This window comes from Aureimonas sp. SK2 (assembly GCF_029813115.1).
Classification (GTDB): Bacteria; Pseudomonadota; Alphaproteobacteria; order Rhizobiales; family Rhizobiaceae; genus Aureimonas.
Window position 1 is genome coordinate 165164 of the sequence record NZ_JAPZDS010000004.1, and the last position, 57118, is coordinate 222281.

The 57118-nt window shown below is 69.6% G+C and carries 49 protein-coding genes, 1 tRNA gene and 2 pseudogenes (2 of these 52 cut by a window edge); 25 read left to right on the forward strand and 27 right to left on the reverse strand.

Features of this window, described 5'->3' with window-relative positions; genetic code table 11:
* The 5 genes from O5O54_RS07090 to O5O54_RS07110 all read left to right on the forward strand — a co-directional run.
* Positions 1-753 carry the 3' portion of a diaminopropionate ammonia-lyase gene (locus tag O5O54_RS07090; protein ID WP_279480147.1) on the forward strand. It extends 450 nt beyond the left edge of the window, so only the last 753 of its 1203 coding nucleotides appear in the window; its start codon lies off the left edge, out of view; it ends in the stop codon at positions 751-753.
* A 675-nt stretch (positions 754-1428) separates the two neighbouring features.
* Positions 1429-2412 (forward strand): tripartite tricarboxylate transporter substrate binding protein, encoded by a 984-nt coding sequence (locus tag O5O54_RS07095; RefSeq protein ID WP_279480148.1) that lies wholly within the window; start codon positions 1429-1431, stop codon positions 2410-2412.
* Between the two features lie 90 nt (positions 2413-2502).
* Positions 2503-2976: a tripartite tricarboxylate transporter TctB family protein gene (locus O5O54_RS07100; RefSeq protein WP_279480149.1), complete on the forward strand. Its 474-nt coding sequence runs from the start codon at positions 2503-2505 to the stop codon at positions 2974-2976.
* A 6-nt stretch (positions 2977-2982) separates the two neighbouring features.
* Entirely contained in the window at positions 2983-4482 is a 1500-nt protein-coding gene (locus O5O54_RS07105) for a tripartite tricarboxylate transporter permease (RefSeq protein WP_279480150.1), read from the forward strand.
* 9 nt (positions 4483-4491) lie between these two features.
* Complete coding sequence (locus O5O54_RS07110) at positions 4492-5424, forward strand: 2-hydroxyacid dehydrogenase (protein WP_279480151.1); 933 nt, start codon at positions 4492-4494, stop codon at positions 5422-5424.
* Positions 5425-5529: 105 nt separating this feature from the next.
* On the opposite strand, the gene O5O54_RS07115 is transcribed toward O5O54_RS07110, so the two are convergent.
* The 9 genes from O5O54_RS07115 to O5O54_RS07155 form a co-directional block, all read right to left on the reverse strand.
* Positions 5530-7077, reverse strand: coding sequence for an aldehyde dehydrogenase family protein (locus O5O54_RS07115; protein ID WP_279480152.1), 1548 nt, complete (start codon positions 7075-7077; stop codon positions 5530-5532).
* Between the two features lie 40 nt (positions 7078-7117).
* Entirely contained in the window at positions 7118-8401 is a 1284-nt protein-coding gene (locus O5O54_RS07120) for an FAD-binding oxidoreductase (protein WP_279480153.1), read from the reverse strand.
* A 16-nt stretch (positions 8402-8417) separates the two neighbouring features.
* A complete protein-coding gene (locus tag O5O54_RS07125; RefSeq protein WP_407061671.1) occupies positions 8418-9761 on the reverse strand; it encodes a VOC family protein in 1344 nt (447 codons plus the stop codon).
* A 444-nt stretch (positions 9762-10205) separates the two neighbouring features.
* Complete coding sequence (locus O5O54_RS07130; RefSeq protein WP_279480155.1) at positions 10206-10538, reverse strand: hypothetical protein; 333 nt, start codon at positions 10536-10538, stop codon at positions 10206-10208.
* A 165-nt stretch (positions 10539-10703) separates the two neighbouring features.
* Positions 10704-10910: a hypothetical protein gene (locus O5O54_RS07135; RefSeq protein WP_279480156.1), complete on the reverse strand. Its 207-nt coding sequence runs from the start codon at positions 10908-10910 to the stop codon at positions 10704-10706.
* 116 nt (positions 10911-11026) lie between these two features.
* Positions 11027-11239, reverse strand: a complete 213-nt coding sequence (locus tag O5O54_RS07140) for a hypothetical protein (RefSeq protein ID WP_279480157.1) — start codon at positions 11237-11239, stop codon at positions 11027-11029.
* A 166-nt stretch (positions 11240-11405) separates the two neighbouring features.
* A complete protein-coding gene (locus tag O5O54_RS07145) occupies positions 11406-11888 on the reverse strand; it encodes a ribonuclease HI (RefSeq protein WP_279480158.1) in 483 nt (160 codons plus the stop codon).
* Positions 11889-11949: 61 nt separating this feature from the next.
* Positions 11950-13329 carry a HAMP domain-containing sensor histidine kinase gene (locus tag O5O54_RS07150; protein ID WP_279480159.1) on the reverse strand — a complete coding sequence of 460 codons (1380 nt, stop codon included), beginning with the start codon at positions 13327-13329 and terminating at the stop codon, positions 11950-11952.
* Positions 13316-13996, reverse strand: a complete 681-nt coding sequence (locus tag O5O54_RS07155) for a response regulator transcription factor (RefSeq protein WP_279480160.1) — start codon at positions 13994-13996, stop codon at positions 13316-13318. Before O5O54_RS07155 ends, O5O54_RS07150 begins: the two co-directional genes overlap by 14 nt.
* Before the next feature lie 165 nt (positions 13997-14161).
* Between O5O54_RS07155 and O5O54_RS07160 the strand changes: the two genes are divergently transcribed.
* Positions 14162-15814, forward strand: coding sequence for a phosphoethanolamine--lipid A transferase (locus O5O54_RS07160; protein ID WP_279480161.1), 1653 nt, complete (start codon positions 14162-14164; stop codon positions 15812-15814).
* Positions 15811-16191: a diacylglycerol kinase gene (locus O5O54_RS07165; protein WP_279480162.1), complete on the forward strand. Its 381-nt coding sequence runs from the start codon at positions 15811-15813 to the stop codon at positions 16189-16191. Before O5O54_RS07160 ends, O5O54_RS07165 begins: the two co-directional genes overlap by 4 nt.
* Positions 16192-16221: 30 nt before the next feature.
* On the opposite strand, the gene O5O54_RS07170 is transcribed toward O5O54_RS07165, so the two are convergent.
* Positions 16222-18210 carry a GGDEF and EAL domain-containing protein gene (locus O5O54_RS07170; protein WP_279480163.1) on the reverse strand — a complete coding sequence of 663 codons (1989 nt, stop codon included), beginning with the start codon at positions 18208-18210 and terminating at the stop codon, positions 16222-16224.
* Between the two features lie 253 nt (positions 18211-18463).
* Here O5O54_RS07170 and O5O54_RS07175 point away from each other — a divergent pair, with 253 nt between their 5' ends.
* The 3 genes from O5O54_RS07175 (at position 18464) to O5O54_RS07185 (ending at position 21688) form a co-directional block, all read left to right on the forward strand.
* Positions 18464-19507 (forward strand): class I SAM-dependent methyltransferase, encoded by a 1044-nt coding sequence (locus tag O5O54_RS07175; RefSeq protein ID WP_279480164.1) that lies wholly within the window; start codon positions 18464-18466, stop codon positions 19505-19507.
* A 427-nt stretch (positions 19508-19934) separates the two neighbouring features.
* Positions 19935-20372: a DUF2231 domain-containing protein gene (locus tag O5O54_RS07180; protein ID WP_279480165.1), complete on the forward strand. Its 438-nt coding sequence runs from the start codon at positions 19935-19937 to the stop codon at positions 20370-20372.
* Positions 20369-21688, forward strand: coding sequence for a sorbosone dehydrogenase family protein (locus O5O54_RS07185; protein ID WP_279480166.1), 1320 nt, complete (start codon positions 20369-20371; stop codon positions 21686-21688). Before O5O54_RS07180 ends, O5O54_RS07185 begins: the two co-directional genes overlap by 4 nt.
* A gap of 13 nt (positions 21689-21701) precedes the next feature.
* Here O5O54_RS07185 and pdxA read toward each other — a convergent pair whose 3' ends face one another.
* The 5 genes from pdxA to nanR all read right to left on the reverse strand — a co-directional run bounded on the left by pdxA (position 21702) and on the right by nanR (position 26657).
* Entirely contained in the window at positions 21702-22703 is a 1002-nt protein-coding gene (gene pdxA, locus O5O54_RS07190; RefSeq protein WP_279480167.1) for a 4-hydroxythreonine-4-phosphate dehydrogenase PdxA, read from the reverse strand.
* Between the two features lie 166 nt (positions 22704-22869).
* Positions 22870-23712, reverse strand: coding sequence for a sugar phosphate isomerase/epimerase (locus O5O54_RS07195; protein ID WP_279480168.1), 843 nt, complete (start codon positions 23710-23712; stop codon positions 22870-22872).
* 6 nt (positions 23713-23718) lie between these two features.
* The gene (locus tag O5O54_RS07200; protein WP_279480169.1) at positions 23719-24564 is read right to left on the reverse strand and encodes a phosphogluconate dehydrogenase C-terminal domain-containing protein; all 846 of its coding nucleotides are present in this window, start codon (positions 24562-24564) and stop codon (positions 23719-23721) included.
* A gap of 42 nt (positions 24565-24606) precedes the next feature.
* The gene (locus tag O5O54_RS07205) at positions 24607-25863 is read right to left on the reverse strand and encodes a ribulose-bisphosphate carboxylase large subunit family protein (protein ID WP_279480171.1); all 1257 of its coding nucleotides are present in this window, start codon (positions 25861-25863) and stop codon (positions 24607-24609) included.
* Between the two features lie 71 nt (positions 25864-25934).
* Complete coding sequence (gene nanR, locus O5O54_RS07210) at positions 25935-26657, reverse strand: transcriptional regulator NanR (RefSeq protein WP_279480173.1); 723 nt, start codon at positions 26655-26657, stop codon at positions 25935-25937.
* 289 nt (positions 26658-26946) lie between these two features.
* Here nanR and O5O54_RS07215 point away from each other — a divergent pair, with 289 nt between their 5' ends.
* The 6 genes from O5O54_RS07215 (at position 26947) to O5O54_RS07240 (ending at position 36799) form a co-directional block, all read left to right on the forward strand.
* Positions 26947-27993 carry an ABC transporter substrate-binding protein gene (locus O5O54_RS07215; protein WP_279480174.1) on the forward strand — a complete coding sequence of 349 codons (1047 nt, stop codon included), beginning with the start codon at positions 26947-26949 and terminating at the stop codon, positions 27991-27993.
* A gap of 68 nt (positions 27994-28061) precedes the next feature.
* Positions 28062-30533 (forward strand): ATP-binding cassette domain-containing protein, encoded by a 2472-nt coding sequence (locus tag O5O54_RS07220; RefSeq protein WP_279480177.1) that lies wholly within the window; start codon positions 28062-28064, stop codon positions 30531-30533.
* A 4-nt stretch (positions 30534-30537) separates the two neighbouring features.
* Positions 30538-31482, forward strand: coding sequence for an ABC transporter permease (locus O5O54_RS07225; protein WP_279480179.1), 945 nt, complete (start codon positions 30538-30540; stop codon positions 31480-31482).
* A gap of 438 nt (positions 31483-31920) precedes the next feature.
* The gene (locus tag O5O54_RS07230; RefSeq protein WP_279480182.1) at positions 31921-32226 is read left to right on the forward strand and encodes a hypothetical protein; all 306 of its coding nucleotides are present in this window, start codon (positions 31921-31923) and stop codon (positions 32224-32226) included.
* Positions 32227-32323: 97 nt separating this feature from the next.
* Complete coding sequence (locus O5O54_RS07235; RefSeq protein ID WP_279480184.1) at positions 32324-33553, forward strand: efflux RND transporter periplasmic adaptor subunit; 1230 nt, start codon at positions 32324-32326, stop codon at positions 33551-33553.
* A gap of 75 nt (positions 33554-33628) precedes the next feature.
* Complete coding sequence (locus O5O54_RS07240; RefSeq protein ID WP_279480186.1) at positions 33629-36799, forward strand: multidrug efflux RND transporter permease subunit; 3171 nt, start codon at positions 33629-33631, stop codon at positions 36797-36799.
* Between the two features lie 8 nt (positions 36800-36807).
* On the opposite strand, the gene iolG is transcribed toward O5O54_RS07240, so the two are convergent.
* From iolG to O5O54_RS07260, 4 genes are all read right to left on the reverse strand, one after another.
* The gene (gene iolG, locus O5O54_RS07245; RefSeq protein WP_279480188.1) at positions 36808-37815 is read right to left on the reverse strand and encodes an inositol 2-dehydrogenase; all 1008 of its coding nucleotides are present in this window, start codon (positions 37813-37815) and stop codon (positions 36808-36810) included.
* 11 nt (positions 37816-37826) lie between these two features.
* A complete protein-coding gene (locus O5O54_RS07250; RefSeq protein WP_279480404.1) occupies positions 37827-38627 on the reverse strand; it encodes a TIM barrel protein in 801 nt (266 codons plus the stop codon).
* Positions 38628-38990: 363 nt separating this feature from the next.
* Positions 38991-39094 (reverse strand) — tRNA-Arg (locus O5O54_RS07255).
* A gap of 549 nt (positions 39095-39643) precedes the next feature.
* The gene (locus O5O54_RS07260) at positions 39644-39952 is read right to left on the reverse strand and encodes a helix-turn-helix transcriptional regulator (RefSeq protein WP_279480190.1); all 309 of its coding nucleotides are present in this window, start codon (positions 39950-39952) and stop codon (positions 39644-39646) included.
* 192 nt (positions 39953-40144) lie between these two features.
* Between O5O54_RS07260 and O5O54_RS07265 the strand changes: the two genes are divergently transcribed.
* The 3 genes and pseudogenes from O5O54_RS07265 to O5O54_RS07275 all read left to right on the forward strand — a co-directional run bounded on the left by O5O54_RS07265 (position 40145) and on the right by O5O54_RS07275 (position 43135).
* Positions 40145-40801 (forward strand): hypothetical protein, encoded by a 657-nt coding sequence (locus O5O54_RS07265; protein ID WP_279480191.1) that lies wholly within the window; start codon positions 40145-40147, stop codon positions 40799-40801.
* 777 nt (positions 40802-41578) lie between these two features.
* A pseudogene (locus tag O5O54_RS22350) lies at positions 41579-42370 on the forward strand (AAA family ATPase); the annotation flags it as partial.
* Between the two features lie 75 nt (positions 42371-42445).
* Complete coding sequence (locus O5O54_RS07275) at positions 42446-43135, forward strand: hypothetical protein (RefSeq protein WP_279480405.1); 690 nt, start codon at positions 42446-42448, stop codon at positions 43133-43135.
* A 135-nt stretch (positions 43136-43270) separates the two neighbouring features.
* Here O5O54_RS07275 and O5O54_RS07280 read toward each other — a convergent pair whose 3' ends face one another.
* The 4 genes from O5O54_RS07280 to O5O54_RS07295 all read right to left on the reverse strand — a co-directional run bounded on the left by O5O54_RS07280 (position 43271) and on the right by O5O54_RS07295 (position 48884).
* Entirely contained in the window at positions 43271-46444 is a 3174-nt protein-coding gene (locus O5O54_RS07280) for a CusA/CzcA family heavy metal efflux RND transporter (RefSeq protein WP_279480194.1), read from the reverse strand.
* Positions 46441-47934 carry an efflux RND transporter periplasmic adaptor subunit gene (locus O5O54_RS07285; RefSeq protein ID WP_407061669.1) on the reverse strand — a complete coding sequence of 498 codons (1494 nt, stop codon included), beginning with the start codon at positions 47932-47934 and terminating at the stop codon, positions 46441-46443. The genes O5O54_RS07280 and O5O54_RS07285 overlap by 4 nt, the downstream gene beginning before the upstream one ends.
* Positions 47931-48335, reverse strand: a complete 405-nt coding sequence (locus tag O5O54_RS07290) for a FixH family protein (RefSeq protein ID WP_279480199.1) — start codon at positions 48333-48335, stop codon at positions 47931-47933. Before O5O54_RS07290 ends, O5O54_RS07285 begins: the two co-directional genes overlap by 4 nt.
* Before the next feature lie 126 nt (positions 48336-48461).
* On the reverse strand, positions 48462-48884 hold the full coding sequence (locus O5O54_RS07295) for a hypothetical protein (protein WP_279480201.1): 423 nt from the start codon (positions 48882-48884) through the stop codon (positions 48462-48464).
* A gap of 211 nt (positions 48885-49095) precedes the next feature.
* Between O5O54_RS07295 and O5O54_RS07300 the strand changes: the two genes are divergently transcribed.
* From O5O54_RS07300 to O5O54_RS22355, 3 genes are all read left to right on the forward strand, one after another.
* The gene (locus O5O54_RS07300; RefSeq protein WP_279480203.1) at positions 49096-49506 is read left to right on the forward strand and encodes a hypothetical protein; all 411 of its coding nucleotides are present in this window, start codon (positions 49096-49098) and stop codon (positions 49504-49506) included.
* Between the two features lie 463 nt (positions 49507-49969).
* The gene (locus O5O54_RS07305; protein WP_279480205.1) at positions 49970-50281 is read left to right on the forward strand and encodes a type II toxin-antitoxin system HigB family toxin; all 312 of its coding nucleotides are present in this window, start codon (positions 49970-49972) and stop codon (positions 50279-50281) included.
* Positions 50272-51471, forward strand: coding sequence for an ImmA/IrrE family metallo-endopeptidase (locus tag O5O54_RS22355; RefSeq protein WP_347814873.1), 1200 nt, complete (start codon positions 50272-50274; stop codon positions 51469-51471). The genes O5O54_RS07305 and O5O54_RS22355 overlap by 10 nt, the downstream gene beginning before the upstream one ends.
* 25 nt (positions 51472-51496) lie before the next feature.
* Here O5O54_RS22355 and O5O54_RS07320 read toward each other — a convergent pair whose 3' ends face one another.
* Entirely contained in the window at positions 51497-51919 is a 423-nt protein-coding gene (locus O5O54_RS07320) for a helix-turn-helix domain-containing protein (protein WP_279480208.1), read from the reverse strand.
* Positions 51920-51987: 68 nt separating this feature from the next.
* Here O5O54_RS07320 and O5O54_RS07325 point away from each other — a divergent pair, with 68 nt between their 5' ends.
* Positions 51988-54159 (forward strand): heavy metal translocating P-type ATPase, encoded by a 2172-nt coding sequence (locus tag O5O54_RS07325; protein WP_279480210.1) that lies wholly within the window; start codon positions 51988-51990, stop codon positions 54157-54159.
* A gap of 239 nt (positions 54160-54398) precedes the next feature.
* On the opposite strand, the gene O5O54_RS07330 is transcribed toward O5O54_RS07325, so the two are convergent.
* Entirely contained in the window at positions 54399-54716 is a 318-nt protein-coding gene (locus O5O54_RS07330) for a hypothetical protein (protein WP_279480211.1), read from the reverse strand.
* Positions 54717-54861: 145 nt separating this feature from the next.
* Between O5O54_RS07330 and O5O54_RS07335 the strand changes: the two genes are divergently transcribed.
* Complete coding sequence (locus O5O54_RS07335; RefSeq protein WP_279480213.1) at positions 54862-55176, forward strand: nucleotidyltransferase domain-containing protein; 315 nt, start codon at positions 54862-54864, stop codon at positions 55174-55176.
* On the forward strand, positions 55169-55675 hold the full coding sequence (locus tag O5O54_RS07340; protein ID WP_347814874.1) for a hypothetical protein: 507 nt from the start codon (positions 55169-55171) through the stop codon (positions 55673-55675). The genes O5O54_RS07335 and O5O54_RS07340 overlap by 8 nt, the downstream gene beginning before the upstream one ends.
* 266 nt (positions 55676-55941) lie before the next feature.
* Here the strand turns inward: O5O54_RS07340 and O5O54_RS07345 are convergent.
* A pseudogene (locus O5O54_RS07345) lies at positions 55942-57048 on the reverse strand (MFS transporter); the annotation flags it as partial.
* 41 nt (positions 57049-57089) lie between these two features.
* Positions 57090-57118: the end of a DNA adenine methylase gene (locus tag O5O54_RS07350; RefSeq protein WP_279480217.1), read on the reverse strand. The gene runs 784 nt beyond the window's last position; only the last 29 of its 813 coding nucleotides appear in the window; the start codon falls outside the window, past its right edge; its stop codon occupies positions 57090-57092.

Sequence of the window (57118 nt, forward strand, 5' to 3'; positions counted from 1 at the left end):
GACGAGCGGGTCGCCGCCATCGCCCGGTTCGGTGCCGGGATCATCCGTGTCGAGGGCAACTACGACGACTCGGTCGCCCGCGCCGCCGAGATCGCCGAAGAGCGCGGCTGGATCGTCGTCTCCGACACGTCGTGGCCGGGCTACGAACGGATCCCGTCTCTCGTCATGCAGGGCTACACACTCATGGTTCGCGAGGCCCTCGGCCGCCTTCCCGAACCGCCGACACATGTCTTCCTTCAGTCGGGGGTGGGCGGCTTCGCAGCTGCGGTCGCGGGCCATATGGCACTCATGCTCGGCGACCGGTGCCCGACGATCGTGGTTGTCGATCCCGCACGAGCCGCCTGTCTCGTCGAAAGCGCGAAGGCCGGGCGTCCGGTGAAGTTGGACCAGGGCGAGCCGACCGTGATGGCCATGCTGGAATGCTATGAGCCCTCGCTCGTCGCCTGGCGCATCCTGTCGCGCGTCGCGGACGCCTTCATAGCCGTTGATGAAATCGACGCGCTCGACGCCATGAACCGCTTGGCCCGCCCAGCGGGGGACGATCCCGCGATCGTCTCCGGCGAAAGCGGCGGTGCCGGACTTGCCGGCCTCGTCGTGGCTATGCGGAGCGTCGATATGCGTCGGCATCTTGCGCTGGGTGCCGGCTCGCGGGTCCTCGTGATCAACACGGAGGGCGCGACGGACCCGGCCCTTTATCGAACGCTTGTGGGCCTGGATCCGGACGACGTGCGATCTGCCGGTTCAGCTGGATAGGTGGCATCGACCGCCGAGCCGAAACGCAATTCTCGTCCTCGACGGCGTGGACCAGTGCCCTGGCGATCGGTTTACGCGTGCGGTCGTAGCCCTTTCACGGATCCAAGCCGGATAGGCGCTTTATCCCCTCATCCGGCGAAAAGGCATTTGCTGCTTGAAGCTGCCCAGGCGCAAGCCGTTTGCCCCCTCTCGTTGCGCCGCCAGTCGACGACGATGCGCCCGCGCCGCTCTGCCTCCGACATGGTGACGCCGAAGTGGGATAAGCCGTCGGCGGCCCTTCTCCAGCCACCGCTTGAACCGAGCCCGCCCGCAGGGGATTCGCGGATCGTTCTCAAACAGAATCAATCGCCCCCCCCGCATTCCCGATCGACATCCATGCTCGGTCGGAGGAGGCACAGTTTCGCGCCCGATGGGTATTCGCATCGAAATTTTCTCACAAGTCCGTGATAGCCCCAGCATCACCGGATATTAGGAAGAGGCGAAAAGTCCGAGTTTTCCGAAAATACAGGCGACGGATTCGTCTTTCCTCAAGGAGACACTCAATCGTCAGCTTCCTTCATCAGGATTGACAGGCTTGGTCGACCGCCCGGATAGTTCGATCCATGGCCATCGCGGGAGGAATGCGGTGTCCGAAGAAGACGACTTCTATCGAAGTCTGTGCTCCCGGGAGGAACCATGAAACGCATCCTGGCCCTGAGGCTCGCTGCTGCGGCCGTGTTCGCCGCCGCATTCGCCGCACCGGCCGTCGCCCAGTCGTCGTTCCCCGAACGGCCCATCCAAATGATCGTGCCGTGGGGCGCCGGTGGCGGCACGGATGCGGTCGGGCGCATCCTCGCGGCCGTCCTACAGGAGGATCTCGGCCAGCCGATCAACGTCGTGAACCGCACCGGCGGCTCGGGCGTCGTCGGCCACAGCGCCATCGCGACGGCTCCGGCCGACGGCTACACGATCGGCATCATGACGATCGAGATCGGCATGATGCACTGGCAGGGGCTGACGGACCTCACCCACGAGCAGTTCGACATCCTGGGCATCGTCAACGCCGACCCCGGCGGCATCATGGTATCGGCCGATTCCGAGCACAAGACGATCGAAAGTCTCCTCGAGGCGATCCGCACGAACCCCAAGGGCACGTTTACCGGCTCCGGCACCGGCCAGGGCGGCATCTGGCATCTCGGTCTGGCCGGCTGGCTTCTGTCGGAAGAGCTCGACCCCGGTCAGGTGACCTGGGTGCCGAGCCAAGGCGCGGCCGCCGGCATCACCGACATGGTGGCGGGCGGCGTGGACCTCGTGCCGACCTCGCTCGCCGAAGGACGGTCGATGATCGACGCCGGGCGGGTGCTGCCGCTGGCCACCATGTCCGCCGAGCGCCAGCCGCTCTTCCCGAACGTGCCGACGCTCGCCGAATCCACCGGGTCGGACTGGACGCTCTCGGTCTGGCGCGCCGTCGCCGCGCCCAAGGGCCTGCCGGAGGACGTCAAGGCGCGCCTCTCGGAAGCCCTGGAGAAGGCCTACAACTCCGAGACCTACGGCAACTTCATGCGCGAACGCGGCTTCGGCATGCGCTGGGCCGGCCCGCAGGAGGCGACCGAACTCGTGGCCGCCGACGACGCGAGCCTCGGCGAGGTCATGAAGCGCGCGGGCCTCGCCGCGCAGTAGCCGAAAGCCTCGAACCGGGACCTTGCAGAAGTGCGGTCCCGGTTCGGCCACGATCTTTCGATCCCTCGATCCTGAAGGCGAAGCGCGCTCATGCGCCTCAACGACCTCTTCCTGTCCCTCCTCGTTCTCGCCTTCGGAATCGCGATCCTCGTCTCGGCCTACGGCTTCTCGCCGATTCCGGGACAGCAATACGGCGCCGACACGATGCCCAAGGCCATCGGCGTGTGCACGATCGCGCTCGGCCTGTTCATGGCCGGACACGCGGTGATTTCCGGCGAGCGCCTGCCGCGCGTCGACTTCGCGGACTGGACGCGGCGGCCGTCTGTCCTGTTCGGCATCGCCGTCGCGCTGGCGCTCGTCGCCTTCTACGTTGCCGCCTCGCCGCTCCTCGGCTTTCTCCCGGCGGCCTTCGTCGTGATGACGGCGTTCATGCTGGTGCGACGCGTGCGCCCGCTCGTCGCCGTGCCCGTCTCGGCGCTCGCCGCCGTCCTGATCCACGAAGCCTTCGGCCGGCTCCTGCTCGTGCCCCTGCCGCGCGGCGAGTTCTCCGGCTTCTTCTGGTAGCACTCCATGACCGCCTTCTTCGAGGCCATCCCGCTCGCCTTCCAGCCCGAGGTCCTGCTCGTCGTGTTCCTGTTGGCGGTGTTCGGCATGTTCGTCGGTGCGATCCCCGGGCTTACCGCCACCATGGCGACGGCGCTTCTCGTGCCCGTCACCTTCTTCATGGAGCCCGTGCCGGCGATCGCCGCGATCGTCACGGCGACGGCCATGGCGATCTTCGCCGGCGACATTCCGGCCGCGCTCCTGCGCATTCCCGGCACGCCGGCCAATGCCGCCTATATCGAGGACGCCTATCGGATGACGAAGAGCGGCCGGGCGGAAGAGGCGCTGGGCGCCGCGCTCGTCTTCTCGGCCATCGGCGGCATTTTCGGGACGATCGTTCTCATGACGGCCGCCCCGGCACTGGCCGAAATCGCACTGCGCTTCTCGTCGTTCGAATATTTCTGGCTCGTGGTGCTGGGCCTGTCCTGCGCCGTATTCGTGTCGCCGAGCTCGGCGCCCAGGGGCCTGATCTCGCTCTTCATCGGTCTTTTTGCCGCGACGGTCGGCATCGAGAACCCGGCGGGCCAGCCGCGCTACACCTTCGGCAGCGTCGAACTTCTGTCCGGGATCCAGTTCATACCCGCCATGATCGGGCTCTTCGCCGTGGCCGAGGTCCTGCGGTCCGTCGCCTATCCCGGACCGACGGCAGGATCCGTGGCGCCGAGCGGTTCGGGCATCTTCCGATCGCAGGTCACCAACTTGCGCCGCTACCCGGTGCAGGTCGTGCGTGGCTCGGTGGTCGGCTCGGGTCTGGGCATCCTCCCCGGAGCGGGCGCCGACATCGCGGCCTGGATCTCCTACGCCATCTCCAAGCGCTTTTCGAAGACGCCCGAGAAATATGGGACGGGCCATGTCGAGGGTCTCGTGGAGGCCGGCGCCGCCAACAATTCGGCCATGAGCGGCGCCTGGATTCCGGCACTCGTCTTCGGCATTCCCGGCGACTCCATCACCGCGATCGTGATCGGCGTCCTTTACATCAAGGGCATCAATCCGGGTCCGACGATCTTCATCAACGACCCGCAGATGATCTACGCCATCTTCGTGGTCTTCATCATCGCCAACGTCATCATGCTGCCGCTCGGCTGGGCGGCGATCAAGGCGGCCCGGCCGATCCTCTCGATCCCGCAGAACGTGCTGATGCCGATCATCCTGATGTTCTGCATCGTCGGCGCGTTCGCGATCAACAATTCGGTGTTCGGCATCTGGGTCATGCTGGTCTTCGGTGTGATCGGCTTCCTGATGGAGGAGAACGACATCCCGATCGCGCCGGCCATCCTCGGCCTCGTGCTCGGGCCGATGCTGGAGCACCACTTCGTCACGGCCATGATCCGCTCGCAGGGCTCGTTCCTCGCCTTCTTCGAGCGGCCGATCGCCGCCGGGCTCGGCCTCTTCACCATCGCGATCTGGCTGATCCCGCTCGCCCTTCTGATCCTGCGCCGCATCCGGCACAGCGCATCGCCAGCCTGAGGACCCGCCTTGACGAAGCCCGACCTTCTGCTCCTCGCCTCCTATCCCGATCCCGTCGTCTCGGCTCTGGAGCGCGACTTCACCGTGCATCGGCACAGCGAGGACGCGATCCCGGCCGAGCTTGCCGAACGCGTGCGCTTCGTCGCCACCGGCAACGGTTCCGGCTGCGGGCGGGCGACGATCGAAGGGCTGCCCCGGCTGGAGATCGTCGGCTCCTTCGGGGTCGGCTACGACAAGGTGGACGTGGCGGCCGCGCGCGAGAGGGGCGTGCGCGTCACCAACACGCCGGACGTCCTAAACGACTGCGTGGCGGAAGTGACGCTGGCCCTCATGCTCGCGCTCTGCCACCGCCTGCCGCAGGCTGACCGCTACGTGCGCGACGGCCGCTGGGAGCGCGAGGGCGACTTTGGGCTGACGGCCGAGCTCACCGGTCGGCGAGCCGGCATCCTCGGCCTCGGTCGCATCGGCAAGGAGATCGCGTCCCGCCTGCAGGCATTTCGCATGGAGGTGGTCTATCACGGCCGCAACCGGCAGGAGCACCAGCCCTATCCCTTCTACGCCGATCTCGCGGAGATGGCGCGGGACGTCGACTGGCTCGTGGTGATCGCGCCCGGCTCTCCCTCCACGCGCGGCCTCGTCTCGCGCGAGGTTCTGGAGGCGCTCGGCCCCGAGGGCCATCTCGTCAACGTCGCCCGTGGTTCGCTGGTCGACGAGCCCGCGATGATCGAGCTCCTGTCGCAGGGGCGCCTCGGCGGCGCCGCGCTCGACGTCTTCGCCCAGGAGCCGCACGTCCCGGAAGAGCTGCGGCGCCTGGAGAACGTCGTTCTCCTGCCCCATCAGGGCAGCGCCACGCACAAGACCCGTGCGGCGATGGGCGATCTCGTGGTGCGAAACCTGCGCGCGCACCTGCGCGGCGAACCGCTTCTCAGCGCCGTCGCCTGAGGCCAGCGGTCAAGATCCGGTTGCGCCATACACATGATGCGACCGGAAGGGTATCGGCGACCGGCCGGTTGCGGCCGGCCGATCGCCTCAGCGCGGTGCTGGCCCCTACGCTTCGGCCGAGCCCCCATCGACGTCGAACTTGACCCCTTGCGCGAGCGGCATCGAGCGGCCGTAGTTGATGGCGTTGGTCTGGCGGCGCATGTAGGCCTTCCAGGCGTCCGAGCCGCTCTCTCGCCCGCCGCCGGTCTCCTTCTCGCCGCCGAAGGCCCCGCCGATCTCGGCGCCGGACGTGCCCATGTTGACGTTGGCGATGCCGCAATCCGAACCCGCCGCCGACAGGAAGCGCTCGACCTCACGCATGTCGGTTGCGAAGATCGAGGACGACAGGCCCTGCGGCACGCCGTTCTGCAACGCGATCGCCTCGTCGAGATCGCGATACTTCAGGACATAAAGGATCGGCGCGAAGGTCTCCTCCACGACCGGCCCGGTCTGGCCGGGCATCTCGACGAGGGCCGGGCGCACGTAGAAGGACGCCTCCCCGGTGACGTCCACCCGCTCGCCCCCGTGCACCGTGCCGCCTGCGGCCTTGGCGGCTTCCAGCGCGCGGCCCATGCCCTCGAAGGCGGCGCGGTCGATCAGCGGCCCGACCAGCGCGTCCGAGGTCAGCGGGTTGCCCACCGAGATCGAGGCGTAGACCTTGGCGAGCTTGGGCACCAGCGTGTCGTAGACGCTCTCGTGGACGATCAGGCGGCGCATCGTGGTGCAGCGCTGGCCGGCCGTGCCCATGGCGCCGAAGGCGACGGCGCGCAGCGTCAGATCGAGATCGGCCGAGGGCGTGACGATCGAGGCGTTGTTGCCGCCGAGCTCCAGGATCGCGCGGGCGAAGCGGCGGGCGAGGCGTTCGCCGACGGCGCGTCCCATCCGCGTCGAGCCGGTGGCCGAGACGACCGGAACGCGGGGATCGTCCACCAGCGCCTCGCCGGCCTTGGCGTCGCCGACGAGAAGCGTCGACAGGCCGGCCGGCGCGTCGCTGCCAAAGCGGGCGGCGGCCTTCTCGAAGATCGCCTGCGTCGCCAGCGCCGTCAGCGGCGCCTTCTCGGACGGCTTCCAAACCACGGCGTCGCCGCACACGAAGGCGAGCGCCGCGTTCCAGGACCAGACCGCTACGGGGAAGTTGAAGGCCGAGATGACGCCGACGACGCCGATCGGGTGCCATTGCTCGGTCATCTTGTGGTCGGCGCGCTCGGACGGGATGACGAGGCCGTAGAGTTGGCGCGACAGGCCGACGGCGAAGTCGCAGATGTCGATCATCTCCTGGACCTCGCCGAGCCCCTCCGACGGGGACTTGCCGACTTCCAGGCTGACGAGGCGGCCGAGCGCGTCCTTATGGGCACGCAGCTCCTCGCCGAGAAGGCGCACGAGTTCGCCGCGACGGGGGGCGGGAACGGTGCGCCACGTCAGGAACGCCTCGTGGGCGCGGCCGACGGCGGCGGTCGCGTCGGCCGGTCCGGCGAGCGTCAGGCTGGCGAGGACCGCTCCGTCCACCGGCGAGACGACATGGTGCGAACCGCCGCCGAAGGCGCTCGGGGCGACGCCGAGGCCGGTAAGGAGTTCGCGGGCTTCGTCGGCGGGCGACTGGGAGGTGCGGGACATGATGCGTCGGTCCTTGTACGTGCGACGTATGGGGGATGGATCAGAAGCGGGCGCCGGCGAGGTGTGCGATCTGCGCCCCGACTTCGTAGTAGGCCTCGCGCAGCGCCCGGCGCGGCGCGGCCTCGACGGGGGTGACCGGCAGCGGCAGGTCGTCCTCGCCGATCCGGCCGAGCAGGAGGTCGGCGAGGCAGCGGCCGAAGACCGTGCCGGGGGCGATGCCCCGGCCGTTGTAGCCGCTGAAGGCGACGACCTCGCGGGCCAGCCGGTGGAAGCGCGGCAGGCTGTTCCCGGTCATGCCGATCTTGCCGTACCACTGGTACTCGAAATCGATGCCGGCGAGCTGCGGGAACAGCCTGGCCAACGCCCGACGGCCCCAGTCGCGGTGGACGGCCTGGCCGCCGCCGCGCAGCGCGCCGACCGAGCCGAAGACGAGCCGGCCCGCCTGGTCGAAGCGGAAGGAGGACAGGATTTCCTTGGTATCCCAGGCGCCCTGGCGCTCGGGCAGGATGGATCGGCGCAGATTGTCGCCGAGCGGCGGGGTGGCCATGTTGAAATAGGGCAGGTGCACCTGCTCGCAGCGGATCTCCGGCCAGACGCCCGCGGCATAGGCGTCGGTCGCCACGACGACGCGCCGGGCACGCACGGTGCCGTTCGGCGTGCGCAGGATCCACATGCCGCCCTCGTCGGCGGCCGAGACGACGGGGCTGCTCGTGAACAGGGCGGCCCCGGCGCCGATCGCGGCACGGGCGAGGCCCCGGGCATAGGCGAGCGGCTGGATCGTGCCGGCCCGCTCGTCGAGAAGCGCGCCGGCATAGGCCGCCGTGCCGACCTTGGCCTCGGTCTCGGCGGCCCCGAGCAGTCGCACCGGCGCGCCCCGCGCGCGCCATTGGCGCTCGCGCTCGCGCAGTTCGGCAAGGCCCTTCTCCCCGACCGCGCAATGAAGGGTTCCCTGCCGCTCTGCCTCGCAGTCGATCCCATGCCGCTCGACGATGTCGAAGACGGCACGGGGCGCCTCGCCCAGAAGCCGCAGCAGCCGCTCGCCGTGAACCTCGCCCAGTTCCCCGGGCAGATCGTCGGGCATCACCCACATGCCGGCGTTGACGAGGCCGACATTGCGGCCCGAACCGCCGAAGCCGATCTCCTCGGCCTCCAGCACCGCGACATCGACGCCGCCCTCGGCCAGATGCAGCGCCGCCGAACAGCCGGTGAAGCCGGCGCCGACAACGGCCACGTCCACCAACAGCTCGCCCGAGAGCGACGTGGTCGGCGGCGGCGGCGGCGCGGACGCCGACCAGAGCCCGTGACTGCGCGGATCGTTCCTCATGCGGCTGCGACGCCTCTCAAGCCGCGTCGGAACGCAGGCGGCCGGCAAGCGCGGCACGCACGCCCTCGATCGAGCGGGCGACGGCGTCCTCGTAGACCTGGAACTCGTCGGCGACCGGCGATCCCAGCGCCTCCTCGAAGGCGCTCCGGCTGGCATTGCCGGCATAGCTCCGCTGCTCCTCGCCGCCGAGATTGGACTGGAAGATTCCGGCCGCCGAGACGGGGAGGAAGTCCTCGTAGACGATCGGATAGGCCTCGACATGGCCCGCCGCCTCGAGCGCCTCGATCGATAGCGCGTCGAGCCCGGCCGGGGCGACGGCCCGCCCCTTGGCCGTCAGGACGAAGCGGAAGTAGCCGAGCCCCTCGCGACGCAGCGTGTCATGGTCGTCGGGAAAGGCCTGGAAAACGTCTGCCAGCCGCGTCGCGTAGTCGGCGCCCGCATTGCCTTGCCCGCCGGCGTCGCGCACCTGCGACAGGAGCTCGTCGTAGAGCGCGCGGCCCTTGGGCGTCAGCGCCAGGCCGCGCTGCTCGATCTCGCCGAAGCGGGCGGTGTGGGTTCCGGCCTCGCCTCCGCCTTCCCCGCGGAACAGGATCGGCTCCTCCAGGGCCTTGAAGCTCGTCTGGCGCAGGAGGATCGGGCAGCGGCGCGTCGGCGGGCCTTCGATCACGTCCTTGGCTGCGATTCCGCGCGCAGGCATCTCGGCCTGCACCGCGTCGATGTCGAGCGTGCGCGGCGTCAGGTGGTTGATGTGCGGCCCCTTGAAGCACACGACGTCGGCGATCAGGCGATGGACGGCGGACAGGCGCTTGTAGGTCTCGCTATCCACCGTCGCCTCGCGGTGCCAGCGGAAGGTCTCGACCGCCTCCGCGACAAAGCTGTCGGCTTCCGCATCGGTCAACCCGCCGTTACGCTCCGCCGTCTCGATCAGCGAAAGGGCGCCCGGCGTGAAGATCCGTCGGCGCGCCAGGATCGCGGCGGCTTCCGCACGCAGGCCCTCATCGGCAATCAGATCGAGCCGCAGGAGCGAGGTGAAGACGCGGAACGGGTTGCGAGCGAGACTTTCCGCATGCACCGGGCGGAAGGCCGTGGAATGGACGGGCACGCCTGCCACCGACAGATCGTAGTAGCCGACCGGCTGCATGCCCATGACCGCGAAGAGCCGGCGCATGGTGAAGAGTTCACCCGCCGTGCCGAGCCGGATGGCGCCGTGTCGTTCGAGGTCGATGCGCTCCAGATCGTCCGTACGCTCCAGATTCGCCCGCAGGCGGGGATCGGCCGCCAGAGTTGCCGCATTCACGTCGGCCACCAGTTCCATCAGCGTGCCGTATTGCGGCACCTCGGACCGGTACATCCGCGACATGGTCTGCGAGAACCGGGTCCGGATCTCGTCCGGCGTGACGAAATGCGCGTCGCTCAAGGCTCCACTCCCTTCAGGTCCGATGGGTCGCCCAAACCGCCTGGAAGGGGTCGGGTATCGCCATACTCTTCCTCTTTCCGGCGAGGATTCTCAAACGACGTTCGTACATGAGGTCATGCCGTCCGTGAATGACGCAACCCGGGAGAGGCCCCGGCCACCCTCGGTTCGAGCGAGGCGTCTGGCCTTCTCGGCTTTGAGGCCACGGAAGGGGCAAGCGCTCCTTGGGCGCGCGATCATGTCCGCAATGGCATGACCCCGACGCCAGATCGCCGTGACGCGGCGAGGCGGTGGCGGGCCGCCACGACCGCCGTACCCGATGGCGAAGGCATCTGTCCCGGCCGGGCCGTCGCCGCGCCGCGCCGGTTTGAGGTGGCGCCGGGTTGCCCGTCAGGCAACTTTGGCCAGAGACACCTTGCGCTTCGACGGCAGGCCGGGCTCGCGGTCGAACGAGGCCTGGTCGCGGCATTGTTCGAAGAGCGCGAGGCCCACCTTGCCCGCGGCTTCCCAGAGCGCGTGCTCGCTGCATTCGGCGGCGATCACCAGCGCGATCCGCCGCATGTGCGTGCGCGCGACGCAATAGGCCGCCAGCGCCGCGCGCTGGAGCGGCGGCAGTTCGCGCACGGTTTCGACGACGCGCTCCTCGGAGGAGCGAAGGAGCAGGGCCAGAAGTTCGAGGGGAACGGGACAGGTCGGCTCGTTCGGGCGATACCGGTTGCTCATGCACATGCTCCAAGCCTTGTGAATCGCGGATCGTGATCGGATGCCGATGCAAATAGCGCCGCGCGACGGCCGGAAATCCCTCAAGATTTAGGGATCGCCGAAAGGGACTGTTCGGGATGGCGGCACCGTCCGGCCGGGGCCGTGCCGCCGGCGAGCACGCTTCGCTCAGGCCGGCCGGGTACGACCGTGGTCCCCTTCCGCCACCTTGAGCTTCTGCTGCGTCTCCAGGGAGATCGCCAGCGAGCGAAGGACGCATTCGGTCAGTCCGGCGACCCGTACTTCGAGCAAGCGGTTCGACAGCGCCGGCCGGAGGATCGGAACCGGGACGAGGAGCCCGAACAGGAAAACCAAGATGATCGTCAACAAGGACATCCAAGCCTCCAGCCGCATCGAAAGGAATGTCCGGCACGGCATGACCGCGACTTGTGTCTCGGCCGGTCTTCGGGTCTCGGCGGATGCGCCGCGAGCGGGCCGGCCCGAAGGCGGCGTCAGCCGCGCATCTCGTCCTCGAAGCCCATTCGCCAGGACACGCCGTCGGCGCTTTGCGGACGATAGGGGTTGTCGCGCCGTGTGAGGCCGCGGCTGGCGGCCTGCGCGCCCTCCATCCGGACGATGTCGTCCCGCGTCAGACGCAAGCCCCGCAGGGCGGCTTCTAAGAACGCCATGTCGTCGTCGACTGAAAGATCCTGTATCCGGCTCATTCCATCCTCCATCCATCGCAACCCAAGGTTCTGATGATTGGCTGGTCTGGAGCTTGCCAACCGGGAAATCCGGGGTGGACGCACACGCATGGCGACCTAAGACGCTGTCTTTCCGCCTGCCGGACAGGCCATCGCCGGGGGGCGCGGCGAGACCGACGGAGCCTTTTCAGGCAGCGGCGGTCGCGGCGGCCCGCGCCAGGCGATCCACGTCCTCGTTCTCCCGGTGCCCCGCAGGGCCCTTGACCCATGTCCAGGCGATCTCGCGCCCGCTCGCCAGGGCATCGAGTTCCTGCCACAGGTCGCGGTTCCTCACCTTGCGGCCCTCGGCGTTCTTCCAGCCACGGGACTTCCAGGGCCGAACCCACTCGGTCATCCCCCTGACGAGATACCGGGAATCCGAGAAGACCGTCGCGGTACCGGCCGGGAACGCCTTCAGCGCCTCGATGGCGGCGACCATCTCCATGCGGTTGCTATCGGTCGCGGCGACGCGGCCGGTGAGGACGACGGGCTCGGCAAGGCGGCCGTCGTCGCAGAGGATGCGGATCGTCGCCGCCCAACCGCCCGGCCCCGGATTGCCGGCACAGGAGCCGTCCGTGTGGATCACCGCGTGGCGTCGGGAAGCGGGGCGGTCGGGGGCTTCGGATTCCATCGCCCGGGCGTAGCAGAACCGGCAGGCGGCGTCCCGGTCTCGCGAACGACCATCCCGTCTGTCAGATGCCCGCGTCGATCGATGGAAGCGCGAGGCGCATGCGCAGGCCGGGTTCGGCGTCCGTCGCCTGGACGCTGCCGCCGTGCAGTTCGGCGACGGAGGCGACGAGCGCGAGGCCGAGGCCATGGCCGGGCGTCGCCCGGCTGCGGTCGAGCCTGTAGAGGCGGCGGAAGACCTTGTCCCGCTCGTCTTCCGGAATGCCCGGCCCGTCGTCCACGACCTCGGCCAGAACCGTGCGCGCTTCGAGGTCCTGCCGCAGCGCGAGGCGGATCGTGCCGGGCGGCGGAACATGGGTGATGGCGTTCTCGATCAGGTTGGCGAGCGCCTGGGTGAGGAGGTCGCCGTCCCCCAGGACGCGCAGACCCGGCTCGATCCGGCATTCCAGACGGTGGCCGGCATCCACCGCCACCTCGCCGTAGACGTCGGCGACCCGCTCGGCGAGATCGGAGAGGTCCAGCGCCCGGAAGCGGGCCTTGCGCGCGCCGGCCTCGATCTGCGCGATGCGCAGGAGGGCGTTGAAAGTGTCGATGATGGCGTCCGTCTCGGCGACCGCCGCCTCGACGGCGCGTTCGAGATCCGCCTTGTCGGCGCTCCGGGCGATCCCTTCCAGACCCTGCCGCAGACGTGCGAGCGGCGTGCGCAGGTCGTGCGCGATGTCGGTCGAGACCTGCCGCAGGCTTTCCACCAGCGTCTCGATCCGGGCGAGCATCACGTTGATGTCGGTGGCGAGGCGGTCGAGTTCGTCGCCTCGTCCGGAGACGGGAAGGCGCAGGTCCAGCCGCCCTTCCACGATCGAGCGCGTGGTGGCGGCGATCGCATCGACGCGGCGGCTCGGCCCGAGCCCTACGATGATGCCGCCGACCAGCGCCAGCGCCAGGGTGACCACGCAGCCGGTCAGGATGGCCGAAAGGAGGATGGAGCGGATCGTCTCCAGGATGTCGGAGCGGCGCGCGGCAAGGACGCGGTAGTCGCCGAGAACGATGCCCTGGGCATAGAGCGTGTCGCCCCGTGCGCCTTCGGTCGCGCTGGGGGCCGCCGGGGTCAGGCGGGTGGCGCTCGCGCCCGGTATCCAGGCGTCGGCCGGCAGGTTGCCGACGAGGCGCTCGCCGTTCGGCCCGAGCAGCAGGAAGAAGCGGTCGTCCGCCGCGCTGTCGACCCGCTCCTCGACCTCCTGGCGAAGGCCGCCCTCCCCCCCTTCATCGTAGCCGTGGACGAAGAGTGCGAGATCCTCGGCGATGGAGGCGCGCACGATGGTCTGCATCTGGGTGCTGGCGGCCACATAGGTGACAGCCATGATGAGGACGGCCGAGACACCGAACATCAGCCCGTAGCCGAGCGACAGGCGGAAGGTGATGGTGCGGAACCGGTCAGGCAGGCGCATCGAGAAGATAGCCGGAGCCGCGCACGGTGCGGATCATCTCGGCCCCGAACGGCCGGTCCACCTTGGCGCGCAGGCGGCTGACATGGGTTTCGACGACGTTGGTCTTGGGATCGAAATGGAACTCCCAGACCCGCTCCAGGAGCATGGTGCGCGTCAGCACCCGTCCCCGGTTGCGCATCATGTATTCCAGGAGCCGGAACTCGCGCGGCTGAAGCTCGACAGGCTGGCCGGCACGCGAGACCGTGCGCGCGATCAGGTTCATTTCGAGGTCGCCGACGAGAAGCACGGTTTCCTCGCGCCGTTCCGGCACGGCGCGGCGGGCCAGGGCGTTCAGACGCGCCATCAGCTCGGAAAAGGCGAAGGGCTTCAGGAGATAGTCGTCGGCGCCGGCCTCCAGCCCCTCGACGCGGTCGTCCACCCCGCCGACGGCGGTCAGGAAGATGGCGGGCGTGCGCCGGCCGGCCGCCCGGAGCGCCTTGAGGAGCGACAGGCCGTCGAGGTCGGGCAGCATCCGGTCCACCACGGCGGCATCGTAGGGGCGGGTCAGCGCGAGTTCGAGGCCGAGCGCGCCCCGGCCGGCGTGATCGACCTCGTGGCCCTCCTCGCGCAGACCGTTGCAGACATAGGCGGCGGTGGACGCGTCGTCCTCGACCAGCAGCACCTTCAACCCGGCATCCTCCGTTTCGGCATCCGGTTCTAGCCCGGTTCCGCTCCCGTTTCACGCCGGGGCTCGCCGCTATACCAAACCGTATAGTTTCGGCGACGTGGCGCCGAACTGAGGTCGCTATGGAAGGGCGGCCGGAGCGTCCCGGCGCCAACGGACCCCTTGCCCATGCGCCTTGCCAGACCCACTATTGCCAGCCTGCCGCTGGCCGCCCTTTGCGCGGCCTACATCCTGTTCGCCACCAACGGCACCTTCTGGCGCAAGGGCTTTCTGTATTTCGGGGACCATCCCCTGCACCTGGCAGCGCTCGGGCTCGGTCTCTTCCTGCTGCTGTTCTGCCTGCTGGCGGCCCTCTCGGTCCGCTACGTCCTGAAGCCGGCCGCGATCGTGCTGATCCTCGTCTCGGCCGCCGCCTCCTACTACGTCGACAGCTACGGCATCCTGATCGACCGCGAGATGATCGCCAACATCGCGAACACGACCCATGCGGAGGCCGGCCATCTCGTCACCGCCGGCTTCCTTCTCCATCTCGCGCTGTTCGGCCTGCTTCCGGCGGCTCTCGTCGCGCTCGTGCGCGTGCGCCACCACCCGTTCAGGCGGAAGGTCCGGCAGAACTTGGCCGTGATCCTGCCCAGCCTGGCGCTGGTGATCGCCATCGCGCTCGGCTTCTATTCGAGCTACGCCTCGACGTTCCGGATGCATCGCGACCTCATGGCCAGCCTCAACCCGGTCGCGCCGGTCGCGGCGGTCGTGAAGTTCGCCGAGCACTGGGACGGCGAGCGGACCTACGTGGCCGCGCCGCTGGGGACGGACGCCGTCGCCGGCCCGCGGCTCGCCGCGGCGAAGAAGCCGGTCGTGACCGTGCTGGTGGTCGGCGAGACGGCTCGGGGCCAGGAATTCTCGCTGAACGGCTACGGACGCGACACCAATCCCGAACTCGCCCGGCGCGGGGTGGTCTCCTTCACCGACGTCTCGAGCTGCGGCACCTCGACCGCCGTGTCCGTGCCCTGCATGTTCTCCAACCTGACGCGGGCCGGCCATTCCGACGAGAAGGCACGCTCGGTGGAGAACGTCCTCGACGTCCTGGGCCATGCCGGCCTCGACGTGCGCTGGATCGACAACGACACCGGCGCCTACCACGTCGCCGACCGCGTGCCCTACGCGTTCCTGCCCGACGGGGCCGATCCCCGGTTCTGCGAGGGCGGCGAATGCCGCGACGAGATTCTGTCGGACCGGCTCCAGGCGGAGCTGAAGACGGTGACCCGGAACACCTTGATCGTGCTGCACCAGCTCGGCAGCCACGGGCCGACCTATTTTCAGCGATACCCCAAGGATTTCGAGCGCTTCACGCCGGCCTGCCACACCGCAGAGTTCGCCGACTGCGAGCGCCAGGAGATCATCAACGCCTACGACAACACGATCCTCTACACCGACCACGTTCTGGCCGAGGTGATCGACCAGTTGAAGGCTCGGACGGACTTCGAGACCTCGATGCTCTACCTCTCCGACCACGGCGAGTCGCTCGGCGAGAACGGGATCTATCTCCACGCCATGCCCTATATGCTCGCGCCGTCAACGCAGACGCATGTGCCGATGATCGCCTGGGTCTCCGACGGCTTCGCGCGGACGATGGGCCTCAACACCGCATGCCTTTCCGGCCGCAGGGATGCCGCGCTTTCGCACGACAACCTGTTCCACACGCTGCTCGGTCTGAACGACGTGCGCACGGCCGTCTACGACGCGGAGATGGACGCCTTCGCACCGTGCCGCCCGGCCGGGACGCCGACGCAGGTGTCGGCGCTGACGGGAGGCCGCCCGTGAGCGTCGAGGCGCGGGCGGCACCGGCCAAGCTGCGCGGCCTCGCCCATCTCGCCGCCGCCGGCCGCTACTCGCTGGCCGGCCTCGTGCGCCTCCTTGGCGAAGCGGCTTTCCGGCACGAGATCGCGCTGGGAGCACTCCTCGTCGCCTCGCTTGCCATGGAAGGCGTGGCGACGTCGGACCTCCTGATCCAGGGCGTGCTGCTTCTCGTCCTGGCGGCGACGGAGGCGCTCAACACGGCGATCGAGCTGATCGTCGATCGCGTCTCGCCTGAGTTCTCCCTGTTCGCCCAGCAGGCCAAGGACCTCGGCTCGTTCGCCGTCTTCTGCCTCCTGGCGGCCAATCTCGGCTTTGCCGCCGCGGTGCTCCTTCAGGCCTGAAGGAACGGGTGCCGGGAGCGCGTCGGCGCGTCAGGCCGGGGCATCCTGGACGCCGCGCCGGCGCACCGTGGCGATGCGGCCGGCCTCCTGCGGCCGGCCGAGGAAGAAGCCCTGGACCATGGCCCCTTGCGCCTCGCGCACGAAGTCGAGGTGCTCGGGGGTCTCGACGCCTTCCACCAGCACCCGCATATCGCGGTTGCGCAGGAGCTGCAGCACGTCCTGAAGGAAGAGCCGGCCGTCCTCGGAATCGATGCGGTGAAGGAAACAGCGGTCGACCTTCACGACGTCGAAGGTGATCATCTGGAGCCATTGCAGCCCGGCATAGCCCGTACCGAAGTCGTCGAGCCAGATCTGGACGCCGAGAGCCTTGAGGTTGCGGATGACGTCCAGGATATGGGCATCGATCGAGATGTCGATGCCCTCGGTGATCTCGAGCGCCAGCGACGACGGCTGGAGCCGCAGCTCGCCGAGGAGGCGCGCAACGTACATGGGAAAGCCGGGCGCCCGCAACTGCACCGCCGACACATTGACCGAGACCCGATCGGCCACCCCGGCGACCAGGATGTCGGTACAGGCCCGGCGCAGCACCCAGCGGCCGATCTCGCCGATCAGCCCGGTGCGCTCGGCCACGGGGATGAAGACGGTCGGGCTGATCGGCGTCCCGTCGTCCGTCCGCAGTCGCATGAGCGCCTCGACGGCGCAGACGCGCCCCGTGTCGAGGGCCACGATGGGCTGGTAGACCAGCGACGCGAGATCGTCCTTCAGGGCACGGGCGAGGAGCTCGGCGATCTCCTGGTCGGGATGCACGCTTTCGGGAACGCTGGGGTCGAAGCAATGGGTGCGGTTGCGCCCCTCCGCCTTGGCCAGATAGAGGGCGCGATCGGCCTCGCTGCTGATGCGCTCCAGATCCGGGCTGGTGCCCAGGCGCGTCATGCTGGCCCCGATGCTGACGGTCACGATGCCCATGCCGTCGGAGCGTTCGGAGTGCTGGACCTCCAGCGCCTCCACGGCCCCGCGCAGGTCCTCCGCGAAGCGCAGGAGCGCCTCGCCGTCCTCGACATGGCAGAAGGCGATGAACTCCTCGCCGCCGTAACGCCCGACGATCGCCCGGTGCGGGCCGGCCGCGGCGTCGAGGGCGCGGCCGACGCAGATCAGACAGTTGTCTCCGGCCTGATGCCCATAGCGGTCGTTGAAGGTCTTGAAATAGTCGACGTCGATCAGGAGGACGCCGATCGCCCGTCGATCGGTGTTCCAGCGCTCCCGGTACGCGACATACTCGTCCACAACGGCACGCCGATTCCGCAGCCCCGTGAGATGGTCCGTGTTGGCGATGCGGGCGAGTTGCAGGCTCTTCTCGCGAACCGCCGTCTCGTTGATCCGGGCTCGCGTCTCGTTAAGGAATGTCGCATAGCGCTCGAAGGTCAGCTCCCAGGAGAGGTAGAGGGCGAACCACAGGAAGATGAGGAAATAGGCGACGAGGACGAGCTTCGTCCCGACCGAGGCGTCGGTCGCCGCGACGGCGGCGCAGAAGAGAAGCGTGATGGCCGTCGAGCAGGCGGCGCTCACCCCGAAGCGGAACCGGAAGAACAGGCTCGAGCTGACGACGAAGACCGTCCCGAAGACCATGAACTGTGCGAAGGTCTCCTGGTGGATCGTCGATCGCGCCGCGAGGATCCAGGCGCCGGCGGCGGCGAAGAGGCCCGTCGCGCAGGTCAGGTTGACGGCCTGCAGCTCCGCGTCCCGCCACACCTGGAACTCGACCAGGGCCAGGATCGCGAGCCCCAGGAGGATGCGTGTCGACGCGCTGTAGACGCTGACGTCGGGAAGCAACCAAAGGTCGAACAGGCCGAAGGAGGTGAAGCAGGCGACCGCCGCGCGGACGCCCTGCTGGAGCGAGGCGCGGTCCGCCCGGTCCGTACGCTTCTCGAACAGGCGTCGCAGCGTCGGATCGAAACGCTTCCAGCGAGGCTGAACCAGCGCCTGGTCTATCCGCCCAGCAAGATCGTCGTGGCCGGCCATCAAGGATGCATCTTTCCCATCTGCGCCGCCCGCGCCCGGAACGCCACGGTGTCGACCGCCCGGTCCAAACGCAGCGGATCGTGGTGGCCCGGGCACGGGCCGCCACCCCACCATACGCGTAGGTTATTACCGACTGCTGAAGCGGGTGTTTGATAAGTTGAACGTGATATAAGAAAACCTTAAAAAAACGTATAAGTTTGTCCGCGTTCGCGCCACAGTCGCCTCGGCACCATCGCCACGGAATCAGGCAGACATGAGCGAAACCGCAGTCGACTTCGATGGACAAAGCCTCATCACGGGCAGTCTCGTGAGATCTTCCCGGCTCTCCCCTCCGTCCGATGACGAGCCGTCCCGGTTCGAAATCGCGTCGAGCCAGCTGTTTCCCATCCTTTCGGCCGCCGAGCGCGCCTTCATGGATGGCCTCGAACCGAACGGCATCGTGGAGCGCCTCGCCGCCCGCCTCCATACGCTGCGCCGATCCTCGTCGCAGGCACTGTGGGATGCGGTCGTCGAGCTCGCGCAGCGGCATTCCATCCGCCGCTTCCTGATGCAGGATCCGCTGACCCATTGGTCGGCGACCAAGCCGCGCGGCTACTCGGGAGACGCCGGTCTCCTCGATATCTACTACAAGCATCCGAGCATGGATCACCTGCTGGCGGACTGCACGCCGCTCGGTCGGGCGATCTACGACTACACGTCGGAAGTTCCGGCTTGCGAGGCCGGCCGCGAGCGCTGCCGCATCCTCGCCCGGACCGTGGACGAGGCGGTGGAACGCACGGGCGAGGGCGCGCAGATTTTCGCCGTCGCGGCGGGGCACCTGCGCGAGGCCGAGATCTGCGGAAGCCTCCCGGCGGGGCGGATCGCGCGCTGGGTGGCACTGGACCAGGATTCCGTCAGCGTCGAGGTGATGGCCGGCGCCCATCCCGGCAGCGTCGTCCAGCCCTTGAACGGCTCCGTGCTCGGACTCCTGCGCCGGTCCTACGATCTCGGGACCTTCGACCTCGTCTACGCCTCCGGCCTCTACGACTACCTGCAGGACAAGACGGCCGTGAAGCTGCTGCAGCGTCTCGTCGAGTTCCTGAAGCCCGGGGGCACGCTGCTGTTCGCCAACTTCAGCGACGAGATCGTGTCGGACGGCTACATGGAGACCTTCATGGACTGGCCGCTGATCCTGCGCTCGGAGGCGGACATGTGGCGCATCGTCAACGCCAGCGTCGACCGCAACCTGTTCGAGGCCAGCGTGTGGTACGGCGCCAATCGCAACATCGTCTACGCGACACTGCGCCGGCACGGATAGGAATGGGATACGCACCGGGCAGAGCCGATGCGCCCTGCCCGGTCGCGCGTCCGAGCGCCGTTCCGCCTGCGGCGTGCCTCTGGGGAACCGGCGGCTTCGCATACCGGTCGGGCACGGGTTTCGGCGGCGTCGCCGGAACACGGAGGCGCCGGGAACGACGGCAACGCTCCTCGCGAGTGCTTCGGGCCCGGACCTTCGATCACGCGGCTCCGTACCGTCCTCGGTTCCGCGCGGAACGCGGCGGCAGGCGTCGACACGGCATGCCGCCCAGCCGAGCGATGTCGAGGTCGGCTCCGACCGCAATCCATGCGTCGCCAAACACAGGCATCCTTACCAGAGGGCCGAGAAACCCTAGTTCGCCCATGGGTGGACCGAACCTCCGGAGGCTCCGGTCCTTCCGCGAATGCCGCGTTTCGAGGGAGTTGGCATGTCGAGTACGAGTGAAGCGCCTGGATCGTTTTCCGAAGGTCTGCACGGGATCCTGCTCAGCTTTCCCGTCGCCCTGTTCGCCACCGCGCTGGCCTGCGACCTCGCCTATCTCGGAACGGCCGAGATCCAGTGGACGAACTTCGCGAGCTGGTCGATCGCCGGGGCTCTCGTCTTCGGCGGACTGGTGCTTCTTTGGGCGCTGGTGGACTGGCTGCGCCAGCTGCGCCGGCCGGGCGGGGGGCGTCGCTTCACCTATCTCGTCGTGGTGGCGGTGCTTTGGGGCGTCGGCCTCGTCAATGCCTTCCACCACGTGCGCGACGGCTGGAGTTCGGTCGGCCTCACCGGCCTCCTTCTGTCCATCGCCTCGACCGTCCTCGCGCTTGCCGCCGGCTGGATGATCTTTTCCCGAAATGGCCGCCCGGAGATCGCACGATGAACAAGGCGTCCCTAGCCCTCGCCGTCTCGGCACTCGCCCTCTCCGGCTGCGAAGGCAGCGACCCCAATCTGAACCAGACCGGCGCGCAGCCCGATCTGCCCGCGATCCGCGAGGCGCTGATCCCGCCGATGAACATCGCAACGCCCGCCGGCTGGAACGAGACCCTCCCGACCGTTCCCGAGGGCTTCACCGTGTCCGCCTTCGCCAGCGACCTGTCGATCCCACGCCAGATGCTGGTGCTGCCGAACGGCGACGTGCTGGTGGCCGAGGGGCGCGGCGGCAACGCGCCGGCGCTCCGGCCGAAAGACGTGATCGCCGGCGTCATCAAGAAGCGCGGCAATTCAAGCGGCACCGGCGGCCATCGCATCACGCTCCTGCGCGATGCCGACAACAACGGCGAGCCGGAAGTGCGCACCGTCCTGATCGACGGGCTCAACGCGCCCTACGGCCTCGCCTTCGTGGACGGCTTTCTCTACGTCGCCAACCAGGATGCGCTCCTGCGCTTCCCCTATCAGGACGGCCAGACCGAGATCACCACCCGCGGCGAGGAGGTCACCAAGCTTCCGTCCGCGATCAACCATCATTGGACGAAGTCGCTGGCGGCCAGCGCCGACGGCTCCAAGCTCTATGTCGGCATCGGCTCCAACAGCAATGTCGGCGAGCGCGGCATGACGGTGGAGGAGGAGCGGGCCGTGGTCTGGGAGATCGACCGCGCGACGGGGGCGAGCCGGACGCTGGCACGCGGCATCCGCAACCCGACGGCGCTGGCCATCGAGCCGACGACGGGAGCCCTCTGGGCCGTCGTCAACGAGCGCGACGAACTCGGCCCGCAGCTCGTACCGGACTACCTGACCTCCGTGAAGGACGGCGCCTTCTACGGCTGGCCCTACAGCTACTGGGGCAAGAACATCGATCCGCGCGTCGAGCCGCAGAGGCCGGACCTCGTGGAAACCGCCATCGCCCCGGACTACGCGCTCGGCTCGCATGTCGCCGCGCTCGGCCTGTCCTTCACTACGGACGGCGGGTTCGGCGGCCCGTTCGCGCAAGGCGCCTTCATCGGCGAGCACGGAAGCTGGAACCGGCAGGACCTCTCCGGCTACAAGGTGAGCTTCGTGCCGTTCGAGGGCGGGCGACCGGCGGGCGACCCGGTGGACTTCGTCACCGGCTTCCTGACCGGCGAAGGCGAGGCGCGCGGCCGGCCGGTCGGCGTCGCGTTCGACCCGGCAAAGCGCATCCTCCTGATCGCCGACGACCTGTCGCACACGATCTGGCGCGTCGCCCCGGCCACGCAGGCACAGGCTTCGCTGACCCGTTGACCGGTCGGGCGCCTCAGGCCGCGGCACCCGCCGCGGCGGCGAGGCGCTCGGCATAGTCGAAAGCCGTCTCGAGGCTCGCGGGATCGGCGAGCCCCTTGCCGGCGATGTCGAAGGCCGTTCCGTGGTCGGGGCTGGTGCGCACGAAGGGCAGGCCGAGCGTGACGTTCACCCCCTTCTCCAGCCCCATGTACTTTACCGGGATAAGCCCCTGATCGTGGTATTGCGCGACCACGATGTCGAAGCGGCCCTGGCGTGCCTGCATGAACACCGTGTCGCCCGGCCAGGGACCGGACGCGTCGATCCCCTCGCTCCGCGCCGCCTCGATCGCCGGGGCGATGATGCGGATTTCCTCCTCGCCGAAGAGCCCGCCCTCCCCCGCATGGGGGTTGAGGCCCGCCACCGCGATGCGGGGAGCCGCGATCCCGAGCGCGAGGCCCGCCCGGTGGGCGAGGCGCATGGCGCGCATCTGCGCTTCGTGGTCGCCCCGCCGGATCGCCTCGGCGAGCGAGCAATGGATCGTGACGAGCACCGTGCGGATCTCGTCGTTGGCCAGCATCATGGCGACATCGGGCGTGCCGGCATGGTCGGCGAGGATCTCGGTATGGCCGGGATAGGAGAGCCCGGCCGCCGACAGCGCCTCCTTGTGGATCGGGGCCGTCACGATGCCGCGCACCCGCCCTTCGCGCGCCAGCACGATCGCGGCGATGATCGCGTCATAGGCCGCCCGTCCGCTGGCGGCCGAGACTTCGCCGACAGGCGGCAGGGCGCCCATCCGCGAGCTCGCGAGGACGTCCAGCACCCCCGGCTCGAACCGCGCGTCCTCCAACCGCTCCACCGCATTCACGCGGGCCTCGGTGCCGAGGCCGCCGAGAGCCTCGCGCAGCACGGCGGGGTCGCCGACCGCGACCCAGCGCCGCCGTTCGGGCCGGCGCAGGAACATGCGGGCCACGATCTCCGGTCCGATGCCGGACGGGTCCCCCATGGTCACCGCCATGGGTTTCGAAGGATCGGACATCGGCGGGTCTCCGCTACGGCCAGGAACAAGCCCACGGCATAGGCGAAAGGCACAGAAGACGAAAGCGTGCCCCCGCCGAGCCCCGGGCGGGAGTGCGTGCGGGGACGGGCTTGGTCCATCGAGGGTGGAGGGCCGCGTCCGATCCGGATCCATCGGCCTCGACGGGTCATGTCGCCGAGCGATCAGCCTCCAGCGCGTCGAGGAAGGCGAGCGAGCGGCGGAGCGCTTCGCGCAACGTTTCGAGCGACAGCGGGTCGGCGCGGCGTTCGGGGTCGCGCCGGCCGCTCCGGTCGAGGCGCAGGGGCAATTCGATGCCCACCGGGCAATCGCGCGGCAGATGCCGCCAGACGGCGCGCCAGTCGATGCTGCCGTCCCCGAGCGCCGTGAAGCGCCAGCCTTCGGGCGACGTCGCGACATCCTTCAGGTGGACGTGGCCGATCTCGGAACCGGCGCCGGCGAGATCGTCCTCCGGACGCACGGTCTCGCGGCTGTAGGTGAAGACGTTGCCGGCATCGTAGTTGAGCTTGAGATGGGGCGAACGCAGCCGCGCGACGAGGTCCGCCCCGGCCGCCCGATCCGGAACGAGGTCGCCCGCGCCGTGGCCGGGGTTCTCCAGGGCGAGAACGATGCCGGCGGCCTCGCAGGCCGGCAACACCGCGACGATGCAGCGCTCGATCGCCTCGCGCGCCGCGGCCGGCCCCGCATTGGTAACGAGGAACCGGGCGCCGAGCCCGGCCGCGAAGCCGAGCCGTCGGCGCAGCCGCTCCTCCGCGCCCGGCCGCGACAGGTCCATATGCGCCGACACCGCCTGGACGCCGAGCCCCGCGTTCGCGATGGAGGCCGCAAGATCCCTGGCGGCGCGATCCTCGAAGGCGCTCTCGTCGAAGGCGACATAACCCTGGATGAAGGCCGGCTCCACGTTTTCGGCCCCGGCGCGCGCGATCTCCTCGATGGCGAGCGCCATGGGATAGCCGTCGAACAGGGCGGTGGAGACGGAAGCCGGCCGCATTGGACCTCAGGTGCCCTTGCCGAAGACGATGAGTTCGGAGGCTTCCCGGACCTTAGGTGGCGAAAGCGCCTCGCGCCAGTCGTCCTTGACCACCACGCCCTTGGCGAAGCGCATCAGGCGGAGCGCGGCGTCGGAGGGCACCTTGGGCGAGAAACCGAACCACATGGCGATCTCGACATTGAGATGGCCGATCAGGAAGTCCATCGCCGCCGCGCGCGGGATGCCGTACTTGGTCGCGCACTCCTCCACGGCCTCGACCATGGTGTCGACGAAGGGCATGGCGATCATCTCGGACAGGCCGGGCTCCAGGATCGCCAATTGCTCCACCGTGACGCGATGGGCCTCGATGATCGGCGACCACATGGCCCGGCAGATCTCCTCGCCGAGCGCATAATGCTCCTCCGGCCCCTGCATCAGGGCGCAGACGATCGACTGGCGCGCGATGCCGCCGTGGTAGTCGCGTCGCGCCTCCCACTCCGTCTCGTCGTTGAAGAGCGGCGGGTGGCAGGGATGGCCGACGAAATAGGTGAGGTCCGGCCGGTCCTTCGGCAACGCGTCGGCGTAGGGCGCGGCGGCGTCGAGGATCAGCAGCATCGTGCCGGCGGCCAGATGGGGCGAGAGCTGGCGCGCGACGTCGCCGATGATGTTGTCCGGCAGCGCGAGGACGACCACCGCCGCCCCGGGCACGCCCTCTTCCGCCGCAACCGCCGGGATGCCGGCTTGCGCCAGGCGCGCCCGGCCCGCCTCGCCGATCTCGACCGCGCGCACGTCGTAGCCGGCATCGACCAGCTTGCGCGTGACGCGGAAGCCCATCTTGCCGCCCGAACCCAGAATTGCCACCGATGTCGCCATGTCGTCCTCCCAGACCGCTTTCGTTTTGCGGCGCGCGCCGCGTCAGCCGAAGGCTTCGAGGGCGCGCGCCAGTGCCGGATGGCTCCGTGCATGGGTGGCCGCCGGCACGCCGGCGATCGCCGCCTCCCAGGCCTCTTGGACGCTGCGCACGCCGGCCTCGATGCCGTCGGGATGGCCGATGATGCCGCCGCCGCAGCAGTAGATGAGGTCGGCCGAACCGACGCGGGCATAGGTCTCGGCAGCCTGCACCGCCGTCTGCGCCGAGGAGAAGACCGGCATCACCGTATCGGGCCGCGCGGGATCGTCGAACATCGGCGTCAGGCAGGCACGCCCGGAGGCGACGACGCTCTCGTCCGGTTCGCAGAACTTGTTGGACAGGCCGTTGCAGTGGAGATGGTCGACCCCTGCGAGGCGCCAGAACTTCTGGTAGGCGACATAGCTCATGCCGATGTCGGGCGAGCGGCTGTAGAGGCCCCAGCCGGCGCGGTGGCCGTGCAGGGCGACGTTCGCGTGGCGCCGGACATGGGCGACGCCCGCGAGCCCGACCGAGTTGAGCACCAGCATGGCGCAGGTGCCGCCGCGCCGCTCGATCCGGTCGAGCCGGCGGCGCATCGCGTCGATGTCGCCGGAGATGTTGGCGGCGTACATGACCTTGCGCCCGGTGCGGTCGGCATGGCGGTCGATCACGTCCATCACGGCGTCGAACCGCTGGTCGAACGGGCAGTGGGGCGGATCGCCCATCAGCTCGTCGTCCTTGATGAAGTCGAGGCCGGACGCGGCCAGCGTGTCCACCAGCGCGGCCGTGGCGGCGGGGCCGAGGCCGACGCTCGGCTTGATGATCGTGCCGATCACCGGCCGCGTCTCGACGCCGGTCAGCCGGCGCGTGCCGGCGACGGCAAAGGCCGGGCCGGGATAGGCGGCCGTGAAGTCGTGGGGAAAGGCGATGTCGAGGAGCCGAAGGCCCGAGAAGTGGTGGAGTTCGAAGCAGTTGCCGAGAACGGTGGACCAGACCGTCGGAAGGCACGGACCGGTGTTGGCGAGGCTCCAGGACACGGTGATCTCGGCGCGCCGGATCGGGCCGCCGGCCGGACCGCGGCTGCCGGGCAGCGAGGGCGCTTCGACCTCCCCGATCGGCTCGATCGCCTTGACGCGCGCCCCGAACTCGCGCACGAGTTCGGGCGTCTCGCCCGGCGTCTTCAGGAAGGTGCCGGACGACTGCTCGCCGGCCAGCGCCGCCGCGGCCACGTCCACGGGATAGGCGGTCTCCACGAGATAGCGGGCGACGATCCGTTGCGGCACGATGCACTCCTCCCCTTCGGAGAAGAGGTAGCATCGCGCTCAGCAAAAGTCATCACATAAGTTATCAGAAATCAGGCCGTGGCTTTCCAATCGCCCGTCTGCAGCAGATGGCTGTAGAGCGTGTTGGCGCGCGCGATATGCTCGGTCATGGCGATCGACGCCGCATCCGCATCCCCGCTCGCGATCGCCTTGTAGATCCGCTCGTGCTCCTGGATGGTCAGGCGCTCGGCGCCGGTCGCGGCCACGAGGTCGCGCTTGAAGCGCGACAGCCAGTCGAGCATGCCCTTGGTCACGGCGGCGATCATGGAATTTCCGCTCATCTCGGCGATGATTCCGTGGAAGGCCATGTCGGTGGCTAGGAACTCCGCCCCGACCTCGGCATGGCGCAGCTGGCGGTTGTTCTCGGCGAGCCGCTCCAGATCCGCCTGGGTCGCCTTGCGCGTCGCCATGGCGACCAGGGCCGATTCGAGAAGCAGGCGGGATTCCTTCAAGTCCTCCAGCCCGCGTGCATTGGTCGCCAGCATCATCACCATGGCGTTGGAAATCTGGTCGATGATCACATCCGGCGTCGGCTTCACCACGCGCGCCGGCGCGCCGTGAAAGATCATGATCAGGCCCATGCGCTGGAGCGACTGCAGCGCCTCGCGGATGGCGGGACGCCCGACGCCCGTCATCTCCATCAGTTCGCGCTCGGACGGCAGCTTCGAGCCCGGCGGGAACTCGTTGGAGACGATCGCGCCGACCAGGCGGTCCAGCACTTCCTCGTAGAGCTTCCGCTTGCGAATGGGCTCCATGGCACCGTCCTTCCCGAACGCCGGCCGCTTCAGCCGGCCCGTTTCCTCGCGAACCATCTAGAGCATCGGATGGCGCGCAGTAAAACCACCTTACCACACCCCGCCATTGACGTCACTCATGTGATGACTTAAGCCTGTCGATGCCATCGCGGTCGGAGGAAGCGATCGGCGACGCCCCGCCGCCTCGGTGCGCGGATGCGTCCGCCGCGGCTTGCCGCCTTGGACTGCCAGGAAGCGCACGAGCGGGAAGCGGTCGAAGAGCCGCCCGCCGTCAGGGAGGATTTCAAGGATGCCCAAGACCCTTCTTCTCGCGGCGATGCTCGCCTCGTCCGCCGCGGCCCTCGGGGCCGCCGGCTCGAGCCCTGCGCTCGCCGATCCCGCCAAGCCGGTGATCGCGCTGTCGAACTCGTTCTACGGCAACACCTGGCGCCGGCAGATGGTGGATTCCTTCACCGAGGCCGCCGAGAAGGCGAAGGCCGAGGGCAAGATCGCCGACTACGTGGTGCTCAACGGCGACGGCAGCGTCGCCCAGCAGAACAGCCAGCTCGCCGAGCTGATCCTGCGCGGCGTCGACGCCATTGCCATCAACGCGGCTTCCGAGACCGCGCTCAACGGCACGGCGGCCAAGGCCTGCAAGGCCGGCATCAAGGTCATCGCCTTCGATTCGCTCCTGACCGACCCCTGCGCCACCAAGCTGTCCTTCGACTTCACCGGCTACAAGACGGAGCAGGCGGAGAAGACGCTGAACCTCATCGGCGACAAGGGCAACGTCATCGTCGTGCGTGGCGTGAAGGGTTCGGGCCCGGACAACCTCATGTACAGCGCCCAGAAGGCGGTCCTCGACAAGCATCCGGACGTGAAGATCGTCGCCGAGGTCTACGGCCAGGCCACGGCCTCCGTCGCCCAGAGCGCGATCGCCAACGTCCTGCCGAGCCTGCCCCATGTCGACGCCGTTCTCGGCCAGGGCGGCAGCGACGACTACGGCATCGTCCAGGCCTTCCAGCAGGCCGGCGGGCCATACGCCGAGCAGATACCCGTGATCGAGGGCGGCGGCAGCTCGGACTTCGTGATCTGGTGGAACGGCGTCGCCGACAAGGGCTACAAGACGACCTCGATGAACACGACGCCCGGCATCGGCGGCGCGGCCTTCTGGCTGGCCTACCAGATCGCCAAGGGCGCCGAGGCCGAGAAGGACCTCGTCATGCCGGTCGCGACGGTGGACGAGACCAACCTCGCGGAACGCGCCAAGGACCTCAAGCCCGGCCTCATCATCAGCCCGTCCTTCGACGAGGCCTGGGTCGTCTCCAACCTCCTCGGCGGCAAGGGCGTCCAATAGGCGCTCCGCATCCGGCGGCCCGGCACGCGGGCCGCCGCTCAAGCATGCACGGGAAGGACGGGATGCGGATGATCCACGAGAGACCGGCCGCGATGGGTGCGGCGACGGCGCTCGGCCCGCCGCTGGTCGTGGCCGAAGGCCTCGGCAAGACCTACGGCACGACGGTCGCCAACGCCGACCTCACCTTCTCGATCGGGCGGGGCGAGATCGTCGGCCTCGTCGGGGCCAACGGCGCGGGCAAGTCCACCTTGATGCGCGTCCTGTGCGGCGTGACCGAACCCGACACCGGCCGGCTCGTCGTCGACGGGGCCGCGATCGAGCCCGGCACGCACTCGCCGCGCGCCGCTCAGGCGCTCGGCATCCGCATCGTCTGGCAGGAACTCTCGCTTCTGCCCAACCTCACCGTGGCGGAGAACTTCTATGTCGAGCGGCCCGGCCAGGCCGGCCTCTCGCCGGCCTGGCGCCGCACCTATGCGCGGCTGGCAGAGGAGAGCCTCGAGGCCATCTTCCCCAAGGCCGGCATCGCGCCCTCGACGCTTGTCGCCGATCTTTCCATCGCCGAGCGGCAGATGCTGGAGATCGCGCGCGCGGCAAGCGACCCGCGGCTTCGCCTCCTGATCCTCGACGAGCCGACATCCTCGCTCGGCAGCGAACGGAGCGCGCAGCTGCGCCGCTTCATCGCGCGCCGGGCGGCGGAGGGGCTCGCCGTGGTCTTCATCAGCCACAAGCTCGCCGAGGTGCTGGCCGTCTCCACCCGCGTCATGGCGATGCGCAACGGTCGCCTCGTCTGGCAGCGGCCGAGCACGGAGACCGCCATCGCCGACCTCGTGACCGTCATGGGCGGCGCGGCGATCCACGAGGCCGAGGCCGCCCGCGCCGGCGCCGAGGGGACGACGTCCGACGCACCGGTGCTGGTGCGCATCGACGGCCCCGTCACGGGTGCGCTGGGGTACCCCGTCGAGTTGCGCGCCGGCGAGATCGTCGGTCTTGCGGGGCTGGAGGGCAGCGGCCAGAAGCCGATCCTCCAGGCGATCTTCGAGCCGCGCCGCGACCGCGCCGTCCAGCGGATGGGCCGCGCGAGCTTTGTTTCGGGTGACCGCCAGCGCGAGGGCGTCTTCCCGCTCTGGAGCGTCCTTCAGAACATCGCAATCGGCCGCATCGCCGGCATGCGCGGGATCGCGCCGGTGCGCGACGGGCGGGAACGCAGCGTCGCAGCAAACCTCGCCGACCGGCTCGGGCTCGACCGGGGCCGCATCGATTCCCCGATCCTCGACCTGTCGGGCGGCAACCAGCAGAAGGCGATCGTCGCCCGCGCGCTCGCCGACGACGCCGACATCATCCTTCTCGACGACCCGACGCGCGGCGTCGATATCGGCGCCAAGCGCGACTTCTACGGCCTTGTCGGCCAGATGGCGGACGCGCGCCGGCTGGTGGTCTGGCATTCCACCGAAGACCTCGAATTCCTGGAATGCGACCGCGTTCTCGTCTTTGCGGGCGGACAGATCGTGCGAGAACTGCGCGCGGGCGAAATCTCCGAAGACGCGATCGTCGCTGCCTCCTTTGTGGAGGCCGAGGGCGGCAAGGCACCCGCCGGGGCACCCGTTGCGGGCGGCAGCGGCCTGATGGACAAGCTCCTGCGCGTCGTGCCCTTCGCCAGCCTCGTGCTGGTCTTTGCGATCATGGCGAGCCTCAATCCGCGCGTCGCCTCCGCCTTCGGCCTCGAACTGCTTCTCGCGCCCGCCGTGACGCTCGTGCTCGTCGCCATCGCGCAGATGTTCGTGGTCGGCGGCTCGGAGATCGACCTCGGCGTCGGCGCCTTCACCGGCCTCGTCAACGTGGTGAGCGCGACGATCCTGGTAGTGGCGCCGGGTCTCGGCCTCCTCTGCCTCGCCGGCGGGCTTCTCGCCTACGGCGCCATCGGCCTCCTGATCCAGGCGCGCGCCATTCCGGCGATCGTCGTGACCCTCGGCACCTCCTTCATCTTCGCGGGGCTCGGGCAGACGATCCAAGCCTCTCCCGGCGGGTCGAGCCCAGAATGGCTGAGCGGCCTCCTCGCGCTGTCGGTGCCCGGCGTGCCGACGCCGGTGGTCCTGATCCTCCTGGCCGGCGCGCTCGCCTTTCTGATCGACCGCTCGCCGGTCGGCACGGTCCTGCGCGGCTTCGGCAGCTCGCCCCTGGCGCTCCAGCGCTGCGGCTGGTCGCCGGTGCGCTATGCCGTCCTGCGCTATCTGATCGCCGGCAGCTTCGCGACCGTCGCGGGCCTCTACCTCACGGCCGCCAACGGCGCGAGCGACATCAACGCGGGCGCGTCCTTCACGCTGCTCAGCATCGCCGCCGTCGTGATCGGCGGCTGCCAGCTCATGGGCGGCGTGATCCGGCCCGTCGGCACGGTCGCCGGCGCGGTGACCCTGGCTCTGATCGGCGCGCTTCTCGCCTCGCTCGGCGTCAGCACCGACTACAACGCCGCCGTCCAGGGGGCGCTCCTGATTGCCATCCTCAGCCTCCAGACGCTCGCCGCCTGGCGGGCTCACCGGGGTTGATGCCATGAAAGCCGTCCTCCGCCGCGAACGCTGGGTCTGGCCCCTCCTCGGCATCCTCGTCCTCTGGGCGGCGCTGGTCCTCGTGACGGACCGGTTCAGCCTCTACAGCCTGTCGGGCGTCGCGGCCTCCGCGTCCTTCCTGCTTCTCCCCTCGCTCGGGCAGATGCTGGTGATGACCTCGGGGCGCGGCCATATCGACCTGTCGATCCCGAGCGTCGTCACCCTGTCGGCCTATCTGACGACCACGGTCTCCGGCGGCCAGAATGGGCGGCTCTGGGTCGCCGTCGCCGTCGTGCTGGCCGCGGGACTGCTGATCGGCGCGCTCAACGCGCTCCTCGTCCTCGCGCTGCGCATTCCCGCCATGATCGCGACGCTGGCGAGCGGCTACATTCTCGCGACCGCGACGCTGATCGTGAACGGCCACGTGTCGGGCTCCGGCTCCGCACCGATGCTGGCGGGCTTCGCAAGCGGCCGGATCGGCGGCCTGCCGGTGATCGCGGTGGTCGCGCTCGTCCTGGCCGCCTTCTGCGCCGTCCTGCTGCGGGTCACGAGCTGGGGCCGCAAGCTGTCGGCCGCCGGACAGAATGCCGAGGCCTCGCGCCTGTCCGGCATCCGCGTCGCCCGGGTGGATGCCTCCGTCTTCATCGCAAGCGCAGTCCTGTCCGCCGTCACCGGCTGCCTCCTGTCGGGCTATGCCGGCGGGGCGTTCCTGGAAATGGGCAACCCTTTTCTTCTTCAGTTCGTGGGCGCGGTCGTGCTCGGCGGAACGCTGATCGCGGGCGGCATGGCGACGACGCTCGGCACCCTCTTCGGCGCCTTCCTGCTCGTGATGATCGTCACGACCATGCAGGTCGCCGGCCTGCCGCCGGGAATGCAGGACATCCTGCAAGGCGCCGTGATCATCGGCGTGCTGATCGTCGCGATGCCCTCGGGTCGCAAAAGCGCCTGAAGCCGAGGGCTTCAACGGCCACCGCTGCCAGGCTTCCAAGGTTGTCCGATAGACCGCACGCCGAGAGCAGGCCACGGTGCGACAGCCTGGCGATCGGGCCGCGATGTCCGCCGATCGATCCGGATTCGGCAGGTCGCCGGCCACGACGCGCCCTGAAATCTTTTTATACTCATCGGTAAAATATGCCGTTGACAGACCGCGGGCGGCGGCTTAGCTACTTCCATACCGATCGGTAATGAACGAAGGGCGAAGCAGCCAAACGGTTTGCAAGCCCCTCCTCGACCGACCAGACCGCCGGCGCCACAGCGCATGGCGGGGGATGCCGCGCGGCTCCGACCGCGCGGCTCCCGTCCTCACGACACCAAGTGTTCAACCCCCTCCCGCGCGCACCCCGTCGCGGCAACGACGGCCCGCGCCCTCTTTTCAGGAAATCATCCCATGTCCCGTGCTCTTGCTCTTGCTTCCGCCCTCCTCGTCCTCTCGGCCGGCATCGCGTCGGCCAGCGACCTCGTCCCCGGCTCCGACACCGGCACGCGCGATGCGCAGGCCAGTGCCGACCGCTCGGTGCTGATCGGCTCCACCGTTTCGGAGGAGCGTGCGGAGACCTCCTACGGCTATCCGATCGGCCGCACGGATCGCGCCGATTCCTACGTGCCGGCGAACCAGCTCGGCGAGCGTGGTGCACGCCCGGCGACCGCTTCGGACGGCAGCCGCACGCTCGTTCCGGCCTCCGACAGCTTCTGACCCGAAGGCCCGCCGGCGGCGACCGCAAGCCGCGGGCGGGCCTCCGCTTTCCGCGTAACAGCGTGCCCATCCCGTTCGGGGCCGACAGAGGAACGCCATGTCCAGACTCCACACCGTCCTGAACTGGGTCGCCGCCGTCATGGCCGGCACCGTCGCCGCCGCCTTCGCCTTCACCTTTCTCGGCCTCGGCGTCCTGATGCACGAACCGCGCCCAGCCGTCGGGGCCGAAACGCCTGCAACGACCGCGCCGGCCGCCATCCCCGCCTCGGTCGCGCGCGTCGAGCGGCGGCCGGTGGAACTCTGGTCCGCCCATTCCGGCCGTCTGGAAGCGGTCCAGAGCGTCGACATCCGCTCGCGCGTCGCGGGCGCCATCGAGACCACGCCGTTCCCCGAAGGCGCCCTTGTCGAGAAGGGCGCGCTGCTCGTCACGATCGATCCCGAGCCCTACCGCGCGGCTGTCGAGCGCGCCCAATCGGACCGTCAGGCGGCGGAGGCCCGGCTAGCCTTCGCGATCAGCGAGCGCGACCGGGGCGCCCAGCTTCAGGGCAATCGCACGATCGCAAGCTCCGAATACGACCGGCGCGTTCAGGCCGCCGCGGAGGCTGCCGCCCAGCTCGCCGCGGCCGAGGCCGCGCTGCGCACCGCCCGGCTCGATCTTTCCTATACCGAGATCCGCGCGCCGGTTGCGGGCCGCATCGGCCGCTCGCTGGTGACGCCGGGCAACCTCGTCTCGGCCGGGGCCGGTTCGCCGGTCCTTGCCCGCATCGTATCCGTCGACCCGATCTACGCCGCCGTCGATGCCGACGCGGACGAGACCCAGCGCCTTCTTCAGGCGGCGGGCGGCACGGCCGGCATCGAGCGGATACCCGTGCGTCTCGACCTTGGCGACGGCAAGAGCATTGAGGGCCGGGTCCAGTTCGTCGATCCGAGCGTCGACCCTTCCAACGGCACCGTCACCATCCGCCTCGCCTTCCCCAATCCCGATGGCAGCCTGATGCCGGGCCAGTTCGCCCGCGTCCGGCTCGGCGCTCCGAAGGCGGAGCCGGCGCTGCTCGTGTCCGAGCGGGCCGTCGGCACCGACCAGGACAAGCGCTTCGTCCTCGTCGTGGACGACCAGGACACCGTGCAGTACCGCGAGGTCCGGCTCGGCCCCGCATCTGGCGACATGCGGGTCGTGACGAGCGGCCTCGTCGCGGACGAGCGGATCGTCGTGAACGGCCTACAGCGCCTGCGCCCCGGCGCCCGGGTCGCCCCCCAGATGGTGTCGATGGAGACGGGCAACCATCTCGACCGTCAGGCCAGCGCCGACCTCCCCTCCGCGCGCTGACCGCACCCCGGCGGAGCGTCTCCTGGCTCCGCCGGGGATGCCGCCGATCACCCCATTCTTCCGAGAGCAACGTCCGTGAACATTTCCCGGTTCTTCGTGGACCGTCCCGTCTTCGCGGGCGTCCTGTCCGTCCTCATCTTCCTCGGCGGCCTCCTGTCGATCTTCGCCCTGCCGATCTCGGAATATCCGGAAGTCGTGCCGCCGTCCGTGGTGGTGCGTGCCGCCTATCCCGGCGCCAACCCGGCCGTCATCGCCGAAACGGTGGCGACGCCGCTGGAGGAGCAGATCAACGGCGTCGAGGGCATGCTCTACATGTCCAGCCAGGCGACCACGGACGGCACGATGCAGCTCACCGTGACCTTCCGCATCGGCACGGATCCGGATCAGGCGCAGCAGCTCGTCCAGAACCGCGTCGCGCAGGCCGAGCCCCGCCTGCCCGAGGAGGTGCGCCGTCTCGGCGTCTCCGTGGTGAAGTCCTCGCCCGACCTGATGCTGGTGGTGCACCTCACTTCGCCGAACGGGCGCTACGATCTCACGTACCTGCGCAACTACGCGCTCCTCAACGTGCGCGACCGGCTGGCGCGGATCGACGGCATGGGCCAGGTCCAGCTCTTCGGCTCGGGCGACTATTCCATGCGCATCTGGCTCGACCCGGAGAAGACCGCGAGCCGCGGCCTGTCGGCGGGCGACGTCGTCAACGCCATCCGCGAGCAGAACGTCCAGGCCGCGGCCGGCGTCATCGGCGCCTCGCCGAGCGTGCCGGACATCGAGTTCCAGCTCTCGGTGAACGCGCAAGGGCGGTTGAAGGACGTGGAGGAGTTCGCCGACATCATCGTGCGCACCGACGCCGAGACGGGCGCCATCACGCGCATCCGCGACATCGGCCGCGTCGAGCTCGGCGCTTCGGAATACGCCCTGCGCTCGCTCCTCTCCAACGAGCCAGCCGTCGCGATCCCCGTGTTCCAGGCGCCCGGCTCCAACGCCATCGCGATCGCCGACGAGGTGCGCCGCACGATGGAGGAGATCAAGGCGACGATGCCCGAGGGCGTCGACTACGAGATCGTCTACGACACGACGCAGTTCGTGCGCGCCTCGATCGACGCCGTGGTCCACACGCTTCTGGAAGCGGTGGTGCTCGTCGTCCTCGTGGTCGTGGTCTTTCTTCAGACCTGGCGCGCCTCGATCATCCCGCTTCTCGCCGTGCCTGTCTCGATCGTCGGCACTTTCGCGGTGATGCATCTCCTCGGCTTCTCGATCAACGCGCTCTCGCTCTTCGGCCTCGTGCTCGCCATCGGCATCGTGGTAGACGATGCGATCGTCGTCGTGGAGAACGTCGAGCGCAACATCGAGAACGGCCTCAATCCGCGCGAGGCGACCTATCAGGCCATGCGCGAAGTGTCCGGCCCGATCGTCGCGATCGCGCTGGTGCTGGTCGCCGTGTTCGTGCCGCTCGCGTTCATCTCGGGCCTCACCGGCCAGTTCTACCGTCAGTTCGCCCTCACGCTCGCGATCTCGACCGTGATCTCGGCCTTCAACTCGCTCACCCTCTCGCCGGCGCTCGCCGCCCTTCTCCTGCGCGGCCACGACGCGCCGAAGGACCGGCTGACGCGCTTCCTGGACGGCGCGCTCGGCTGGTTCTTCCGCGGCTTCAACCGCTTCTTCGGCGCCTCCTCGCGCCGCTACGGCAACGGGCTCGGGCGGCTGATCACCCGCCGAGGCATCATGCTCGGGCTCTACATCGTGCTGGTCGGGCTGACCGGCGTACTTTTCCAGAAGGTGCCCGGCGGTTTCGTGCCGGCCCAGGACAAGCAGTATCTCGTCGGCTTCGCGCAGCTTCCCGACGGCGCCTCGCTCGACCGGACCGACGCCGTCGCCCGGCGCATGGGTGAGATCGCGCTTAAGGTTCCCGGCGTGGAATCGACGATCGCCTTTCCCGGCCTTTCCATCAACGGTTTCACCAACTCCTCCAACGCCGCCGTCGTGTTCCTGACGCTCGCCCCCTTCGAGGAGCGCCGGACGCCGGAGCTTTCCGCCGGGGCCATCGCCCAATCGCTGAACGGGCAGTTCGCCGCGATCGAGGAAGCCTTCACGGCGATCTTCCCGCCGCCGCCCGTCCAGGGTCTCGGCACGATCGGCGGCTTCAAGCTGCAGATCGAGGACCGCGCCGGACAGGGCTACCGCGCGCTCGACGACGCGGTGCAGGGCTTCCTCGCCAAGGCCTATCAGACGCCCGAACTGACCGGCATGTTCACCGGCTACGGCATCGACGTGCCCCAGCTCTTCGCCGACGTCGACCGTGCGCGGGCTCGGCAACTCGGCGTGCCGATCACCGAGATCTTCAACACGCTGCAGATCTATCTCGGCTCGCTCTACGTGAACGACTTCAACCAGCTCGGCCGCACCTATTCGGTGCGCGTGCAGGCCGACGCGCCCTATCGCGCCCGGCCCGAGGACATCGGGCGCCTGAAGGTCCGCTCGAACTCGGGCGAGATGATCCCGCTCTCGGCGCTTCTCACGGTCGAGACGGTGGCCGGTCCCGAGCGCGCGCTGCGCTACAACGGGTTCCTCGCGGCCGACATCAACGGCAACGCCGCGCCCGGCTTCTCGTCGGGCGAGGCGCAGGCGGCCGTGGAGCGGATCGCGGCCGAGACGCTGCCGCCGGGCTTCGCCTTCGAATGGACCGAGCTGACCTACCAGGAGATCATCGCGGGCAATTCGGGCCTCGTCATCTTCCCGCTGGCGATCCTCCTCGTGTTCCTGGTGCTGGCCGCCCAATACGAGAGCCTGACGCTGCCGATCGCGATCCTCCTGATCGTCCCGGCCGGCCTCTTCTCGGCCCTGGCCGGCATCTGGCTCACCGGGGGAGACAACAACATCTTCACCCAGATCGGCCTGATCGTTCTGGTCGGCCTCTCGGCCAAGAACGCCATCCTGATCGTCGAGTTCGCGCGCGAACTCGAAGCGGAAGGCCGATCGCCGCGCGAGGCGGCGATCGAGGCGGCCCGGCTGCGCCTGCGGCCGATCCTGATGACCTCGCTCGCCTTCATCATGGGCGTCCTGCCCCTGGTGCTCTCAACGGGTGCCGGCGCGGAGATGCGCTCGGCCATGGGCATCGCCGTCTTCGCCGGCATGCTCGGCGTCACCGTGTTCGGCCTGTTCCTGACGCCGATCTTCTATGTCCTCGTCCGCCGGGGCGCGGCAAGAAGCGCCGGGGAGCCGGCGGCAGCCGTCCCCCTGGCGTCCTAGGACGGCGGTCAGGCGCCGAGCATCTCCCGCGTCACCGCCACGGTCTCGCCCGACCGGGCCGAGGTCGTGGCGGCCTCCGCCAGCGCCAGCGCGGCGATGCCGTCCTTGAGCGTCACCGGAACGGGCGCGCCGGCAGTCTGGCTGGCGACGAAGGCCGTCCACTCGGCCTCGTAGGCGCGCATGTAGCGTTCCAGGAAGAAGTAGACCGGCTTGGCCGAGGAGGCGCCGTCCGTCGTAATCTTCTCGACCGTGTTCTCCAGGACGTTGCGGGCGGACAGGAGCCCTTCGGAGCCGAGAAGTTCGACGCGCTGGTCGTAGCCGTAGCCCGCGCGGCGCGAGTTCTTGATCACCGCGATGCGGCCATCGTCCCAGGCGAGCGTCACCGCCGCCGTGTCGACGTCTCCCGCCTCACCGATGGCGGGGTCGACGATGGCGGAACCGACGGCCGTGACCCTGGCCGGCGGGCCGCCCATGATCCAGCAGGCCATGTCGAAGTCGTGGATCATCATGTCCCGGAACAGGCCGCCCGAGACCTTGATGTAGGACACGGGCGGCGGCGCGGGGTCGAAGGAGGTGATCGACAGAAGTTCCGGCCGGCCGATCTCGCCGGCGTCGAGCGCCGCCTTCAGGGCGGCGAAGTTCGGGTCGAAGCGGCGATTGAAGCCGATCATGACCTCTCGCCCGGCCCCTGCCACGCTCGCCTGGCAGCGCAGCGCGCGCTCCAGCGACAGGTCCACCGGCTTCTCGCAGAGGATGGCCTTGCCGGCGGCGCTCGCGCGCTCGATCAGGTCGGAATGGGTGTCGGTCGACGTCGCGATCAGGACCGCGTGGATCTCGGCATCGGCGAGGATCTCTTCCACCGAGCGCGCCTGCGCCCCGGTGCTCTCCGCAAGCGAGCGCGCGGCCTCGGGCACGGCGTCGGCGATCGCCACGAGGCGGGAGTCCTTGTTGGCGGCGATGAAGCGGGCATGGACCTGGCCGATCCGGCCGGCGCCCAGAAGTGCGACGTTCAGCATGGATGTTCCTTTCAAGAGAGGGTGAAAGCGTCGCGAAAGCGCTGGAGCGCCAGTTCGTCGTCGCCTTGCGGCCAGGCCTCCAGGCCGATGACGCCGCGATAACCCATGGCGTCGAGGGCTCGGGCGATCGCAGGATAGTTGATCTCGCCGGTGCCCGGCTCGTGCCGGCCGGGCACGTCCGCCACCTGGATCTCGCCGATGTTGGGCAGCGCCCGCCGGCACAGTTCGATCAGATTCCCCTCGCCGATCTGCGCATGGTAAAGGTCGAGATTGAGCTTGAGCGAGGGCCGGTTCACCGCCTCGACCAGCGCGATCGTGTCGGCCGCCTTGGCGAAGGGCGTCTTGGGATGGTCGACCGCCTCGTTGAGGTTTTCCAGGACGAAGGTGACGCCCTCCCGCTCGCCGAGGTCGGCGATGCGGCGGAGCGTGTCGACGGCCTTGAGCCACATGGCGCCGCTGACGGTCTCGGCCTTGACCACGGGCAGGCCCTGACCGTCGAGGCCCGTGCCATGCAGGTTGAGGCGCGGGCAGCCGAGTTCCCGGGCGACGGGGATCGACTGGGCGGCCGTGCGCAACAGCTCGTCGGCGCCCGCGTCGTCTGCGAGCGTCCCCGAGACATAACCGGTCATGGACGAGAAGGTCGCACCCGAGCGCGCCAGCGCCTTGATGTCGTGCCGGGTCCAGTCCCAGATCTCGACCAGAAAGCCCGCGGCGGTCAGGCGCTCCAGGCGTTCCGGCACGGGACGCTTGGCGAATACGGTTTCCGCGCAGACGGCGAGCGCGAACGGCTGGCGTCTATCGGTCGTCTGCATTTTCGACATGGATCAGGCCGAACCGGGGGCCGGCGAGGCGAGAAACGATGGCATGATGTCTCCCCTGCAGATCCAGGCCCGAGCCTCCACCCGCCTCGCCGGATCTTCGACACATCTGATATCATCTCGGGACCGGATTGCAATATTCCTGTTTCATCGAGATCGAAAACGGATCATATGATCCATAACCGTGTGGCTCACGGGCCGCCGGATCAAGGGCCGGAACCTGATCCAAGGGTCCTCATGTCACACGGAAGCGGACGCGACAGTCGCGGCCTCAGCCTCTTCGAAGCGATGCCGATGAAGCGTCGGGAGACCCTTGCGAAGCGCCTGGGCGTGTTCAGGTCCGAGGGCTGACGAAAGTGGTGATCCCAGTTGGATTCGAACCAACGACCCCCAGATTAGGAATCTGGTGCTCTTTTTCGAGGGGTAAGAATGTTACCGCTCCTTACCGAGCGTAGGGCACCGAAGGATTGGTAGGGGGTGGCGCGCCCCTCAAAGCGCCGTAGCCGCCCCCTACCAATCCCGCCTCAGAACAAGGCACCCGGACCCGACCGCAGGTCGGGCTTTGAGAGCCTTCAGGCGACGGTTCGGCATCCGACCCCGCAGCCGTTTCCGACGCCTGGTCGACAGGCCACGGATGTCGCGACCCGGTCCGAGCAGTCCACCAAAAAAAAACGAAGCCTTGCGGTTCGGGGCCAGCAGAAAACCCGAGCCTCCGATCCTTTTGATCGTTGCCCGCATCCGCCGTCGGGGAACGACATCGGGCGCGACGTCCAAGGATTCGTGCGCAGCGCACGGCGGGAGACTGCGGACGAGGAGGAGGCAGCCCCGTCGCCGAGGCCGGCGGAGGCCCCGCGCATCGGCGGGCGGGACGGCCGGCGGACCGACGGAGCCGTTTTCGCGGCACTCCCGGCGCGACGGCGCGGACGCACGTCCCGGTGGCGAGGCCGTGCCCGAGCGGGGCCGGCAGGCAACCGCCGGGAGATCCGTTCGCGGCGGCCCGCGCTCGAGCCTCAGCCCGGCGCCTCGGCCTTTTTCTTGCGGCTCCGCGCCTGCGCCGCACGCGTCCGCGTCCAACCCGCCGCGACGTCCCGCGTGACGCGCAGGCCGGGACCGTGGAACTCGGTCTCGCCGATGAAGACGACGCCCGCGGCCTCCAGGGCCTGCTTCACGTTCTCCATCGTCGACAGCATGCAGTCCCCCTTTCCCGCCTCCATGTTCAGCAGCGAGCGGCGGGCGACCTTGGCCTTTTCGGCAAGGTCGTCGAGCGACATGTCGGCCAGCAGCCGGGCGGCTCGCAGGAGGTTGGGATCGACGGGCATCGCGGCGGAGGATCGCTCAAGGGGCGCTCTTGTCAACAATTACGCCTACAGTGCACTCGGGTATCTTCGGAGGGCATTTGGTTGCACCGAAACTCGCGTCGTCGTAAGGAATCGCGGCCGGCCCATGCCAGGGTGATTCGCGGGCCGCCACCGGGCCGGCGGCCCTGCCGCGCCGAGACGGGAGTTCGCGACGTGCCCTCCGTACCGCCCGCCCTCGAAGAGATCCTCGGCATGGCGCAGGCCCGCCGCGACCGCGCGGCTGCCCGCGCGGCGGACGGGGAGCGGCGCCGGGCGGCCGCGTCCGGTTCGGTCCTCCCCTCCGCCGACCAGCTCCTGCGCGGGCATCCACCGCTGGGCAGCGACATCCGGACCGACATCCGGGAATTCGTTGGCTCCGTGCCCGATGGTTCGGTGGACCGACAGGCCGCGGCGTCCCTCCGCGCCCTGTCGGACGCCGCCCGCCGCGCCGCGCCGGGCGGCGGGGTCGACGGAGCCGCGGTCCTGGCGGCCCTGCGCGCGTGCCGCATCGCGCCGCCATCCGACCCCGACGGGACGTTGCGCCTGCGCCTCGCGATCTATGCCGCCCTGCTCGGCGACGCGGAGGCGGCGCTGGCGGTCGCCGGCGAGGCGGCCCTCCTGGCCTACGTGCAGGACTGGCACCTCGAGGGGGACGGTACGGAGCTCGTGTGGCAGGCGGCGGCCTGGGCGGCGTTCGGCTCGTCGCGCCTCGGACCCCTGAGGCGGCTTCCGTGGCCGATCAGCGAGATGGCCTCGACGAGGGACCGCATCGACGCGTTCGCCGACGAGTTCCGGCTGAAGGTCTCCCGCCATTTGCCGGAGCTCGAGTGAGGTGCGGTCGGAACGCGGAACCTCCCGCGGCTGCCGGTGGGCGGCCGGCGCCCGTCACCTCCCACATACGGCACGCCACGCGCGGCCGCATGCCGCCACGTGCCTGGCGCGTCCGTCCGGGACCGGGCCCGGCCGTCCCATAGGCCCCTCCGACTGACCCGCCGCGAACCGTCAGTCCAAGGCCGCCGAAACGGCGGCCGCATCCAGGGCCCCACGAATGTCTTGCATCACCGCCACCGAACCACGGCCGGCCGAAACCCCTCCCGAGGCCAACGGGGCCTTCGCCGCGATCAACGGCATCCGGCGACCGCGCGACCGCGCGGTGCCCGGCGAACGGTCGCGCCGACCGGCGCCGCCGTCGCTCTCGGGGAGGCCGTTGCCGTGAGCCGCCGTCTCCGCCTCGACCCCGACGCGGGGTCCCTCGCGAGCCGCCTCGTTCCCTCCGCGCGGATCGCGGACCACCTCCTTCGCGAAACCGTCGAGACGGCGGGCTTCTGGCGTCTCCTCGAAGGGGAGGCGTGCGTCGTCGTCATCCACGGCGTCCGCCCCGCGGACGCCGTCACCGTCCACCAAGCGGCCCAGGACCTCATCGGGGGAACGCCGGACGACGCGTTCGCGCTCGACGCGATGGTCCGGGACTGGACGGATCCGAAGAGCCTCCGCCCGAACCATGTCGAGCGGCTCCTGCTCGAGGCGAGCACCAGCACCCGGCCGATGGTCGTCCTCTGCCGGGCAAGGTCGGCCGTGCCCCCGGTCGTCTCGGCGGTGGCCGACGCGATGCTCCCGCTCGCCAAGCGCGAGGGGGCGATCGGGCATTTCGTCGCCGACTTCGCCGGGTTCGTCCCCGACGACGCGCTCATGGCCCGGCTCGCGCGCCTGCCGCTGGCGTACCTGAACCTCCTCCTGCGGCCCGGCATGTCCCGCGACCGGATGTGGTCGGTTGCCGGCCGCCTCGGGAGACATTCCTTCGTGGAGGAGGACGGGAAGCGGAACTCGAAAAAGGAGAAGGAAGGGAAAGCCGCAAATGTGGACCGGAAAGCCGCGCCGGCAGGGGATGCGGGGCCCGAACGCCTGGACGACCTGCCGGGCATGGGCGAGGCGCGACGCTGGGGGCAGGCCCTCGCGGACGATCTAGCCCGGTACCGCGCGGGCACGCTGCCGTGGGCCGACGTCGAGGCGGGCGCCCTTCTGTACGGGCCGCCGGGAACAGGCAAGACCCTGTTCGCCCGTGCGCTGGCGGGATCGTGCGGAGTGCCGCTCCACGCCCATTCCTTCGCCGCCTAGCAGTCCCGCGGCCACTTGGGAGACCTCCTCAAGGCCATGCGCTCGGCGTTCGAGGAGGCGCGGAAGACCGCGCCCTCCATCGTGTTCCTGGACGAGCTCGACTCCGTCGGGAGCCGTGACGAGCAACTCGGCGACCATGCCTCCTACCAGCGCCAGGTCGTCAACGGCCTCCTCGAGTGCCTGGACGGCGCGACGGCGCGCCCCGGGGTCGTCGTGGTCGGCGCCACGAACAACAGGGACGCGATCGACGCGGCGGTGCTGCGGCCGGGACGGCTCGGCCGCCTGATCGAGGTCGCGCTTCCCGACCGGGACGGGCGCGCCGGGATCCTTCGCCACCACCTGCGGGACGACCTGCCGGGCATGGACCTACTGGCCCTCGCGGACGAGATCGGCGAGGCCTCGGGCGCCGCGTTGGCGCAGGTCGTTCGCGAGGCACGCGGTTCCGCACGACGGGACGGGCGTGTCCTGGTCGCAGCCGACCTCTGGAACGCCCTTCCCGAGGGAACCCTGCTGTCGGAGGCCGCCTTCCGCCGCCTGTGCGTCCATGAGGCGGGGCACGCAGTCGCCGGGCTGGAGCTCGCCGCGGTCTCGGGGCTGACGCCGACCAGGGTCGCGGTACGCCGCCGCGTCCGGCACGCCGACGCGAACCGCACGGACTTCAGCGTGGTCGAGGGGCACGACCACGCACGCGAGAACGTGGAGGCGCAGGTGTCGGTGCTGCTGGCCGGCATGGCCGCGGAGGAGGTGCTGCTCGGCTCCAGGGGTAGCGGTTCCGGCGGCACTCCCGAGGCCGACCTCGTGCGGGCGACGCGGCTCGCTGAGTCGATGGAGTTCTCGCTGGGCCTCGGGGAAGGCCTCCACTCCGTTCCCGCGGGCGTCCTTTCGAAGGCCGTCGCCGCCGCCGGCGGCAACCCGGCGCTCAGGGACCGGGTCGAGCGCGTGCTCGAGCGGTGCCATCGGGAGGCGAGGTCGATCGTCGAGCGGAGGCGCGGAGAGGTCGAGGACCTGTCCAGGGCCTTGGCGGAGCGGTCGGTCGTCGACCTGCCCTGACGGGACTTCCGTGCTTTCCGGCATCAAGCCAGGCGGGCGGGCGGCCTTCCCGGCGCGGCGGCGGTACGGCGGAGCTGCCGCGACCCCCGACGGGGTCGCGGCGTACCCGCTTGGCGATACCGCGCCGCGGCGGGTTCACGATCGCCGCGCGACCATGTCCGGGGTCGCTCCCCCGGCAGCGCCGCCGCGTTCCACCCCTTCCTCCAGCCCCCATCCCTTCACCGCCGCGAACACGGCCGGGATGACGACGAGCGTCAGGACGGTCGACGAGACCATGCCGCCGATCATCGGGACCGCGATGCGCTGCATCAGTTCGGAGCCAGCGCCGCGGCTCCACAGGATCGGGAGAAGCCCCGCCATGATCGCGACGACCGTCATCATCTTCGGCCGCACGCGCTCGACGGCGCCGATCATGATCGCCTCGCGCAGCGCCTCCCGGTCGAAGGCCCGGCCTTCCGTCTCGCACCTTGCCCTGACCTCCGCGACCGCGTGCTGGAGGTAGATCAGCATGATCACGCCCGTCTCCGCCGCGACGCCCGACAGCGCGATGAAGCCGACCGCCACGGCGACCGACATGTTGAAGCCGAGCCACCACATCAGCCAGATGCCCCCGACAACCGCGAACGGCAGCGACAGCATGACGATCAGCGTCTCGGTCATGGACCGGAAGTTCAGGTAGAGGAGGAGGAAGATCAGGAGCAGCGTGACGGGAACGACGACCTTCAGCTTGGCCTCGGCGCGCTGGAGGTACTCGAACTGCCCGCTCCAGGCGACGTAGGAGCCGGGCGGGAACGTCACCTCCCTGGCCACTGCGGCTTGCGCCTCCGCCACGTACCCGCCGAGATCGCGCCCGGCGATGTCGACGAAGACGTAGATCGCGAGCTGTCCGTTCTCGGTGCGGATCGAGGTCGCACCGCGCGTCAGCTCGACCTTTGCCACCTCGCCCAGGGGCACCGTTCCCCCGCCGGGCAGCGCGATCTGCACGTCCCTCGCCACTGCGTCCGGATCGGATCGCAACTCGCGAGGATAGCGGATGTTGACGGCATACCGTTCGCGGCCCTCCACCGTCGTCGTCACGGTTTCGGCCCCGAGCGCCATCCCGATCGTTTCCTGAACGGCACCGACCGACAGCCCGTAGCGCCCGAGGGCCTCCCGGTCCGGAACGATGTCGAGGAAATAGCCTCCGACCACCCGTTCGGCATAGGCGCTGGACGTACCCGGCACCCCCTTCAGCACCCCCTCGATCTCCTTCGCCAGCGTCTCCATCTCGGCGAGGTCCGTGCCGAACACCTTCACGCCGACGGGCGTCCGGATGCCCGTCGAGAGCATGTCGATGCGGGCACGGATCGGCATCGTCCAGGCGTTGGACACGCCGGGGAACTGGAGCGCCTTGTCCATCTCGGCCTTGAGGCTGTCGACGGTGACGCCCGGCCGCCATTCCTCCTCCGGCTTCAGGTTGATCAGCGTCTCGAACATCTCCGTCGGGGCGGGATCGGTGGCGGTCAGGGCCCGTCCCGCCTTGCCGTAGACCGATGCGACCTCGGGGAACGACTTGATGATGCGATCCTGCGTCTGGAGGAGTTCGGCAGCCTTCGTCACCGACAGCCCCGGGAGCGTCGTCGGCATGTACATCAGCGTCCCCTCGTTGAGGTTCGGCATGAACTCCGACCCGATCTGCCGGGCTGGCCAGACCGTCACGCCGAGCGCGACGACGGCGAGGAGGATGGTCAGGGTCTTCGCCCGCAGGACGCCGCCGATGACGGGGCGGTAGACCCAGATCAGGAAGCGGTTCACGGGATTGCGGTGCTCGGGCACGATGCGCCCGCGCACGAAGACGACCATCAGCGCGGGCACCAGCGTCACCGACAGGAAGGCGGCGGCCGCCATGGCGAAGGTCTTGGTGAAGGCCAGCGGCCCGAACAGGCGCCCCTCCTGCGACTCCAGCGTGAAGATCGGCAGGAAGGACACCGTGATCACGAGGAGGCTGAAGAACAGTGCGGGTCCGACCTCGCTTGCGGCCTCGACAAGGATCTCGACCCGAGGCTTGCCGGGAGGCGCCCGCTCGAGGTGCTTGTGGGCGTTCTCGATCATGACGATCGCGGCGTCGATCATCGCTCCGACGGCGATGGCGATGCCGCCGAGGCTCATGATGTTCGACCCGAGTCCCATCAGCTTCATCGCCCCGAAGGCCATCAGGATGCCGACGGGCAGCATGAGGATCGCGACGAGTGCGCTCCTGAGGTGGAGGAGGAACACCACGCAGACGAGCGCGACGATCAGGCTCTCCTCGAGGAGCGTCCCCTTCAGGGTCTCGATGGCCCGTTCGATGAGCTGGGAACGGTCGTAAACGGGCAGGATCTCCGTTCCCGCGGGAAGGCTCGGCAGGATGGCCGAGAGCTTCGTTTTCACGTCTTCGATCACGTCGAGGGCATTGGAGCCATACCGTTGCATGACGATGCCGCTCGCGACCTCGCCCTCCCCGTTCAGCTCGGTGATGCCGCGTCGCTCGTCCGGCGTCGTCTCGACCCGGGCGACGTCGGAAAGGCGCAGCGGCACGCCGCCGGGGCTCATGAGGACGATGCTCTCGATGTCCTCCGTGCCGCGCAGGTAGCCCCGCCCGCGAACCATGTACTCGAACTCGGACAGCTCGATCGTGCGGCCGCCGACGTCCATGTTGCTCGCCCCGATCGCGTCCTTCAGCATGTCGAGGGTCACGCCCTGGCTTCGCATGCGGTTCGGGTCGACGACGACGGAGTACTGCTTCACGAAGCCGCCGACGCTCGCGACCTCGGCGACCCCGTCCGCGTCGGAGGCGGCAAACCGCACGACCCAGTCCTGCAAGGACCGAAGCTCGGCGAGCGTCCTGTCCTTGGCGACCACCGCGTACTGGTAGACCCAGCCGACGCCCGTCGCGTCCGGGCCGAGCGTCGGCGTCACGCCTGCGGGCAGGCGGCGTCCGGCGGCGTTCAGGAACTCGAGCACGCGGCTCCGCGCGAAGTAGGGGTCGGTGCCGTCCTCGAACACGACGTAGACGAAAGACACGCCGAAGAACGAGAAGCCGCGCACCACCTTCGACCGCGGCACCGTCAGCATGGCCGTCGTCAGCGGATAGGTGACCTGGTCCTCGACGACCTGCGGCGCCTGACCGGGATACTCGGTGTAGACGATGACCTGGACGTCCGAGAGGTCAGGGATCGCGTCCAGCGGCAGCGTCTTCAAGGCGTAGAGTCCGCCCGCTACGGCGAAGAGCGTGCCGACGAAGACAAGGACGAGGTTCCTCGCCGACCAAGCGATGATGCGGGCGATCATGGGCGCAGCTCCGCCGTCGGTGCAGGCCCGTCCGTCTTCGGGTCGAGGGCCGACAGGGCCGCCTTGATGTTGCTCTCGGCATCGATCAGGAAGTTTGCGCCCGTCACCACCCGGTCCCCCTCCCGGACGCCCGTCGTGATCTCCGTCGCGTCCGTCCCGCGGGCGCCGATCTCGACGGGACGCGGCTCGAAGCGCCCCTCTCCGCGGTCGAGGATCACGACCTGCCGCGATCCCGTGTCGAGGATGGCGTCGTTCGGCACGGCAAGGACCGCGCCGCCGGCCCCGGACTCGATCTCGACGTCGGCATACATGTCGGGCAGCAGGAGGCCGTCGGAGTTCTCGATCTCGATGCGAACCTTCACCGTCCGGGTCTCGGGCGAGACCTGCGGGTAGACGAGGTCGACGCGCCCCTCGAACGTTTTGCCGGGCAGCCCCCTGAAGGTGCTCCGCGCGGCGTTGCCGAGCCGGATGGCCCCGACCTCGCGCTCGGGCACGTCTGCGACGAGCCACACCCGCGAGACGTCGGCGAGCCGGAAGAGGACGTCTCCCGCTTCCGTCATCATGCCGTCGACGGCGGCCCGCTCCAGGACGAGCCCGTCCCGCGGCGCCGTCCATGTCATGGAGGGCGGTACTTTCCCTGTCCGCTCCATCTCGGCGATCGCCTCCCCCGGGGCGCCGAGGTTGCGCAGCTTCAGACCCGCGCCGCCCGACCTCGCGGCGCCGCCGCTCTTCAGCTCGATGACGTACTGCGCGCCGGCGGCGGCCATCTCGGGCGAGTAGAGGCGCACCAGCGGCTGTCCCCTTCGCACCGCCGAACCCGTGGTCACGTCGGCGACCTCCTCCACGAAGGCGTCGGCCCGCGTGGTGACGACGGAAACCATCCGCTCGTCGAGCTTCACGACGCCCGGCACCCGCAGCGGCCGACCGACGACCTGCCGTGACACCAACTCCGAGCGGACGCCCGTTCTCTGGAGCCGCCCCGGGGAGACCGTGACGACGCCCTCCTCTTCCTCGGGGCCGTCGTAGACGGGGATGTAGTCCATACCCATCGAGTCCTTCTTCGGCACCGGAGATGTGTCGGGAAGGCCCATCGGGTTGCGGTAGTAGAGGACCCGTTTGGCCGGGGCCGTGTCGCCGAGCGCCGGTGCGGCGCCCGCACCGGCGCCCGCGGCGACGGCGCCCGGCGCCGCATCGTCGCGGACGGGCACGAAGTCGCGGCCGTCCGCCGTCTTCCGCGGCCCGGCCGAGTAGGTCGGCTTGCCGTCGGGATCGCGCCAGTAGAGGGCGCGCTTCTCCGGCGCCACGCCGACGGGCCCCGCGGCGGTCATTCCCGCCGCCTCCGCGCGTCCGGCCGGAACCGGCGGCGTCCGCGGCAGGCCGAGCGCCTCCCCGAGCCGGGCGGCCGTCAGCCCGGCCTGTCCCGCTTGGTAGCCTCCGGCACCCGCCGCGACGGCGACGAGGGCGAGGCCGACGATGGCCGTCCGCATCACTCGGCCGCCTGGAGGACGACCTCGTCCCTGAGGGTGCCTTCCTCGCCCTGGACCTTCGCCCCGAGCGAGATGCGCCAGCCGCCGTCCATGACGAGGGCGACCCTGAAGCGGTAGACGCCGGGCTCGTCCGACGGAAGCGCCTCGATGGGCGTGGTCATGGTCTCCATGCCGTCCGGCGCCATGTCTGCGCGGGTCTCGAAGACGATGGCGTCGGGAACGGACTTTCCCGTCCTCCTGTCGACGAGGCGTACGGCCACGACGGCGTCCTTCCCCGACTTCACCTTCGGGTCGACGAGCTGGAACTCGTAGTCGGTCATCGCCGCGATGGCGGAGGTCCCCGCGCCGAGCGACAGGAGGGTCGCGACGGCCGCCGCGGCGACGCGCATGCTGGTCTTCTTCATGTGTTCGGTTCCCGATCGATCCCCGTCCGCGGCCCTGCCTGCGGCGGGATGGCGAAACGCCATGCGTCAGCATCGGCGCGGATCGCTCCGCACCGCCGTAACGGCGCCACGGCGCCGGCCGATCGGTCAGGTTCTGGGAGGTCGGGGCGGCGGCGCGCGGGCGATCGAGACCAGCCTCCGGACGCCCGGCAGGCCGAACGACGGTTCCGACGCCCGGGGCGGCCCGAGGCCCGACGCCGATGCGGGGCCTGCGGGGATGCACTGGGAGGTGCAGGCCGCCATCGCCGGGCATGCGGACTTGCCGCAGCCGTCCTTCGACGGGGCCGGGTCGTCGGGGCAGCAAGGCATTCCGGCCTCGGCCGACATGCCCTCCATGCCAGCCATGTCCCCCGTTCCGCCCATGTCCGCGACGGCGGGCCGCTCGGAGCGGATGTCCGCGACCGTCCGCGTCGCATCGGCGTAGGCCATGGCTTCGCCCATCGGCATCAGGGCCAACGCGGCGACGACCAAGGTCGCGAGTACGGTCTTGAGGCGGGACGTTCTGCTCACGGGGCAGTGATGCCACGTCGCGGGCCGCCGGGAAAGGTGCACGCGAAGGACGCGACGCCTTCACGCACCACCGCGTCCGGGATCCGTGCCAGCCGCGACGCCTTGCGCCGCGCCGGGACAATTGAGACGGCTCGAATTCGAACGATTTCCTTCAGCCCATACCCATCGCCCGGGCCCATGCTCCCTCGGAGGCAACGACGGGACATCGAACATGGCGAACGGAGTGGAAGGCGGGGCGGCGGCGGGGCAGCGGCGCAGGCGCGTCGCGGTGGCGGCCGCGGGCCTCCTGGGTGTCCTTGCCCTCGGGGCCGGGGCCACGTTCGCGGCGCCCTCCATCGTGGCGGCGTTCGGGGCCGGGGAGACGGCCGCCGCCGAGACCGCGGCCGCGCCCGCGCTGCCGGACGTCCTTCCTGCCGAACCCCGGCCGGCCGGGCCGGCCTCGGCGGGCGACTACCGGATCGTCTTGGTCGGCGACGGCGAGGCCTTCCTCGCGACCGCCTCGAACCTCATCCGCGTCAAGGTGGGCAGCCACGTGGCAGGCCTCGGTGAGATCGTCTCGATCGTCCCGTCCCCGACGGGAGGCGCCGTCACGGGATCGCTCGCCACACTCAGGACGACCTGAGGGAAGCCCGGACCGGACGCGAAACGGCGCGATCCGGACGGCACCCCGCGGCAGGTCGGGGTCTTCACGCCGCATGCCCTGGCGCTTGCGCCTCCAGTGACCGCGGGCGACGGAAAGCAGCCGGGCACGGCCGCCCTTCCCATGTGCGAGGGCCGCGGGCAGGAAGGCCGGCAGGACGGACGCGAGCGGGCGGCGAACTTCATGCGCGCGTGCTCCCACCGGGACCCGCCGTCGACATCCGTCCCGCACGCGCCGGGCGCGGCATCGCAGCGCCGACGGCCCATGGCGCCCCTTTACCCTTCGCGTACGATCGGGCACCGTCCCCGTGTCGCCCGCGCCAGCGCGCATGTCCCCGCTCGGATGCCCGCCCATCCGTTCAGGTGAAAACGTGCGCCCGACACGGAACATTGTTCCCTCCGAGGGAATTTTGGCGTTGTGCCCTGTGGGGGAACCCTATATCGATATGCGTGTCATCTCCAAGAAGACGCTGAGGGAGTTCTGGGAGTCGGAGCGCAAGCACGCCGTCTCGCAGGGGCCGCTCGAGGCATGGCACCAGGAGGCGTCGGCGTCGAGCTGGCAGCACCCGAACGACCTGAAGGCCACCTACAAGAACGCGAGCGTCCTCAAGGGCGGGCGCGTCGTCTTCAACATCAAGGGGAACGACTACCGCCTGGTTGTCGAGATCAACTATGCGGCGCAGATCGTGTTCGTCCGCTGGGTCGGCACGCACGAAGACTACGACGAGATCGACGCGGAGACCGTCCGATGCACGTGAAGCCCATCAAGTCCGAGAGCGACTACGAGACCGCGCTGGCGCGGGTCGGCGACCTCATGTCGGCCGAGCCGGGTTCGCCGGAGTTCGACGAGCTGGAGGTGCTGTCCACGCTGGTCGAGGCGTGGGAGGCAAAGCACCACGCCATCGCGCATCCCGACCCGATCGACGCCATCGCCTTCCGCATGGAACAGGCGGGCCTTCGCCAGCGCGACCTCGTGCCGTACATCGGCAGCGCCAGCAAGGTGTCCGAGGTCATGAAGCGCCAGCGCCCTCTGACGCTCGCCATGATCAAGAACCTCCACTCGGGTCTCGGCATCCCGGCCGAGGTTCTGCTGCGCGAGCCGGCGCGCGGCCCCGGCAAGGATGCCCTGGACCCGGCGCGGCTGCCGTGGGGCGAGATCGTGAAACGGGGGTGGCTCCCGGGCTTCACGGGCACCACGCGGGAGGCCAGGTCGCGTTGCCACGAGCTCGTGGCTTGCCTCGTCCCGCAGTCGGCGAACTCCTGCCTCCAGCCCGCCCTGTACCGCAGGTCCATCCGGGGCGGTGCCGCCATGGACGACCACGCCGTCACGGCGTGGACGTCGCGGATCGTGTCGCTGGCCTGCGCGCAGACGCTGCCCGGCAGGTACGAGCGCGGCATCGTCGACGGTGCCTTCGTGTCCGGTCTCGTGCGCCTCAGCTTCCTCGACGACGGGCCGCGCCTCGCCCGCGAGTACCTCGGCAAGCACGGCATCCACCTCGTCGTCGAGAGGCACCTACCGAAGACGAGGGTCGACGGCGCCGCCACCCTGCTTCCCGACGGCTCCCCGGTGATCGGGCTGTCGCTGCGGTTCGACCGCCTCGACAATTTCTGGTTCTGCCTCGCCCACGAACTTGGGCACGTCGCCCTGCACCTCGGCGAGGGTGGGGACGAGTGGTTCGTCGACGACCTGGAGGCCGAGGCCGAGGGCGGGGAGAGGTCCCGCGAGGCCGAGGCCGACGCTTGGGCCAGCGAGGCGCTCATGCCCGCCGAAACCTGGGCCGGCGTAGGATCCGTCCGACGCGAGGCGGAGGTTCGGGCGTTGGCGCGCAAGCTGTCCGTCAGCCCGGCCATCATCGCGGGCCGCGTCCGGTTCGAGCAGCGAAACTACAAGCTGCTCAACGATTTGGTCGGTCAAGGCGAGGTGCGCCGCCAGTTCGGCGTCGCCTGAGGCCGAAAGCCCCCGAACGGCGCGGTCAGTGCCTCTCGTGAAAGCACTCGCCGTGATCGCCGAGCACCTCGATCACGCGGCACTGCGCCACGGAGTGGTTCGAGCAGTCAGTCATGCGGGCGACCTCGGCCCGCAGCGCCGTCAGTCGGGCGATCTTGTGGTCGATGTCGGCAAGGTGGGCGGTCGCGATCCGGTCGGCGCTCTCGCAGGGGCCGTCCGGCTCCCCCGCCAGCGCCAGGAGTTCGCGGATCGGCTCCATCTCGAAGCCGAGCTCACGGGCATGCCGGATGAAGCGGAGGCGCCGCAGGTCGCCCGCGTCGTAGAGGCGGCGGTTGCCCTCGGTCCGCGGCGGCGCGGCCAGGAGGCCGATCTGCTCGTAGTATCGGATCGTCGGCACCTTGATGCCGCTCGCCCGCGAGGCCTCGCCGATGGACACGCCGCCCGTCATTTTTTCGCTTGCTCCTCTAGCCACTAGAGGAAGTAGGCCTCTCCCGGGAACGATGCAAGGAGAGCGCCATGAGCACGGTGGCGAACGAGAGCCGCTTCAGGGTCACGGGCATGGACTGCGCGGCCTGCGGCAACAAGGTGGAAACCGCGATCCGACGGCTGCCCGGCGTCGAGGGCGTTGCCGTCTCCGTATCGACGGGCACGGTGAAGGTCCGCCACGCGGAGGACTTCGACACTGCCGCAGTCACGCGGCAGGTGCGGAACCTCGGCTACGGTGCCGAGACCGCGGACGGAGCGGACCCGGTGCCGGGGAAGCCGCACGACGATGACGGCCACGACCATGCGGGCCACTCGCACGACGACCCCGTCGAGGTCGGCGTGCCCTGGTGGCGAACGGGCAAGGCACGGCTGACGGCCGCCTGCGGCGCCGCGCTGCTCGCCGCCTACGTCCTCGGCCACCTCGTGCCCTTGCTGGAGCGTCCGGCGTTCCTCGCCGCGCTCGCAGTCGGTCTCGTCCCCGTCGCCTGGCGAGCCATCACGGCGGCCCGGTTCGGCACCCCGTTCTCGATCGAGACGCTGATGTCGATCGCCGCCATCGGCGCCGTCTTCATCGGGGCCGAGGAGGAAGCGGCGACGGTCGTGCTCCTGTTCCTGGTCGGCGAGATGCTGGAGGGGCTGGCGGCGAGCCGCGCCCGGGCGAGCATCCAGGGCCTCACCGCCCTCGTGCCGAAGACGGCGCTCGTCGAGAGGGACGGCCAGACCACCGAGGTGCCCGCGGAGAGCCTCGCGGTCGGCGCCACCATTCTCGTGCGCCCCGGCGACCGCATCCCGGCCGACGGCTCGGTCGTCGAGGGATCGGGCGAGGTCGACGAGGCCCCGGTCACGGGCGAGAGCGTGCCGAAGCACAAGGCGGTCGGCGACCTGGTGTTCGCCGGGACGGTCAACGCTGGCTCCGTCCTGCGGGTGCGCGTCACGGCCGCGTCCGCCGACAACACGATCGCGCGCGTCGTCCGTCTCGTGGAAGAGGCACAGGAGTCGAAGTCGCCGACGGAACGCTTCATCGACCGCTTCTCCAAGGTCTACACGCCCGCCGTCCTCGTGGTCGGGCTCCTCGTCGCCGTCGTGCCGCCGCTGGCCTTCGGATCCGACTGGAACGAATGGATCTACAAGGGCCTTGCCATCCTTCTGATCGGCTGCCCCTGCGCGCTCGTCATCTCGACGCCCGCCGCCATCGCGGCCGGCCTGTCGGCGGGCGCCCGGCGTGGCCTCCTGATGAAGGGCGGCGTGGTGCTGGAGACGCTCGGCAGGATAACCGCCATCGCCTTCGACAAGACGGGGACGTTGACCGGGGGCAAGCCCGTCGTGACCGACGTCGTCGCCATCGGCCGCCCCGCGCGGGACGTCATTTCGCTCGCGGCTGCGCTCGAGAAAGGATCGAGCCATCCATTGGCCCTCGCCATCCTCGACCGCGCCAAGGCCGACAAGGCCCCCGTGCCGCCTGCCTTCGACGCAAACGCCGTCCCCGGAGAGGGCGTCGAGGGCAAGGTCAGCGGCGAACCCGTGTTCCTCGGCTCAGCCTCGGCCGCCGGGCGCCGCGTGCCTCTCGGCGACGAGCGGGTGGCCGCGATCGGGGCGCTGAACGCGCAGGGCAAGACCGTGTCGGTCCTCCTCGCCCGGAACGGGGTCGCGGGCTACATCGCCATGCGCGACGAGGCCCGTCCGGACGCGCGTGCCGCCCTTGCCGCGATGAAGGCGGACGGCATCCGCGCCGTCATGCTGACGGGCGACAACCGCACGACGGCCGAGGCCGTCGCGGCGGGCCTCGGCATCGAGGCGCGGGCGGAACTCCTGCCGCAGGACAAGCAGCGCATCGTGCGCGAACTCCAGGGCGAAGGGTTCGTCGTCGCAAAGGTCGGCGACGGCATCAACGACGCCCCGGCGCTGGCGGCGGCCGACATCGGCATCGCCATGGGCGGCGGCACCGACGTGGCGCTGGAGACGGCGGACGCGGCAGTGCTCCACGGCCGCGTGCGGGACGTGCCCGACATGATCGCCCTGTCGAAGGCGACCATGGGCAACATCCGGGCGAACATCGCGATCGCCCTCGGCCTCAAGGCGGTGTTCCTCGTCACCACCGTCCTCGGCATCACGGGCCTCTGGCCGGCGATCCTCGCCGACACGGGCGCGACCGTGCTTGTCACCGCGAACGCGATGCGCCTGCTTGCCTGGAGTCCGCGGTGAGCGGGACCCTCGAGGACACCCCGTGGCCCAAGCCGTCGGTCGTGCCCCCGGCCACCGTAGCCCGGCTTGCGGGGGCCGTGGTGCCGTGTCTCGGGAGGCCCACCTCCTTCGGGACCTCTCTCGACGTCGGAGGCAGGCGCGCTGGCCCGGAGGCGGCCCTGCGGACGCGTTGAGCGGTCGAACGGCAACGGGCGGGCCCTCCCGGTTCCAAGCTCGGCCGCGAGGCCCGGCCCGGCGTGTCACGCCGCGCCTGCGAGCGCCTCGGTGAAGATCGGCAAGAACGGACGCGCCGCCGCCGCGGCCGAGGGCGGGGGATCGTCGTCCCGATCCGTCCAAGGCGTCGGCGCGCGGCGCACCGGCCTCGCGACGAGACGGTTCGTCCGCCGTGCCGCGAACCTGCCGGCCGTCCAGGATCCCGGGCGATCCCCCTGTCCGTCGAGCGCCGTCAAGGCCTCGAGGATGTCATCGATCGAAACCACCGCGCCGCTGCCGAGACGACGGAGCGACGGCTTGTTCTCCACGGCCCGGCGGTCCGACGCCCACGAGGCGAGGAGCATGCGCTTCTGGCCCTTGGTGAGTCCGGCCGCCGAGACGACCTGGTCGGGATGGTTGCGCCATTAGGTAGCAAGCGCCACCAAGAGCCCGTTCGGCGCGTTGGGCCAATGGTTGGAAACTGCTCCGTAGACCGCTAGAATGGTCATCATGAACAGACTCGCTGCGGTCAACAGGCAACGAACCGAGCAGCGCCGACAACTGGCGCTCGACCTCGCGCGCCGCGTGACCGATGCCGCCGCACGACAGGGCATCGGGATCGACCTCATCGGTTCGCTGACCCACGGGGATTTCGGATTGCACTCCGACGTGGACCTGTTCGTGCATGGCGACACGGATCCATCAAGGCGCGTTCAAGTGGAGCGGCTTGTGGCGACCGCATTCAGAGGTGCCGAAATCCCCTACGACATCGTCTATGCATCCGACCTCACCGCCGCTCGCACGCAGGAATTCCTTGGTGGTTGAGTTCCGGTCCGCTGTCTTCGCCAAGCTGTCGATGAAGGTCGAGCGTGCGGATGGCGAGTTGCGCAACTTGACGAAGCATGCCTTCGATCGTCGGCTGGCAATCATGTCGGATGATTGGGAGGCAACTACCGCTGCCTCATTGGGCGTCCACAACATCTACAACGGCATCGAGGACATCCTGAAGGCTGTCGCCAAGGACGTCGACGGATCGGTTCCGACCGGAGGGTCGGAACATCAGGACATCCTAGACCAGATGGCTGCACCGATCCCCGGCTTGAGACCCGCTCTCCTGTCGGCGGACCTATACCGGAATCTCACCGAACTCAAAGGTTTCAGACATCTGGTTCGGCACCGCTACGGCATCGAAATGTCCGGGGCGAAGGTACTCGAGAACGTCGAGCGGATGCAGCGAGCATTCCCATCGTTCGTTGAAGCCTTGGTCGATCTGGAACGCGAATTGACGAGTGATATTGGCGACGCGGATGACCTCGCCAACTGAGTTGGTGGCGTTTGCTACCCAATGTCGGATGGTTGAAGATGACGTCTCCGGGCACCGGGGAGCCCCCGAAGCTTGGGGGCAGTCCGTCGTCGATCCGCCCAGTGTCGGTTTCGCATGAGGTTTGCATAGCCACATCCTCCATCGAGCAACATGGATACGCTGCGCCGCCGCAAGACGTGGCGACGGCACAGGCCCGTCTCCAGCGAGCCGGACAACGGTCGATTTGGAAACCGACGACCGCGACGTCAAGTCGACTGGCGCCGAGGTCAAGCATGCCTTTGGCTGTCGGGATCCATCCCATGTTTGCCCAGGAGCAAGACAACGCCCACGGCAACCATCGACAGCGCAGCCAAAGTGACGAGCGTCGCGTGCGAGCCCATGCGGGCGATCAGCACCGCCCCGACGGTCGGCGCCAGCGCCTGCGCGACCTGCGCGGGGCGCGCCAGCCGACCCATGACGCTCGCGTAGCCGACCGGACCGAACAGGGCCAGCGGCACCGTCCCGCGGGCGATGGACAGGATGCCGTTGCCCGCTCCGTAGAACACCATGGCGGCGGCGACCGGGAGCAAGTCGAATGCGAGCGCGCAGACGCCGACGGCGGTGAGCGCGACGGCGGCCCGCATCGTCCACAGCGGGTGGTGCCGCCCGCGCCCGGCCATCTCGAGGATGCGGGCGCCGACCTGCGAGGGGCCGACCATCGCGCCGAACGCCACGGCCGCCGCGAGCGTCTCGCCGCGGGCTTGGAGTAAAGTCAGCAGGTGGACGGAGACCAAGCCGAAGATCGTGCTGCACAGGACAAGGACCCCGACGAGCAGCAGGAAATTCCGGCGCTCCCCGTCCGACTGCGCGAGGGGCTCGTCGCGCCGCGGCAACAGGGAGGCCGAGCCCGTCCCGGCGGGTACGAAGAGCAGGGCCAACGGAAGCGTCACGCAGACGTGGAGCGCGGCGTAGGCGAGGCAGGCGCCGCGCCAGCCGACGTGCTCGACCATGAACACGGACAGCGGCCAGCAGACGGTGCTGGCGAAGCCGCCCCAGAGGGTCAGCGTCGTGATGGCGGAGCGTGCGTCCGACCCGTAGAGGCGTCCGAGCGTCGCGAAGGCCGGATCATATAGCCCCATGCCCATTCCGAGGCCGATGATGACCCATCCGGCGATGAAGGTGGGCAGGTTCGGCGACAGGCCCAGGACAGCGAGCCCGAGCGCCAGCAACAGGGCACCCGTTGCCAGCACGGGCCGCCCGCCGCGCGCGGAGATGGTCGCGCCGACCCGGGGAGAGGCCGCGGCTGAGACGAGGAGGCCGACGCTGACGCCGCCGACGACCCATGGAAGGGGCCAGCCCGTGTCCCGCGAGATGTAGCGCGCAAAACCGAATGGCCTCGCGCGCAACTTCGGATGGCAAGAGTTTCGGATGAACCTCAAAGGGGGATTGAAGGCCCTGTGATGA

Bases quoted from the DNA above. Each gene is read 5' to 3' on its own strand.
- O5O54_RS07095 (WP_279480148.1), top strand. From the start codon at position 1,429: ATGAAACGCATCCTGGCCCTGAGGCTCGCTGCTGCGGCCGTGTTCGCC.
- O5O54_RS07100 (WP_279480149.1), top strand. From the start codon at position 2,503: ATGCGCCTCAACGACCTCTTCCTGTCCCTCCTCGTTCTCGCCTTCGGA.
- O5O54_RS07105 (WP_279480150.1), top strand. From the start codon at position 2,983: ATGACCGCCTTCTTCGAGGCCATCCCGCTCGCCTTCCAGCCCGAGGTC.
- O5O54_RS07115 (WP_279480152.1), bottom strand. From the start codon at position 7,077: ATGTCCCGCACCTCCCAGTCGCCCGCCGACGAAGCCCGCGAACTCCTT.
- O5O54_RS07120 (WP_279480153.1), bottom strand. From the start codon at position 8,401: ATGAGGAACGATCCGCGCAGTCACGGGCTCTGGTCGGCGTCCGCGCCG.
- O5O54_RS07125 (WP_407061671.1), bottom strand. From the start codon at position 9,761: ATGTCGCGGATGTACCGGTCCGAGGTGCCGCAATACGGCACGCTGATG.
- O5O54_RS07130 (WP_279480155.1), bottom strand. From the start codon at position 10,538: ATGAGCAACCGGTATCGCCCGAACGAGCCGACCTGTCCCGTTCCCCTC.
- O5O54_RS07135 (WP_279480156.1), bottom strand. From the start codon at position 10,910: ATGTCCTTGTTGACGATCATCTTGGTTTTCCTGTTCGGGCTCCTCGTC.
- O5O54_RS07140 (WP_279480157.1), bottom strand. From the start codon at position 11,239: ATGAGCCGGATACAGGATCTTTCAGTCGACGACGACATGGCGTTCTTA.
- O5O54_RS07145 (WP_279480158.1), bottom strand. From the start codon at position 11,888: ATGGAATCCGAAGCCCCCGACCGCCCCGCTTCCCGACGCCACGCGGTG.
- O5O54_RS07150 (WP_279480159.1), bottom strand. From the start codon at position 13,329: ATGCGCCTGCCTGACCGGTTCCGCACCATCACCTTCCGCCTGTCGCTC.
- O5O54_RS07160 (WP_279480161.1), top strand. From the start codon at position 14,162: ATGCGCCTTGCCAGACCCACTATTGCCAGCCTGCCGCTGGCCGCCCTT.
- O5O54_RS07170 (WP_279480163.1), bottom strand. From the start codon at position 18,210: ATGGCCGGCCACGACGATCTTGCTGGGCGGATAGACCAGGCGCTGGTT.
- O5O54_RS07175 (WP_279480164.1), top strand. From the start codon at position 18,464: ATGAGCGAAACCGCAGTCGACTTCGATGGACAAAGCCTCATCACGGGC.
- O5O54_RS07180 (WP_279480165.1), top strand. From the start codon at position 19,935: ATGTCGAGTACGAGTGAAGCGCCTGGATCGTTTTCCGAAGGTCTGCAC.
- O5O54_RS07185 (WP_279480166.1), top strand. From the start codon at position 20,369: ATGAACAAGGCGTCCCTAGCCCTCGCCGTCTCGGCACTCGCCCTCTCC.
- pdxA (WP_279480167.1), bottom strand. From the start codon at position 22,703: ATGTCCGATCCTTCGAAACCCATGGCGGTGACCATGGGGGACCCGTCC.
- O5O54_RS07195 (WP_279480168.1), bottom strand. From the start codon at position 23,712: ATGCGGCCGGCTTCCGTCTCCACCGCCCTGTTCGACGGCTATCCCATG.
- O5O54_RS07200 (WP_279480169.1), bottom strand. From the start codon at position 24,564: ATGGCGACATCGGTGGCAATTCTGGGTTCGGGCGGCAAGATGGGCTTC.
- nanR (WP_279480173.1), bottom strand. From the start codon at position 26,657: ATGGAGCCCATTCGCAAGCGGAAGCTCTACGAGGAAGTGCTGGACCGC.
- O5O54_RS07215 (WP_279480174.1), top strand. From the start codon at position 26,947: ATGCCCAAGACCCTTCTTCTCGCGGCGATGCTCGCCTCGTCCGCCGCG.
- O5O54_RS07220 (WP_279480177.1), top strand. From the start codon at position 28,062: ATGATCCACGAGAGACCGGCCGCGATGGGTGCGGCGACGGCGCTCGGC.
- O5O54_RS07225 (WP_279480179.1), top strand. From the start codon at position 30,538: ATGAAAGCCGTCCTCCGCCGCGAACGCTGGGTCTGGCCCCTCCTCGGC.
- O5O54_RS07230 (WP_279480182.1), top strand. From the start codon at position 31,921: ATGTCCCGTGCTCTTGCTCTTGCTTCCGCCCTCCTCGTCCTCTCGGCC.
- O5O54_RS07235 (WP_279480184.1), top strand. From the start codon at position 32,324: ATGTCCAGACTCCACACCGTCCTGAACTGGGTCGCCGCCGTCATGGCC.
- iolG (WP_279480188.1), bottom strand. From the start codon at position 37,815: ATGCTGAACGTCGCACTTCTGGGCGCCGGCCGGATCGGCCAGGTCCAT.
- O5O54_RS07250 (WP_279480404.1), bottom strand. From the start codon at position 38,627: ATGCAGACGACCGATAGACGCCAGCCGTTCGCGCTCGCCGTCTGCGCG.
- O5O54_RS07260 (WP_279480190.1), bottom strand. From the start codon at position 39,952: ATGCCCGTCGATCCCAACCTCCTGCGAGCCGCCCGGCTGCTGGCCGAC.
- O5O54_RS07275 (WP_279480405.1), top strand. From the start codon at position 42,446: ATGGACCTACTGGCCCTCGCGGACGAGATCGGCGAGGCCTCGGGCGCC.
- O5O54_RS07280 (WP_279480194.1), bottom strand. From the start codon at position 46,444: ATGATCGCCCGCATCATCGCTTGGTCGGCGAGGAACCTCGTCCTTGTC.
- O5O54_RS07290 (WP_279480199.1), bottom strand. From the start codon at position 48,335: ATGAAGAAGACCAGCATGCGCGTCGCCGCGGCGGCCGTCGCGACCCTC.
- O5O54_RS07300 (WP_279480203.1), top strand. From the start codon at position 49,096: ATGGCGAACGGAGTGGAAGGCGGGGCGGCGGCGGGGCAGCGGCGCAGG.
- O5O54_RS07305 (WP_279480205.1), top strand. From the start codon at position 49,970: ATGCGTGTCATCTCCAAGAAGACGCTGAGGGAGTTCTGGGAGTCGGAG.
- O5O54_RS22355 (WP_347814873.1), top strand. From the start codon at position 50,272: ATGCACGTGAAGCCCATCAAGTCCGAGAGCGACTACGAGACCGCGCTG.
- O5O54_RS07320 (WP_279480208.1), bottom strand. From the start codon at position 51,919: ATGACGGGCGGCGTGTCCATCGGCGAGGCCTCGCGGGCGAGCGGCATC.
- O5O54_RS07325 (WP_279480210.1), top strand. From the start codon at position 51,988: ATGAGCACGGTGGCGAACGAGAGCCGCTTCAGGGTCACGGGCATGGAC.
- O5O54_RS07330 (WP_279480211.1), bottom strand. From the start codon at position 54,716: ATGCTCCTCGCCTCGTGGGCGTCGGACCGCCGGGCCGTGGAGAACAAG.
- O5O54_RS07335 (WP_279480213.1), top strand. From the start codon at position 54,862: ATGAACAGACTCGCTGCGGTCAACAGGCAACGAACCGAGCAGCGCCGA.